Source organism: Pseudomonas canadensis, from assembly GCF_030980095.1.
Lineage (GTDB): Bacteria > Pseudomonadota > Gammaproteobacteria > Pseudomonadales > Pseudomonadaceae > Aquipseudomonas > Aquipseudomonas canadensis.
Window position 1 is genome coordinate 177,672 of the sequence record NZ_CP133298.1, and the last position, 55,633, is coordinate 233,304.

Consider the following 55,633-nt stretch of genomic DNA (forward strand, 5'->3'; position numbering starts at 1 on the left):
TACAGCTACCTTAATTCCAACATCCATTCCGACCTTGGCAACAAAACCGATGTCGAGGGCCACGCGCTGTCGCTGTACGGCAACTGGGCGCTGCAGAACTGGTTTGTCGACGGCAGCCTCAGCTACGGTCATAACGACAACGACAGCAAGCGCCACATTGCTGGCACCACGGCCAAGGGCAGCTACGACAGCAATGTGTTGTCGGCCAGTGTGATCGGCGGCTACAGCTTCAAGCCGTCCGAGACGGTCGTGATCGAGCCTCGTGTGGCTGCGCGTTACGCCAACGTACGCATGGATGGCTACGACGAGAAAGGGTCGTCTGCCGCCCTGAGCACACGTTCGCAGCGTTATGAAGTGGGCGAACTGGGCGCCGGTGTGCGTCTGGCCGGCAACCTGCCGATGGGCGCAGGCAGCCTGCAGCCGGAAGCTACGTTGATGGCGTATCACGACTTGATGGGCGATCGCGTGGCGCAAACCTCCAGCTATATGCTCGGTGGTTCGGCATTCACTGTGACCGGCGCGTCAGTGGCACGTGATAGCTACGAGGCCAGTGTGGGTGTGAACTACCAGGTTTCAGACTTCACCGTAGGCGCCAGCTACACCCGTCAGGCGCGCAGTGGGTTTGATGCCGATGGTGTGATGCTCAAGGCGCGGTATGCGTTTTAAGCTCGGTTAAGGCATTACGCTGTACCGGTGGCGAGGGAGCCCGCTCCGTCGCCACCGGTTTCATCAGAACAACTTACGCTGAACCGCCTCATCCAGCGTACTGCGCGTCAACGCTTCGACCACTTCCCGCGTGTCGGTCTGGAACGGCAGGCCCACGATCAACACCAGGTGCACCCAGGTGCGCACCGACTCACTCTTTTTGACCCGGCCCAATTCCTTGCCGTCCTTGTCCTTGAACACCGTTTCAAGGGTAAAGATGTTCTTTGCGGTGGTGGGGATGATGCAGAACGTGAAGCCGGTGATGAACGCCGACACCGGGCTGTACTCTTCATTGTTGTGCAGCGTGGCATCCACATAGAGGTCCGAGTCGACCTTGTCGGTGCTGACCCGCGAAAAGCGATTGGACTGTTGGAAAGTGTCGGACACCGCCTTTTCCCACAGTACGACCGGGGCCCCGACCGCCGCATTGCCTGGGCCGCCGTTGACGTGGTTTTGCGCCGTGGTGCGCACATACACCGTCGGTTTTTGCGCCGGCGCGTTAGCCGTCGGAGGCCAGGTCTGGACCGCTGGCAGTTCGTGTTGTGAGTAGGACACACAGCCGGTCAGCAAGACGGCCGCGAGTACCAGGCAGTGTTTGATCAATCCTTTCATGTGTTGCTCCTGAAACTAAGGTTTCGCCAGGTTGGCGGTAGCGGTGTCGAGCAGTTGCGTGACCAGTTTGGTCAGTTGCTGGCCGCCCATCGACGGCGCCCAGTACTGGCCGCTGTACAACCCGACGTTGTGTTCGAACTTGATCGACTCCTTCGCCGAGGCCAGTTCCTTACCATCGCGATCGACGATGACCAGGTCGCCGGCGACGTCAAAGCTGTCGACGTAGATCGGTCCGTTGACCCAGATCCAAATGGTCAGCGTCAGCAGCGCGCCGGGTACATAGGCCGGGTGCGGGGCGCGATGCCCCTTGAGGGAAGTCATATTGAATTTGAGGGTGACGTCGTGTTCGCCCAGGCGTACCGGATACTCGGTCACCTGCTTGAAATAGCCCGCCGAGCGTACGTACTGATTGATCTGGGCCGTCAGGGAGCGGCTGATGGCCGTTTTGTTGGCCTCGTTGACGTCGCTGGCATTCACCGTCACATCGGCGACTTGGGCACTGCGCGCGCTGCTGACGGATGCTGGGTGGAGTGGGGCGCCGATAGGGCCGGTGACGGTGTAGGAAACACAGCCGGTCATCGACAATGCCGTCAGCAGGGCCGCAGCCCGAAGCAGTACTTTAAACACGCAATATCCCTATAAGTGAGCAGGCCAAGTCAGTGTCTCGACTGGGCGGCGGATAACTTGAGGCGTATTCGTCACTGTACGAAACCTGTCGAAACACCTTGAGAACCGCTCTCAACCCCGTAAAATGCCGCGATTGTTTAAAGCACGATACTTTTCAGGGACGAATTCAGACATGCGCATGCTTGCCGTGTTTCTCGCGGCCTGCCTCATGGCGGGCTGTGCCTCCAAGCCGGACTACTACATCTCTCCGGCGCCGGTGACCATTCCCAAGACGGCTACTTACTGGCTCGACACCTTCGATGTTGAGGTGGTGGGAAAGAACGAACGCTTCCTGCCTGATGACAAAGTGCGCCAGCAACTGGGTGTCGATCTGGTCGACCGCCTGCTCAAGGCCAAGCGCTACGCCAGCAGCAAGGACAAGGCCGATTACCTGCTGGATGTGAACGTCATCTATACCCGGCGCATACAAGACACCCAAGGCGGTTTCATGACGGCCATCGTCGATGACAAGACCATCCTCGCCAGTGTCGACTTCAACTACCAGGTCAAGGTCAAGAAAGCCGGCGCCGAGGTGCTGCATTTCTCTCAGGTTCGCCAAGGGTTGATGCCAGGTGGGTACAAGGGCGACTGGCAGAACATGAAAACGATGGCCGGTGTGCTGACCAACTCTGGCAATTCCAGCGTCGAGACCTTCTACACCGGTTTATTGAGCCGATTCATCGTTGACGACCTTCGCGACATTCCGTCCCGCTAGCCTTAGCTGCCGCACCCGTTTTTCCACTTAGGAGCACCCTGTGAAAACACTGTCAAAAATCCTGCTGTCCGGCCTCACCGCCGCAGCGCTGCTGACCGTGGCCGGTTGCGCCACGGAGAGCAACCGCGCCATGCCGGTGGAACAAGTCGCCAGCGCCAACGTCGCCTATTCGGGCGTGCGTGTACCGATTGCCGTGGGCAAGTTCGACAACCGCTCCAGCTACATGCGCGGCATCTTCTCCGACGGCGTTGACCGCCTCGGCGGCCAGGCCAAGACCATCCTGATCACCCACCTGCAGCAGACCAACCGCTTCAGCGTGCTCGACCGCGACAACATGGGCGAGATCTCCCAGGAAGCCGCGATCAAAGGCACCGTGCAGAAGCTCAAGGGCGCTGACTACGTGGTGACGGGCGACGTGACCGAGTTCGGCCGCAAAGAAACCGGCGACCGCCAGCTGTTTGGCATCCTTGGCCGTGGCAAGACCCAAGTGGCTTACGCCAAAGTCGCGTTGAATATCGTCAACATCAGCACCTCCGAAGTGGTGTATTCCACCCAGGGCGCCGGTGAGTACGCGCTGTCCAACCGTGAAGTGATCGGCTTCGGCGGCACCGCCAGCTACGACTCCACTCTCAATGGCAAGGTCCTCGACCTGGCCATGCGTGAAGCTATCAACCGCCTTGTCGACGGCATCAACGCCGGCGCCTGGAACCCACGCAACTGATCATCAGCACCTCAAGGAGCAGTACAAGGATGAGCAAGGCAGTCAAGTTGGCGCTGGTGCTGACAGCAGTGGCGACGGTCGCGGGGTGCCAGACGGCGCCCCAACCCCTGTATCAGTGGGAAAGCTACCAGCCGCAGGTCTACGAGTACTTCAAGGGCGAGCCCAAGGAAGCGCAGGTCGAAGCGCTGGAGCGGGATCTGCAGAAGATCAACGCCAGTGGCCGCAAGGCCCCGCCGGGTTACCACGCCCACTTGGGCATGCTGTACCTGAGCATGGGCAAGGACGACCAGATGGTGCAGGAATTCCGCACCGAGAAGGCACTGTTCCCTGAGTCCGCTGCGTACATGGATTTCCTGCTGAAAAACGCCAAGACCGGAGTCGCCACTAAATGAGCCTGTTGAAACTCACCGGCGCCTTGCTGGCCCTGGCCTTGCTCGGCGGTTGCGCGGCCCCCAAGACCATCGACTACACGGCGTACAAGCAGGCGCGGCCCAAGTCGATCCTGGTACTGCCGCCGCTCAATGAGTCGCCGGAAGTGCAGGCTTCCTACAGCATGGTCTCGCAAGTGACCTACCCGTTGGCCGAAGCTGGTTACTACGTGTTGCCGATTGCCCTGGTGGATGAAACCTTCCGCCAGAATGGCCTGACCACTGCCAACGATATCCAGGCCGTGCCCCCGGCCAAGCTGCATGACATCTTTGGCGCGGATTCAGCGTTGTACATCACCGTGACTGATTACGGCACCAAGTACATGCTGATCTCCAGCGATACCTCCGTGACGGCCTCGGCCAAACTGGTCGACCTGCGCACCGGCACCACCCTGTGGACCGGTTCGGCGCATGCGTCCAGCGAGGAAGGCAACAACAACGGCGGCGGCATCGTCGGCATGCTGATCACGGCGGCGGTCAAGCAAGTGATCAACAGCTCCACCGACGCGGCGCACCCGATTGCCGGTATCACCAGTGCGCGCCTGCTGTCGCCGGGGCAGCGTGCGGGGATCCTGTACGGTCCGCGTAACCCGAAATACGGTACTGACTGATTGAGCGGTTCGGCGGGGCAGGTGTTTCTGTCCCGCCGAACGGTTTAACCCGAACAGCCAGCACCTTGCGTCTGACCTTGTGAACGGATCATTCATTCACGAGGTTCAGCCCATGTCCCGTCCTCTGCTCTTCCTGCGTCCTGCTGCCCAGGGCTTTGCCGTTACCTTGCTCGTGACGCTGACCGGTTGTGGGCTGTCCTCTTCCCATGATGTGGCCAAGCGTGACGAAGCGGCGCCTGTTTCCGAGTTGCAAAGCATCCCCGTGCAAGGCGCGTTAGCTAAACGCATGCCCATGCCCGCACCCATGAGCGCCAGAATGGTGATGCAGGAGTCCGCGGCGATGGATTACCGCAGCGAACCTCGCGAACACTACGAAAACCTGCCGGACAACCCGGTGCATCGCGTGGCTGAAACGCCGGTGTCTACCTTCAGTGTCGACGTCGACACCGGCAGTTACGCCAACGTAAGACGTTTCCTCAACCAAGGCAGCCTGCCGCCCGACGGCGCTGTACGACTGGAGGAAATGGTCAACTATTTCCCCTACCACTACGCGCTGCCCACCGACGGCTCGCCCTTTGGCGTGACCACCGAAGTCGCCGCTACACCGTGGAACCCGCGCACTCAACTGCTGCGCATCGGCATCAAGGCCTCCGACCGCGCCGTGGCGCAGTTGGCGCCGGCCAACCTTGTGTTCCTGGTGGATGTGTCCGGTTCCATGGATCGCCGCGAAGGCTTGCCACTGGTGAAAAGTACGCTGAAATTGCTGGTGGACCAGCTGCGTGAACAGGACCGCGTTTCATTGGTGGTCTACGCCGGGGAATCCCGTGTGGTACTCAAGCCCACCTCCGGACGGGACAAGGTGAAGATCCGCAACGCCATCGACCAACTCACTGCCGGCGGCTCAACGGCGGGCGCATCCGGCATCGAACTGGCCTACCAGATGGCCCGCGAAGGGTTTATCGACAAGGGCATCAATCGCATCCTGCTGGCGACCGACGGTGACTTCAACGTGGGTATCAGTGACTTCGACAGCCTCAAGCAGATGGCGGCTGAACAGCGTAAAAGCGGCGTGTCCCTCACCACCCTGGGTTTTGGTGTGGATAACTACAACGAACACCTGATGGAACAGCTGGCCGATGCGGGCGACGGTAACTACGCCTACATCGACAACCTTCGCGAAGCGCGCAAGGTACTGGTGGACCAACTCAGTTCGACCCTGGCGATTGTGGCTCGGGACGTGAAACTGCAGGTGGAATTCAACCCTGCGCGGGTCAGCGAATATCGCCTGCTGGGCCATGAAAACCGCGCCCTGAAGCGTGAGGATTTCAATAACGACAAGGTTGACGCGGGTGAAATTGGCGCAGGGCATACGGTCACGGCGTTGTACGAAATTGTGCCGAAGGGCCAGAAGGGTTGGCTGGAGCCCTTGCGCTACGCTGCTGCGTCGACCGCCGAGGATAAATCCACTGAGCTAGCGATGCTGCGTGTGCGCTACAAGCCTGCGGCGGGTGGTGAAAGCCAGCTGATCGAGCGGCCCATCAGTAATGAGTCCACCAAAGCCAGCGATGACCTGCGCTTCGCGGCAGCCGTGGCCGCCTTCGCCCAACAGCTCAAGGGCGATGGCCGCTACACTGGCAGCATGAGCCTGCAGGACACTGCCGCACTGGCCCGCTCAGCCCGAGGCAATGACCCGTTCGGCTTGCGTAACGAGTTCGTGCAACTGGTGGAGCTGGCTCAAAGCCTCAAACACTGAATTTGCCTGCAGCGTCGAACCAATGTGGGAGCTGGCTTGCCTGCGATAGCATCAATGCGGTGTGACTGAAACACCGAAGCGTCTGCATCGCGGGCAAGCCCGGCTCCCACAGGAAATCTGCATTGATCCATCGAAAGGAGTTCGCCACCTACATGGCCGTACCCGATGATTCACCCAGCGACGAAGCGCTGCTGGCCCGCTACCGAACCGGCGACAGCGCCGCGTTCGAAGCCCTGTACGCCCGGCACCGCCAGGGCTTGTACCGATTCCTCGTGTCCTTGAGCAACAAGGCCGAACTGGCCGAGGAAATCTACCAGGAGACCTGGCTCAGCCTGATCCGCAGTGCCACCCAGCCACAAGGCCGGGCGAGTTTTCGTACATGGTTGTTCCAGATCGCCCGCAACCGCCTGATCGATTACTGGCGCAAGCACGGCATCCACAACCCGCTGCACGACAGCTACGACGAGCAACTGCACGCCCAGGCCGACGACAGCGCCGGCCCCGAGCAGAAACTGAGCCTAAGCCGTGACCAGGCGCGGCTCGATGCTGCGCTGCAAGACTTGCCCGAAGACCAGCGCGAAGTCTTCCTGCTGCGCCTGCATGGCGACCTCGAAGTCCCGCAAATCGCCGCTCTCACCGGCACCCCGCTGGAAACCGTCAAAAGCCGCCTGCGTTACGCCCAGCAGAAACTGCGCCGCCTGCTGGCCGAGGAGATACCCGCATGACCGACTCCCGACACACCCCGGACCCCGACGACGTGCTGCTCCAGCACATGCGTCAACACAGCACCGGCGAGCCGCCCGCGTCCCTCGACGCCTTCATCCTCAACGCCGCCCGCCGCGAAGCCCCAGCACCGCAACCGAACCTGTGGCAACGCTGGCTGCACGCCTGCCAACGGCCACGCTGGCAAATGGCGTTCGCCACGGTTGCAGGCTTGGCGCTCATGATCGGCGTGGTAATGCGCTCACCTGTACCGCAACCTGAAATCTCCACCGCGACCTTCTCTGCGCTGCATGAGCAAGCTGCCCCTGCCGCTGCACCACCGATGTCCGCACCGGCGCCCGTGGCCCGACTGGCCATCGCGCCTAAGGCCGAAAGTGCGCAAGTCTTGGGTTCGATGGCGGATGAGTCGAGCGCCAAGCTCAGCAAGCGCGCGCCAGTGGTGTTGCCTTCGTTGGAGGAGGGGTTGCAGGAGATCCTCAACCTGCGTGAGGTTGGGGAGACCAGAGCGGCGGATGAGAAATTGTTGGCCTTGCATCAGCGCTTTCCTGAGGAGGACTTGCCGGCGCGGTTGGAGGCGTTGCAGAAACACTGAATCGTCGTCCACAAAAAAGCCCCAGGCCTTTCGACCTGGGGCTTTCTCATCATATCTGGTGCACCCGGCGGGATTCGAACCCACGACCCCTGCCTTCGGAGGGCAGTACTCTATCCAGCTGAGCTACGGATGCTTGTGCGGGCGACATCATACCCATGTCGACCTTGGGCGTCCATGCTGGTCTTTGGGCGTTTATACGTAGGAATTGGCCCCGCAGAGGCCCTGCGCCGGGTGCCGGTGATCGATGTGCTGGAACCTGGCTGAAACACGCTGATCAGAAAGTTTCGGCAAATGCGCCGTTTTCGTTCTTTTTTTCGAACAGACTATTGCCCTGCACCCCCATTGATCCTAGGATTCGTTTGAGATTTCAAACGCTCTGTCTCCCGCGCGCGCTTCCACTTCTCTTGTGCGCTGGGGCTGATTTCCCTGACGGCAGCCCACAAGGCGCCTTTCAACAACTCTAATTCGCTCCGCGTGCGCGCGGTGCTGTTAAGGAAAGCCGACATGCAGCTTAAAGATGCCCAGTTGTTCCGCCAGCAAGCCTTTATCGATGGCGCTTGGGTCGATGCGGACAACGGTCAGACCATCAAGGTCAACAACCCTGCCACGGGCGAGATTCTTGGCACCGTGCCAAAGATGGGCGCCGCTGAAACCCGCCGCGCCATCGAAGCCGCCGACAAGGCGCTGCCGGCCTGGCGTGCACTGACCGCCAAGGAGCGCGCCAACAAGCTGCGCCGCTGGTTCGAACTGTTGATCGAAAACCAGGACGACCTCGGTCGCCTGATGACCCTCGAACAAGGCAAGCCGCTGGCCGAAGCCAAGGGCGAAATTGTCTACGCCGCCTCCTTTATCGAGTGGTTCGCTGAAGAAGCCAAGCGCATCTACGGCGACGTGATTCCTGGGCACCAGCCTGACAAGCGCCTGATCGTGATCAAGCAGCCGATCGGCGTGACCGCTGCGATTACCCCGTGGAACTTCCCGGCCGCGATGATCACCCGTAAAGCCGGCCCGGCCCTGGCCGCGGGTTGCACCATGGTGATCAAGCCGGCTTCGCAAACGCCGTTCTCGGCCCTGGCCCTGGTTGAGCTGGCGCACCGTGCCGGTATCCCGAAAGGCGTGCTGAGCGTTGTGACCGGCAGCGCTGGCGACATCGGCGGCGAGCTGACCAGCAACCCGATTGTGCGCAAATTGTCCTTCACCGGCTCGACCGAAATCGGTCGTCAGCTGATGGCCGAATGCGCCAAGGACATCAAGAAAGTCTCCCTGGAGCTGGGCGGCAACGCGCCGTTCATTGTGTTCGACGACGCCGACTTGGATAAGGCCGTCGAAGGCGCGATCATCTCCAAGTACCGCAACAACGGCCAGACCTGCGTCTGTGCCAACCGCTTGTACATCCAGGATTCGGTGTACGACGCGTTCGCGGAAAAACTCAAAGTGGCCGTGGCCAAGCTCAAGATCGGCAACGGTCTGGAAGAGTGCACCACCACCGGTCCGCTGATCGACGAAAAAGCCGTCGCCAAGGTCCAGGAGCACATTGCCGATGCGCTGAGCAAAGGCGCCAAGCTGTTGGCCGGTGGCAAGGTGATGGAAGGCAATTTCTTCGAGCCGACTATTCTGGTCGACGTGCCAAAAGACGCTGCGGTGGCGAAAGAAGAAACCTTCGGCCCATTGGCGCCGCTGTTCCGCTTCAAAGACGAAGCCGAAGTGATCGCGATGTCCAACGACACCGAGTTCGGCCTGGCCTCCTACTTCTATGCCCGCGACCTGGGCCGTGTGTTCCGTGTGGCCGAAGCCCTGGAATACGGCATGGTCGGCGTCAACACTGGGTTGATCTCCAACGAAGTGGCGCCGTTTGGCGGCATCAAGGCCTCGGGCCTGGGCCGTGAAGGCTCCAAGTACGGGATCGAGGATTACCTGGAAATCAAATACCTCTGCCTGGGCATCTAAGCTCAGCAAGAGATCGCAGCAAACGCAGAGGGCACGAGAGCGCTGACCCTTTGCGTGTTTCACCCCGTAATTCGTAGTGGCCGGGAAAGCTGTGGCAGTCGATCATCGCATGCTGCCGCAGTTGCCTCCCCGCCACGTATTCCTTGGACCACGCCACCCGATGAGTGGCGAATGAGGACTTTATGAGCAAGACCAACGCATCCCTGATGAAACGCCGCGAAGCCGCTGTCCCGCGCGGTGTTGGCCAGATTCACCCGATCTTCGCCGAATCCGCGAAGAACGCCACCGTGACCGACGTTGAAGGTCGCGAGTTCATCGACTTCGCCGGCGGTATCGCCGTGCTGAACACCGGCCACGTGCACCCGAAAATCATCGCGGCCGTGACCGAGCAACTGAACAAGCTGACGCACACCTGTTTCCAGGTACTGGCCTACGAGCCTTACGTGGAACTGTGCGAAAAAATCAACGCCAAGGTCCCAGGTGATTTCGCCAAGAAAACCCTGCTGGTCACCACCGGTTCCGAAGCCGTCGAAAACGCCGTGAAAATCGCCCGCGCCGCCACGGGCCGTGCCGGTGTGATTGCCTTCACCGGCGCCTACCACGGCCGCACCATGATGACCCTGGGTCTCACGGGTAAAGTCGTGCCTTATTCGGCCGGCATGGGCCTGATGCCAGGCGGCGTGTTCCGCGCGCTGTTCCCGAACGAACTGCACGGCGTGAGCGACGACGACGCCATCGCCAGCATCGAACGCATCTTCAAGAACGATGCCGAGCCGCGTGATATCGCTGCCATCATCATCGAGCCGGTGCAGGGCGAAGGTGGGTTCTACGTCGCGCCTAAATCCTTCATGAAGCGCCTGCGTGAACTGTGCGACAAGCACGGCATCCTGCTGATCGCTGACGAAGTGCAAACCGGTGCCGGCCGTACTGGTACTTTCTTCGCCATGGAGCAGATGGGCGTTGCCGCCGATCTGACCACCTTCGCCAAGTCCATCGCCGGCGGCTTCCCGCTGGCTGGTGTGTGCGGCAAGGCCGAGTACATGGACGCCATCGCGCCAGGCGGCCTGGGCGGCACCTACGCCGGTAGCCCGATCGCTTGCGCCGCGGCCCTGGCCGTGATGGAAGTGTTCGAAGAAGAGCACCTGCTGGACCGCTGCAAGGCTGTCGGCGAGCGTCTGGTGACCGGTCTGAAAGCTATCCAGGCCAAGTACCCGGTGATCGGCGAAGTGCGCGCTTTGGGCGCAATGATCGCGGTCGAGCTGTTCGAAGGTGGCGACAGCCACAAGCCAAACGCCGCTGCGGTTGCCGCCGTGGTAGCCAAGGCACGTGACAAGGGCCTGATCCTGTTGAGCTGCGGCACCTACGGCAACGTGTTGCGCGTACTGGTCCCGCTGACCTCGCCGGACGAGCAGTTGGACAAAGGCCTGGCGATCATCGAAGAGTGCTTCTCCGAGCTGTAAGCGGATGCTGACCTGATCGACAGAAAAAACCCGCTTCGGCGGGTTTTTTTATGCCCATTGCCGCACATTCAGGCCGTGTTCATTGTACGCAGGCGTCTGCATTGTCTAAGGTTGCAGCATTGCCGATGGAGCGTGCTGGATGACTGCTGTTGATTTACCCGCTGTACCCCGTGTGTTGATTGCCGAGGCGGACCCTTGGTCGCGGGATTTGCTCAAGCAAGTGCTGTTGAATGTGCGCTGCGACGCGCGGCTGGATGTGTGTGCCGATGGGCAACAGGCGGCGACGTTGCTGCGAGAGAAAGCCTACGATCTGATCCTGGCCGATTGGGAGCTGCCGGGTGTCGACGGCTTGAGCCTGTTGCGCACTGTACGCCAGAAGCGTCGCTCGCCCGGTCTGCCGTTCATTCTGCTGAGCAGTCGCAATGACAGCGCCAGCGTGCGCGAAGCCTTGCCACTGGCGCCCACGGCGTACCTGACCAAACCCCTGAACATGGAAGGCCTGACCCAGCGCCTGCAAGACCTGCTGCTCAATGAAGGCGAAACGGTGTACTGCGAGATTCCGCCGCTGGCACCGGGCATGACCTTGCCGGTGTTCCTTGAGCGCCGCCGCGAAGCGTCCGATGGCGCACCCTTGCGAGTCGATGTGAAAGCCGCCGTGCAACACAGTCTCGGCCCCGATGGCTTGGACCTCAAGCGCCTGGAAGACCAGGTGCGCATGGACCCGCAAATCACCGCCGTGCTGATCGCCGCCGCCAACAGCGCCGGCCATCACGGTACCCCCGTGCAAACCTTGCCTGCTGCGTTGCAAAAGCTGGTGCCGGGGCAAAGCATGAACCTTATTCTTGGCCTGGCGCTCAAGCACAACGTGGTGTTGGGCGACCCGGCCTTGGTGGCCTATGCGGAGCGCCATTGGCAATTGTCCCAGGACACCGCCGACTACGCTCGGCGGCTGGCACGCATGCTGGAGTTGGACCACGAACGCTGCTACAGCGCTGGTATCCTCCATCGGCTCGGTGACCTGGCGCTGTTGCGCTGCCTGGAAGATTGGCGCCAGGGCGGTGGTGCATTGGATGAGGAAGCGATTGGTGAGTCGCTCTACACCTTCGGCGCAGCCTATGGTTCGGCACTGCGCGCGCGTTGGCGTTTGCCGCTGGAACTGCGCCAGTTGATCGCGGCGATTTACTCGTTGGAGGGCGGTGTGTATGCCAGGGATGCATTGGTGGTGAACCTGGCGGCGCAGATGGCGCGTTTGACTGAGCATGAAGGTTTGGAAGCGCTGGCCAGGGGCAAGACTGCGCGATTGCTCAAGGTCGGCTTGGCGGAACTGACGCGGATCCGCAAGGCCTGAAGTCCACACCGAACCCCTGTAGGAGCTGGCTTGCCAGCGATAGCAGTGGAGGCTGACACACCGCCATCGCTGGCCAGCCAGCTCCTACAGGGTGATCGGTGTTAGCCCGCTATGACACGGTTCTTGCCCTGGCGCTTGGCCTCGTACATCGCTGCATCGGCGCGGGCGAACAGGCTGTCCAGTGTCGAGTCTTGTTCGGTGAGGCTGGCCAGTCCCTGACTGATAGTCACGCTGAAAACCTGGCCTTCATAGCTGAAACTCAGTTCCTGAATTTCCCTGCCCAGCCGCTCCGCCACTTGCAAGGCCATCTCCGGCGCGCAGCCGGGCAGGACGGCTGCGAATTCTTCGCCGCCAATGCGCCCGAACAGGTCGCCACGGCGCAATACCCCGCGACCGCTCTCGGCGATGCGGCGCAAGACCTGATCACCTTCCAGGTGGCCATAGCTGTCGTTGACGTCCTTGAAGTCATCGATGTCCAGCAGCAGGAAAGCCAACGGCGCACCTTGGGCACAGGCCGTATCGAAGGCCTGGTTGGCGCATTCGAAGAAGTGCCGGCGGTTGCTGCTCTGGGTCAGCACGTCGGTGGTGGCCAGGCGGTGCAGTTCCAGCTCCAGTTGTTTCTTTTCAGTGATGTCTTCGGCCATGCCCACCACGATCAACGGTTCGCCGGGTTCGACCTGCTGGTTGATGTAGCACTTGTCGCTCAGCCAGCGGATCTGCCCGTCGGCGGTGATGATGCGATACTCGCGGTCCTCCACGGCACCCTGTTCCAGCACGCGGGCCAGGCTGTGCTCGGCGTAGTCGAGGTCTTCGGGGTGAATACTGTTGCGCCATTCCCGATGGTCGGCCAGCAGCAGTCCGGCGGAACGCCCGAAAACGCGTTCATAGGCTGGGCTCACGTACAGCACGCGGCGCGTTTCCCAATCGATGGCCCACAGCACGGCGTTCACGCTCACCAGCATCGAACTCAACAGCTGTTCGCGCTCGCTCAACCGCTCGACTTCACCCTGGGCATGCACCAGCGCCAACAGGGTCGCGGCGGCAGCCGGACGCGGATGTTCAGCGGTGGGAGGATCGGGCAAGTATGGATTTTCGTGAACCATCGGCACAACTCTCTCTGGGCGCGCCGCAAGTTGGAACAGCGGTCACTACAAGGGGCCACCATGATGGCGAAGTGTTCATTGAGAGAGGCGAATTGCAGTGAAGTTCCGTCAACAGGACCGATTGCCGGTGTCCGAGAAATGACGCCAAAAAGCCGATGGCTGGGAGGGCAGGCCCTCCCAGCGCACTGTCAGACCGCTGCAGGACGCAGTGAGTAGGTCTTCAATTGGTGGGCAAAATCCCGCAGGGACTGGATGCCGCTGGCCTCGGCCTCATGCACCCATTCCTTGATGGCCGCGAGCATATCGTGGCCATTGGAACTGGTCTTCAGCCAGATCTGCTGCAGCGCCAGGCGCTTTTCGTAGATCACTTTCAGCGCCTGGCTGTGTTCCAGCATGCTCTGGATACGCACATGGTGGCGGTCATCCAGCAAACTGGTTTCTCGCGATAACAGGCGCTTGGCACGGTGGAATTGGTGGCGAACGGAGTGATCGACCTTTTCCAGCTCCTGCTTGACCAATGGGGCGATCACCAATTTGCGGTACTGGGCCATGATCTGGAAACGGTTATTGAGGATCGCCATGGCGGTGTCCATGTCCAGATGACCCTTGCCTTCCACACGGTGGGCGATGGGCGCGACGCGTTGCACCTTGGCCAGGCGCAGGAAGCTGAAGACTTTGATCCATGCCCAGCCCATGTCGAATTCCCACTTCTTCACCGACAGCTTGGCGGAGTTGGGGTAGGTGTGATGGTTGTTATGCAGCTCTTCGCCACCGACGATGATGCCCCACGGCACCAGGTTGGTCGCCGCGTCACGGCATTCGAAATTGCGATAACCCACGGCATGCCCCAGGCCGTTGATCACGCCGGCGGCCCAGAACGGGATCCACATCATCTGGATCGCCCAGATGGTGATGCCGATGGTGCCGAACAGTAGCAGGTCGATCACGCCCATGATCGCCACGCCCAGCAACGGGTAGGGCGTGTAGATTTTGCGTTCGATCCAGTCTTCCGGGCAGTTCTTGCCGTAGATGCGCAACGTCTCGGGGTTTTCGGCCTCGGCGCGGTACAGCTCGGCACCTTTGCGCATCACGGTGGACAAGCCCTTGATGACCGGGCTGTGCGGGTCGTCGACGGTTTCGCACTTGGCGTGGTGCTTGCGGTGAATGGCGGTCCACTCGCGGGTGTTCTGCGCCGTGGTCAGCCACAGCCAGAAGCGGAAGAAGTGTTTCAGGCCGGCATTGAGCTCCAGGGAGCGATGGGCTGAATAACGATGCAGATAGACTGTGACCGCAACGATGGTCACGTGGGTCATCAACAGAGTGACCGCCACCAGTTGCCAGGCTGACAGGTCAAGAAAACCGTTGTACCACATAGGCTGTATGGCCCTCAGATAAAGAAAAGAACAGCTCACGCATTATCACTAAGCCTACAGAGAAAACCAGCCGCCCTTTCAGATAGGAGTGACTGGATGTTTCTTATTCTATAATCCGCAGCCTTTGTAGGGCGATTCTGTTTTTTGGTAAGGATTACTGACCATATGCTGTTTTCATACCGAGGTGCCCTGCGTGCCGGGCTGGTATACCTGCTGGTTTCCGTTCTGTGGATCGGCGTAACCCAGCGCGTATTGATCGAGTTTCTCGATAACCCGAGCGAGCTGACCCACTGGCTGCAGGTGCGCGGCTATGTGTGGGTGGCGCTCAGCGCCCTAGCGATTCACCTGATCTGCGCCCGGTTTGCCCGGGCCAACCAGCTGCAACAGCCCCTGAAAGAAAACCGTGAACGCCTGCGCCAGGCCGCCGCCGTGTTCGATTGCACTCGCGAAGGCGTGTTGGTCACCGACGCACAGGGGCTGATCGTGCACGTCAACCGGGCGTTCATGGAGATCACCGGCTACAGCCGCGAAGACGTCATGGGGCATCAGCCCAGCCTGTTCAAATCCGGTCGCCATTCGTCGAATTTCTACCAACAGATGTTCCAGAGCCTGGAACGCACCGGCGAATGGAGCGGTGAAATCTGGAACCGACGCAAAAGCGGTGAGATTTATCCACAGTGGCAAACCATTCGGGTGATTCACGATGACCAGGGCAAGGTCAGCCATTATGTGGCGGTGTTTTCCGACATCAGCGCCATCAAGGACTCCGAGCACGAACTGGCCCACCTCGCGCACCACGATCCGCTGACCGACTTGCCCAACCGCCTGCTATTCACCGACCGCGCCGAGCAGGCGCTGGCCTCGGCGCAGATCCACAAGCGTGGCTGCGCCTTGCTGTTGCTGGACCTGGACCACTTCAAGATCATCAACGACAGCCTGGGCCATAACGTCGGAGACCAATTGCTCAAGCTGGTGGGCGAGCGGCTCAAGGCACTGTTTGGCCCCGGCGTGACCCTGGCGCGCCTGGGTGGAGATGAATTCGCCGTACTGGCGGAAAGTTGTCCACAGGTGGCCCAGGCGGCGGGTCTGGCGCAGCGCATGCTGGAGGCGATGAAACAGCCCTTCATCTTTGATGGCCACCAGCTGTTTATCAGCGCCAGTATCGGGATCAGCCTGTTTCCCAACGATGCCCTGAGCGCCGAGCAGTTGCTGCGTAACGCCGACTCCGCGCTGTTCAAGGCCAAGAGCGCCGGGCGCGAGGGCTACGCCTTGTACACCGAGGAACTGACTGCCCACGCGCAGAATCGCGTGGAAGTCGCCAGCGAACTGCGCCGCGCCCTCGAACAGCAGGAACTCTGCGTCTATTACCAACCCGTGCACGACCTGCACAATAGCCGTCTGATCGGCGTCGAAGCGCTGGTGCGCTGGCAGCATCCGGAACGCGGCCTGGTGCCGCCGGGGGAATTTATCCCGATCGCCGAGCGCACCGGGTTGATTGCCGAAATTGATGCCTGGGTGATGGACCAGGCGTGTCGGCAGATGTGCCAATGGCTGGCCGAGGGGGCACCGTTGAGTTTTATCGCCATCAATGTGTCTAGCCGCCTGTTTGCGCGGCGTGAGCTGTATGAACAGGTCGCCCAGGTGCTGCATGACACGGGCCTGGATCCGGCCTTTCTCGAGCTGGAAGTCACCGAAAGCGCGGTGATGGAAGACCCAGAGGTCGCGCTGGAGCAGATGCACCGTCTCCGAGAGTTGGGGTTGCGCCTGGCGATCGATGATTTTGGCACCGGTTACTCGTCACTGCTGCGCCTCAAGCGCCTGCCGGTGCAGAAGCTCAAGATCGACCAGGGCTTTGTTGCCGGTCTGCCCTGGGACGAAGATGACGCGGCCATCGTGCGCGTGGTGATCGCCCTCGCTAAAAGCATGGGCATGCAGGTGCATGCCGAGGGGATCGAGCAGGTTGAACAGGCGCGGTTTCTGTTGGATCAGGACTGCGATATGGGGCAGGGGTATTGGTTTGGCCGGCCGATGCCGGCCCACGAAATTGATTGGCACCGAGCCCCCCCAATCCAGACCTGATATGCAGTCAAAAGGTGGGAGCGGGCTTGCCCGCGAATGCGGTGCATCAGTTAACACATTTTTAGCTGACACACCGCTTTCGCGGGCAAGCCCGCTCCCACATTTGGATCTTCTCTAGGCTTTATTTACGTACTTGGGCACCAAACCCGCACGCAACCCCACGTTCCACCAGAAAATTCTTTCTGGTTATATAAACATTCTTAAATAGTATTTTTAAGAATATCCGCGCTTATCTACTATCGCTCTCACGCCGCAAGCAGTGCCGCCACTGCGAGGCACTATTCATTTCAGGAGCGAGACCATGAGCGCATCTTTACGTAGCGTCGACGGCCAGGACGAAGCAGCCATTTTGCGTGAGATCCAGAGCGCCTTGCGCGATCTGCGGTTTGGCGCGGTGGAAATTACTGTGCACAACGCTCAAGTGGTACAGATCGAACGCAAAGAAAAATTCCGTTTGCAGAACCCGGGTAACAAACCGAGCTAAGCACTGACGGCGATAGACCCGCACTTAATAAGAAAAAGCCAACACCCCAGAATTTCAGGAGCTTCTATGTCGTCGATTCGCCGTTATGCCCTGGCCGCCCTGGCCAGCGCCGTGTTTGCAGGTTCCGCCGTTGCCAAGGACTACGAGTTGCTCAACGTCTCGTACGACCCTACCCGTGAGCTGTACCAGGACTACAACGCTGAGTTCACCAACTTCTGGAAACAGTCCCACCCAGGCGACAACGTCAAGATCCAGCAATCCCACGGTGGTTCGGGCAAACAAGGCCGTGCCGTGATCGATGGCCTGCGCGCCGACGTGGTCACCCTGGCTCTGGCCGGTGACATCGACGAAATCGCCAAGCTGGGCAAGACCCTTCCGGAAAACTGGCAGACCCGCCTGCCAGACGCCAGCACCCCGTACACTTCGACCATCGTGTTTCTGGTGCGCAAGGGCAACCCTAAAGGCATCAAGGACTGGGGCGACCTGATCAAGAAAGACGTGTCCGTGATTACCCCGAACCCGAAAACCTCCGGCGGCGCCCGCTGGAACTTCCTCGCCGCCTGGGCCTACGGCCTGAAAACCGGCGGCAGCGAAGCCAAGGCCCAGGAATACGTGAAAGAGCTGTTCAAGCACGTGCCTGTGCTGGACACCGGCGCTCGCGGTTCGACCATCACCTTCGTCAACAACGGTCAGGGTGACGTGTTGTTGGCCTGGGAAAACGAAGCCTTCTTGGCCCTGAAAGAAGACGGCGGTGCTGACAAGTTCGATATCGTCGTGCCTTCCCTGTCGATCCTCGCGGAGCCGCCAGTGGCCGTGGTCGACAAGAATGCCGAGAAAAAGGGTAACACCGAGATCGCCACCGAATACCTTAAACACCTGTACAGCCCGGCTGGCCAGGAGATTGCGGCGAAGAACTTCTACCGCCCACGCGATGCAAAAGTGGCCGCCAAATACGCCCAGCAGTTCCCGAAACTGGACCTGGTGACTATCGACAAAGACTTCGGCGGCTGGAAAACTGCCCAACCGAAATTCTTTAACGACGGTGGCGTGTTCGACCAGATTTACACCGCGCAGTAACCAACACAATCTGGTGGCGCACGCTATGCCCTGTGGGAGCTGGCTTGCCTGCGATAGCATCGCCGCGGTGTGACCGACATACCGCGGCGCTTGCATCGCAGGCAAGCCAGCTCCCACAGGACGTGTGTGCCTCCAGTGGTTTCCCCTTAACCAAGGACTCTTATGTCGCGTCGTATCTCCCCCGTCATACCCGGCTTCGGGCTGACGCTGGGCTACACCGTGGTGTACCTCAGCCTGATCGTACTCATCCCGCTCGCGGCGATGTTTGTACACGCCGCTCAACTTACCTGGGATCAGTTCTGGAACATCATCTCCGCACCGCGCGTGCTGGCTGCGTTGCAACTGAGCTTCAGCACCGCGCTGTACGCCGCGCTGATCAACGGCGTAATCGGTACGCTGCTGGCCTGGGTGCTGGTGCGCTACACCTTCCCCGGCCGCAAGATCATCGACGCGATGATCGACCTGCCGTTCGCCCTGCCCACCGCCGTTGCCGGTATCGCGTTGACCGCGCTGTACACGCCTAACGGCCTGGTCGGCCAGTTCGCCGCCGACCTGGGCTTCAAGATCGCCTACACGCCGCTGGGCATCACCCTGGCGCTGACCTTCGTCACGCTGCCGTTCGTGGTGCGCACGGTGCAGCCGGTACTGGCCGATATCCCCCGGGAAGTCGAAGAAGCCGCTGCCTGCCTGGGCGCCAAGCCGTTGCAGGTGTTCCGTCACATCCTGGTGCCCGCGTTGCTGCCTGCCTGGTTGACCGGTTTCGCCCTGGCGTTCGCGCGTGGTGTCGGTGAGTACGGCTCGGTGATCTTCATCGCCGGCAACATGCCGATGAAAACCGAGATCCTGCCGCTGCTGATCATGGTCAAGCTCGACCAATACGACTACCGCGGCGCCACGTCCATCGGCGTGCTGATGCTGGTGGTTTCCTTTGTCCTGCTGCTGCTGATCAACTTGTTGCAGCGGCGCATCGAACGTCCATAAGGAGGCGCGGAACATGTCCCAATCGTCTATTTCCGCCGCGTCCTCGGCCAACGCTGCCCGGCGTGGCAGCGCTGCATCGCGACGTATCCTGATCGGCCTTGGCTGGCTGGTATTTGCGCTGTTCCTGCTGTTGCCGCTGTTTATCGTGGTGACCCAGGGCTTGAAGAACGGCCTCGGCGCGTTCTTCACCGCGATCCTCGAACCCGATGCGCTATCGGCGTTGAAACTCACGGTGATCGCCGTGGTGATTTCGGTGCCGCTCAACCTGGTGTTCGGCGTCAGCGCCGCCTGGTGCGTGAGCAAGTACTCGTTCCGTGGCAAAAGCATCCTGGTGACGCTCATCGATTTGCCGTTCTCGGTGTCGCCAGTGATCGCCGGCCTGGTCTATGTGCTGATGTTCGGCGCCCAGGGCTTTTTTGGGCCGTGGCTGCAGGACCATGACATCCAGATCGTGTTCGCCTTGCCCGGTATCGTGCTGGCAACCATCTTCGTCACCGTGCCCTTCGTGGCCCGTGAACTGATCCCTCTGATGCAGGAGCAGGGCACCCAGGAGGAAGAGGCCGCGCGCCTGCTCGGTGCCAACGGCTGGCAGATGTTCTGGCACGTGACCGTGCCAAATATCAAATGGGGCCTGATCTACGGCGTGGTGCTGTGTACCGCACGGGCCATGGGTGAGTTCGGCGCGGTGTCGGTGGTGTCCGGCCACATTCGCGGCGTAACCAACACCCTGCCGCTGCACGTCGAGATTCTCTACAACGAATACAACCACGTTGCCGCGTTTGCGGTGGCGAGTCTGCTGCTGATCCTGGCGCTCTTCATCCTGCTGCTCAAGCAGTGGAGCGAGAACCGTATTAACCGCCTGCGCGCCGGTGCGGCTGAGGAATAAGTCATGTCGATCGAAGTCCGTAATGTCAGCAAGAACTTCAACGCCTTCAAGGCCCTGAACAGCATCAACCTGGACATCCAGAGTGGCGAGCTGGTGGCGTTGCTTGGCCCGTCCGGCTGCGGCAAGACCACCTTGCTGCGCATCATCGCCGGCCTGGAAACCCCGGATGACGGCAGCATCGTGTTCCACGGTGAAGACGTCTCAGGCCACGACGTGCGTGATCGCAATGTCGGCTTTGTATTCCAGCACTACGCGCTGTTCCGCCACATGACCGTGTTCGACAACGTGGCGTTCGGCCTGCGCATGAAACCGAAGAACCAGCGCCCGAACGAAAGCCAGATCGCGGTCAAGGTGCATGAGTTGTTGAACATGGTGCAGCTGGATTGGTTGTCGGATCGCTACCCGGAGCAGTTGTCCGGTGGTCAGCGCCAACGTATCGCCCTGGCCCGCGCCCTGGCGGTCGAACCCAAAGTGCTGCTGCTGGACGAACCCTTCGGCGCCCTCGACGCCAAGGTGCGTAAAGAACTGCGCCGCTGGCTGGCACGCCTGCACGAAGACATCAACCTGACGTCGGTGTTCGTGACCCACGACCAGGAAGAGGCCATGGAAGTCGCCGACCGTATCGTGGTGATGAACAAGGGCGTGATCGAGCAGATCGGTTCACCGGGTGACGTCTACGAAAACCCGGCCAGCGATTTCGTTTATCACTTCCTGGGTGATTCAAACCGCCTGCACCTGGGTGAAGACAAACACGTGCTGTTCCGTCCCCACGAAGTGTCGCTGTCACGGCATGAGCTGGAAGACCACCATGCTGCTGAAGTGCGGGATATTCGCCCGCTGGGCGCGACCACGCGTGTGACGTTGAAAGTGGAAGGCCAGAGCGAGTTGATCGAAGCTGAAGTGGTGAAAGACCACGACAGCCTGACCGGCCTGGCGCGCGGCGAGACGCTGTTCTTCAAACCCAAGGTTTGGCAAAAAGCCTGAGCCTAAAACACCGCAAAACCCTTGTGGGAGCCGGGCTTGCCCGCGATGGCGGACTTTCAGTCGACAATGATGTTGGCTGGTCCACCGTCATCGCGGGCAAGCCCGGCTCCCACAGTGGATCTTCATTAATCTTCAGACCGTGGCGCGTTTTCCTCTAACGGCCACCGGGCCCGAACGCTCCTCGATCTGTTGCTTGAGGTCATGGCGCAACCCCAGCAGAAACGCCAACTCCGCCACCACAAACAACGGCCCCACGATCAGCCCCGACACGTCATCCACAAACGCCGGCTTCTTGCCTTCGTAGTAATGCCCGACGAACTGAATCACCCAACCCACCACAAACATCCCCACACCGCTGCTGAGCCACACCAACGTGCTCTGCGCCGCCAGCACATGCCCGGCCCATACCGACAAGCCCATCAGTAGCGTCATCAACACACCCAGCGCCAGTTCCAGGCGTAGGTAAAACCACGCCGACAGCAGTGCGACGATCGCCGCTGGTGAAATCCACACCCCACCGATCGCCCATTCCGGGCGCGACAGCAGCACGGCCACCGCAACAACAATCAGTGGAATGCCGACAAAGTGGCTGGCGATATTGCGCGGGTCGCGGTGGTACGCGGCATATTGACTGAGGTGGTCGACGAGGCTTTTCATTGTTATTCCTCCTGTAGGATGTTTAATCATCTCCCGTCAGGCGGCGACTGACTGTCAACTGGGCGACAATCTCTGGAGTTCTCATGATTGCGGCAACATGGCATGCCCGATTGGCCACCGGCCAGTGGTTCAGCCACCTGCCTGTACCGCTACAGGATAGTTTGCTGGCGGCGGCTCGGCTGCGTCAGCTGACGGCGGGGCAGTACCTGTTCAGGCGCGGTGATCCGCCCTGTGGGGTGTATGCGGTATTGGAGGGGGCGGTGCGGGTCAGCGCGGTCAATGCGCAGGGCAAGGAAGCTATTCTGAGCCTGGTTGAAACGCCTTACTGGTTCGGCGAGATCTGCCTTTTCGACGGTTTGCCGCGTACCCACGACGCCTTGTCGGTTGGGCCGTGCACGCTGTTGCAGGTACCGCAATCGGCGATGCTCGAGATTCTTGACCAAAGCCCGGCGTATTGGCGCGACATGGCGTTGTTGATGAGCCAGAAGTTGCGCCTGTCGCTGATCAATATCGAACAGATGAGCCTGATGCCGGCGTCGACACGTATCGCTCACCGGCTGCTGATGATTGCCGGCGGGTACGGCGAGATAGAGCATTCCCGTCGCGTCCTGCAACTGCCCCAGGAAGATCTGGCCGCGATGCTGAGCCTGTCGCGCCAGACCACCAACAGTTTGCTCAAGGCGTTAGAGCAGCAGGAGATCATCAAGCTGAGTTACGGCGCGATTGAAGTGCTCGACCTGCCGCGCTTGCGGCAGGCCGCGGGGGCTGGCTAGGAACCGCGATACGTCGAAAAGCCGTAAGGGCTCAGCAGCAGCGGGATGTGGTAGTGCTGGTCGGCCTGCTTGACCTCGAATATCACCGGGACTTCCGGGAAAAACGTCTCGCGATTGGCTTTCTTGTAGTAGTCACCGGTCTTGAACACCACGCGATACTCGCCCGGCTTCATGGCTTGGTTGGCCGGGAACAGTTCGGCGATGCGCCCCTGCTGGTTGGTGACACCTTCGGACAGCGACTGCCAGTGATCGCCTACGTGTTGCTCCAGGGTGACGCTGACACCGGCAGACGGCAGGCCGTTTTCCAGGTTCAGCACATGCACGCTCAGCGGGTTGCCGGCCGCCAGGGCCAGGCTGCTCAAGCCGCTCAGGCTGAGGGCGGCGAGGGTCATAGTCAGGGTTTTCATCGAGGTTTCCTCAAGGGGTGATTGTCAGGCCAAGTTGATTGGCCGCCTTTACCGCGCACGCGTCGTCCTGCTCGGCACCGCCGGCACCGGCAATGCCAAGCGCGCCTACCAGTTCAGAGTCGGCGAACAGCGGCACGCCGCCCCCGAGCAACAGCAATTCGGACAAGCTGTTAAGGTTGGCGGCCTCGGGGTTGTTGCGCGCACGCTCGGCAAACAACCGAGTGGGGGTTTTAGTCGACAACGCCGTGTACGCTTTGCGTTGGCTGGCGATGCTGTTGTGTGGACCTACGCCGTCGGCCCGCAGGCTCAGCAACGGATTGCCGCCCCGGTCGAGTACGGTAAGTGCCGCCGTGCACTGCGCCAGGCTGGCGTCTGCCAGTTGGCGTGCGGTGTGCAAATCCAGGTCGGCGTGGCGTGGCAGCGGTGGTGCTGCCAGGACGCTGGCGCTGATGGCGAAGCTCAAGAAGAAGGCATTGCGGTACATGGGAACGGCTCCAGAAAGCAGGCCGCTACCTTAGCCAGCGGTCTCGGTCAAAAGCCGAACAATTCGATTACAGGTTTGTAATGAACCAAGAGGTAGGCATGCAGGTGTTGTTAGTGGAAGACCAGCCGAAATTGGCGCAAGTCATGGCCCAGGGCTTGAGTGAGGCCGGCTTCGCAGTGGAAGTCGCAGCCAATGGCATGGCAGCTCAGCGGTTTGTGGAAAGCACTGACTATGACTTGGTGATCCTGGATGTCATGTTGCCGGGTTTGAATGCCTGGAAGTTGCAGCAGGCGATTCGCAAGAAGGGCGAGACGCCGGTGTTGTTCTTGACGACCCCGGAAGGGATCGAGGACCGTCTGCGCGGGTTGGAACTGCATGAGGATGATTACTTGCTCAAGCCGTTTGAAGCCAAGGCCTTGGTGGTGCGGGTGAAGAAGTTGTTGCGGCGTGACCGTGGGCGCTGATTGATCCGGCATCTTCAATACCTGGACCACCGCCATCGCAGGCAACCAGCTCCCACATTTGGAATGCATTCCCGTGTGGGAGCGGGGCTTGCCCGCGATGGGGCCATCACGAACACCGCACATCCACCTACCGCAACCCATCCCTGAACTGCCCCGGCGTCATCCCCGTCCAGCGCTTGAACGCGCGGTTGAAACTGCTGGTATCAGCAAACCCCAGCAAATGACTGATTTCCGCCAATGAGCATTGCGGATCCCGCAAATGCAGCAACGCCAAATTCTCCCGGCACTCATTGAGCAACGCATCAAACCGGCAGCCTTCATCCGCCAGATGGCGTTGCAGGCTGCGCAGGCTCAGGTGCAGCGCCTGCGCAACCCGCTCGGCGCTGGGTTCGCCGTCGGGCAACTGCGTTTCGATCACCCGGCGGACCTTGCGCTCCCAGGTCAGCGGTTGCAGTTGGGCGAGGGTGCGCTTGAGCACGGTTTCATTGTGCTCGGCCAGTTCGGGGTTGGCGTCGTCCAGGTGGCTGTCGAAATCCTGCGCGGCGAACTCCAGGCGGTCTTCCTCAGCGCCGAAAAACACCGGCGCGCGAAACACCGTGTGCCATGGCTTGGGATCGGCCGGTTCCGGCCTTCGCAGGTACACCGCCAGCGGCGCGTATTCGCGCCCCAGGCGATTGCGACAAGTGCGCACATAGATCGCCGCAAACGCATCGATGGCCTCGAACGCTGGCGCTGGGTTTCCTGGTAGTTGCAGCAAGCGGAACCGATAGCGTTCGCCGTCGCCGCTCAGCTCCAGGCTCAAGGCATCGCTGACCACCTGGTGATACCGCACGATGCGCTCGAACACTTCCCGCAAGCTGCCACTGGCCACCAGCGCATACCCCAACGCATGAAACGTGGTGGGGCTGACGAACCGCGACACCCGCAGCCCAATCGCTGGATCGCTGCTGGCCTGCACCGCCAGCTCCCACAAGCGCGTGGTGGCCGACAGCGGGTAGCGCGCATTCGGGTCGTCCATCTGCTGTGGGTCGAGCCCGGCTTGCACGCACAGCGCGGCGCTGTCGAGGCCCAGGGCGTCGAGCTGCTTGCGCAGGGCGCGGGTCCAGCTGGCAAGGGAAGTGGGTTCGGTCATGGCGATTGGCGCTTGCGGTCAACAGGTTGGCGTCCGGGGCTAGCATCCTGATTGATCGCTTGGGGCAGGATGTGAGCACCAATAAGCAAGAGGATGGAAGCATGGACGGTACTTCTGCAAGTCCCCAGCAGATGAACGCGCAACAGCGTTCGGCGCATATCCGTGAAGTGGTGCTGGCCGAAGGCGTACGTCTGCGCCAGCAGCACCCCTGGTTGCTGCATCAGGACGCGTTGGGCGCAGGCATCCTGGCGTTTGCGCTGCTCGGCATGCTGGGCTCGGCGGCGCTCTACATCACCGGGCACATGGCCTGGTGGGTGTGCCTGCTGCTCAACGCGTTCCTGGCGTCATTGACCCACGAGCTGGAACACGACCTGATCCACAGCATGTATTTTCGCAAGCAGCGCCTGCCCCACAACCTGATGATGGGCCTGGTGTGGCTGGCGCGGCCGAGCACGATCAACCCGTGGGTGCGCCGGCAGCTGCATCTCAACCATCACAAGGTCTCCGGCACCGAGACCGATATGGAGGAGCGCGCGATCACTAACGGCGAGCCCTGGGGTTTCGCGCGGTTGCTGATGGTCGGCGATAACGTCATGTCGGCCTTCATCCGCATCCTGCGGGCCAAGACCTGGAAGCACAAACTCACGATCCTCAGGCGCTCGCTGCTGGTGTATGCACCGCTGGCATTGCTGCATTGGGGCGCGTGGTACGTGTTCCTTGGCTTTCATGCCGCCAATGGCATTGCCAGTCTGCTCGGTGCGCCCATCGAGTGGTCAGCCGGCACCGTGCAGATGATGCAGGTGATTGATATCGCTACCGTGGTGATCATCGGCCCTAACGTGCTGCGTACCTTTTGCCTGCACTTTGTCAGCTCCAACATGCACTACTACGGCGATGTGGAACTGGGCAATGTGATCCAGCAGACCCAGGTGTTGAACCCGTGGTGGATGTGGCCTCTGCAGGCGTTCTGCTTCAACTTCGGCAGCACCCACGGCATCCACCATTTTGTGGTGAAGGAACCGTTTTACATCCGCCAGATGACCGCCAAGGTGGCGCACAAAGTGATGGCTGAGATGGGCGTGCGCTTCAATGATTTCGGGACGTTTGCGCGGGCCAATCGGCTGGGTTTTCCACCGCCTGCAGGGTTTCGATCAGCGCCTTCGCGGCAGGCGACAAACGCACCCCAGCGCGGCTGATCACCCCGCAACGGTTGCTGAGGCTGTCCAACGCATGTGGCAGATTACGCCAATGCAGCACCTGTAATTGACCACTGGCGAATGCCTCGACGAAAGCCTCTTCGGCGCCCAGGCCGATGGCGTTGGATTGCTTCACGATGGTGCCCAATGCGGCCAATTGCTCAAGCTCGATGGCAGGCGCAAAGTCGACGCGCCCGCTGAGGTTGGCCAGCAGCTTGCGAATGCCGGGCGCGATCAGGGGGGTGGCCAGCGGGTAGCTGAACAGGTCGTTGGTGGAAAGGCTGTCCTTGGCGAGTAGCGGGTGCCCGGCGCGGCAGAAAAACACGCTGCGCCGAGGCGTCAGGGCCTGGGTCTGAAAGTTCGGGTCAGCCTCGAAGTGACGCACATCGGCGATAAAGAATTCGATCTCTTCACGGTTCAGGCTGCGTCCGAGTTTTTCCCAGTTATCCACCTGCAATGCAGTGCGCACCTTGGGGTAGGTGGAAACAAAGCGCGCCATCGTCTGGGGCACCAGGTTCACGGCGGCCACCGCATCGCTGCCGAAGCGCACTTCGCCGGCGTCGAGCTTGGTCATGCGCGTGACTTCATGGCTCAGCAACGCCGCGCCTTGCACCAGGCTCAATGCGTGTTGCAGCACCACCTGGCCTTCGGGGGTGGGACGCAGGTCTTTGTTCGCACGGTCCACTAGCACACAGCCGAATTCCTGCTCCAGGCCTTGGATGCTGCGGCTGAATGCTGGTTGCGTGATGCCCATGGCGTCCGCCGCGCGCACGAAACTGCGGTGCTCGTTGAGCGCGATGAAGTAGCGCAGTTGGCGAAGGTCCATGGTATGCCCGGCATCCTGTAGGGGAACCGGGATTTTAAGGGTGATGCTTATTCCGTCAATGAAGCATGTTTGTTTTATCTAGATCTTAAATGCATATCTATAGAGCGGGTGCCGTGCGGTAAGTGGCGGGGCTGAATACCCGGGTTACCACCAGCATCGCGACCGCCGTCACCGTCAGCACCACCCAGGCGCTGACAAAACTGCCGGTGAGTTCACGCAGCCAGCCGGTGAGCCACGGCGAAATCGCATTGATCAAAAAGCCCACGCCCTGCACGAACGCCGCCAGTTGCCCGGCCTGGCGCGGGTCGCGGTGGTGGTCGAGGGTCAATAACAGGCTTAGGGCAAAACACGCGCCCAGGCCGAAGCCACACAGCGCCACCCACAGATGAGGAAACTGCAACGGCGCGATCAACAGGCCGAGGTAGCCAATGGTCTGGGCCAGTAGGCTGATCCACAGCAGTGGCCGCCGATCGATCCCGCGTTGTGCCAGCACCGGCATCAACAGCGCGGCGATGACCTGAAAGATCGTCATGAAGGCCAGCAATGAACCACTGGGCAACACGTCCCAACCCAGTTGCTGATAGTAGGCCGGCAGCCACGCCACCATGCTCATGTAGCCGCAATTCACCAGGCCAAAATACAGCGCCAGCAGCCACGCACGGCGATTGCGCAGGCCCTTGAAGGCGGGGATGACATTCGCGCTTTTTGCCGCACCCAGGGGCAACCAGGCCCACAACAACAGTGCGGCCAGTGCCGGCAGCAACCACACACCGAGCCCGGCTTCCCACCGCTGAAAATGCGTGGCCACTACTGGGCTGAGCAGCGCCGCCAGCCCACCTCCGGCCATCAGCGAGGCTGAGTAAACCCCCATCGCCACCGGCACGCGGTGATGAAATTCGCGCTTGATCATCGCCGGCACCAACGCCTGGATCAACGCGACACCGGCCCCACCGAGCAATGCGGTCACCAGCAGTGTCGAGCCCTGGCCCATCAGCCAGCGGGCCAGGCACGCCAGCAGGATCATCATCAAACCCAGGGCAATGCCACGCCGCTCACCGAGTTGCGCTTCAACACGCACGCCCACCAGTGCCACCAGGCCCATGCACACCACGGGCAGGCTGGTGAGCAAGGCACTGCTCTGGAAACTCAAGCCGGTGGCCAGGCGAATCTCGCCGAGCAACGGGCTGATGGAGCTGAGGATCGGCCGCAGATTGAGGCCGAGGACCACCAACAGGCCCCAGCCGGCGAGGGATTTATTCAGGGGCATGCAGGTTTTTCCAGTGCTGGTACAGCGTAGTCATGGCCGCATCAGGCAGATGCCGGATCGGCAGGCGCTGCTCACTCACTGGCAGGCCCACCTGCTGCCCGATCGCCGCCGTGGACAGGCCAAAGGGCTCGGCCATTTCGTTGCTGGCTGCAAACACCACCCGTTCCACACCGCACAGGTACATGGCACTCAGGCACATCGGGCAGGGTTGGCCGCTGGCGTAGATGACGCAACCGTCCAGGCGCGCGCCGAGTTGCTGGCTGGCAGCGCGGATCGCCAACAATTCGGCGTGAGCGGTAGGGTCCTGGGTCAGATGGATTTCATTCACCGCTTCAACCAGCACTTCGCCGTCGCGCGTCAACACCGCGCCAAACGGTCTGCCACCTTGGGCGACGTTGGTCTGGGCAAGTTGGATCGCGCGTTGCAGGTGCTGGTGATCGTCGGTCATGGAGATCCCTCCGGGCATGATTGGAGGGTGAAGTATGGTGAGTCGTCAGGGTATTCTGAAATTAAATATAACCATGCCAAGCAGTGGCAAATGGAATGGTAAACGCCCATGTTCGATCCCGTGTTGTTGCGCAGTTTTGTCGCCGTGGTGGATTGCGGCAACTTCACCCGCGCCGCCGAGCGCCTGCACTTGACTCAGTCCACGGTCAGCCAGCAGATCCGTCGCCTGGAAGAGGCGGTGGCGTGTCAGTTGCTGGACCGTAATCAGCGCCGCGTGGTCGCTACTGCGGAAGGCGAGCGCTTGCTGGCCTATGCACGACGCATCCTCGCGTTGCATGAAGAAGCCGCCGACGTATTGATCAGCCAGCAAAGCGACGGGGTGCTGCGCCTTGGTGTGCCGGAGGACTTTGCGTCCGAACGGCTGATGCCGCTGCTGTCGGCGTTTGTGCTGGCTTTCCCTAGGGTGCGCCTGGAGGTCACCAGCGGTCTCGGTCCCGAGTTGCAGCGCCAGTACCGCAGCGGAGAGTTCGACGTCTTGCTGGTCAAGCAGATGGGCGACAGCGACGACTGCCTGGCCTCATGGCCGGAGCCCTTGTGCTGGGTGGATAGCCGTAGCACGCCGTCCCTGGGACGCGCCCCGTTGCCATTGGTGGCATTTCCCGTAGGCGGCTTGTACCGCAATGAAATGCTGCAGCACTTGGAAGTTGGCGGCTGGCGCTGGCGCATCGGGTATTCCAGTGCGAGCCTGGCGAGCGTGTGTGCGGCGGTGGCGGCGGGGTTGGGCATCAGTTTGTTGCCCCGTCGAGTCGTACAGCCAGGGCACAGCGTATTGGGTCCGGACAGCGGCTTGCCCAGGGTGGAAGGTGTGCGGCTGGCACTGTACGGCCGCAGTGGCTTGGGTGCGGCTGGGCAAAGCCTGCAACGCCAATTGCTTGATTTGTGTGCGAACAGCCCTGTCTAAGCGATGCCTTTTATGAATATTTTTTATGCCTGAAAGGCATTCAAAAACCACGCCTATGCGCCAGCCCGCGCAGGACGGGGCTTTGCCGTTTCTGCATGTTTCATTTATTCAATTTAGATCTATCTATAACTTTAAAGATTACTTTAAGAGATAAGCGTCTGGCCCCGATGATTCAGCCCTCGACGGCCTCCCATGCAGGCCTGTCGGTTTTTTTGTGTCAAAAACCGTAGGGAGTGAATCAATGGGCAATGTCCAGACCGCCGCCAGTGCACACGAGGCGCAATGGCGCCAGGCACCGGGTGGTGAGTTGGTCGACCTTGGCCGGCCGCACCGCGCGCCGTTGGGGCAGCTGCGCACGCAGAAAACGCCTAAGCGTTTCTCCAGCCGTCGCGAAGGGATCCTGCTGGGTTTGCTGGTGCTGGCCCTGCACGGTGCGGTGATTTACTGGGTGAGCCAGAAGCCGACGCCGGTGCTGCCGATTGTGCCACCGGAAATTCCGCCGATGACCATCGAATTTTCCCAGCCGGCGCCCCCTGTGGTGGAGCCGCCTCCGCCCGTGCCGCCACCGCCACCGCCGCCTGTGGTCGAGCCGCCGCCGCCGGTGGTGGATGAATTGGCTGCCAAACCGGCGCCGCCAAAACCGATTCCCAAACCCAAGCCCAAGCCGGTTCCAAAGCCTGAGCCCAAGCCCGCGCCGAAACCTGTCGAGCAGCCGCCTGCGCCACCGACACCGGCACCGCCTGCGCCTCCAGCACCACCGGCGCCGGCCCCGGTAACACCCGCTTCGGCCAACGCGGCGTACCTGAAGAACCCGGCACCGGAATACCCGTCACTGGCTCAACGACGTGGCTGGGAAGGCACGGTGTTGCTAAGGGTGCATGTCCTGGCCAGTGGCAAGCCGGGCGAAATCCAGGTCCAGAAAAGCAGCGGTCGCCAGCAACTCGACGACGCCGCGTTGTCAGCGGTGAAGCGTTGGAGCTTCGTACCGGCCAAGCAGGGCGATGTGGCCCAGGACGGCTGGGTCAGCGTACCGATCGATTTCAAGATTCACTAACTATTCGGCTGCGGTGTGTTGAACACGCCGCGACCTGCACAGAGGGAAAACATCATGGCATTAGCATCTCCACTTGAATCCATCGAAAGCGCGGTGATCTGGCTGCTGGTGGTCTTTTCGGTCGCCACCTGGGGCCTGGCCCTGCTCAAGGGCGTGCAGTTCGGTCGCCTCAAGGCGCAGGATCGCAAGTTCCACAAACAGTTCTGGGCGGCGTCGAGTCTCGACTCGGCCGCCGAACTGGCCGAAACCCAGCCGGGCGCCGCTGCCCGCGTGGCCCAGGCCGGTTATGCCGCGATCCAGGTGGGCGAAACCCCGCACGCGGCGGACCTGAGCCAGGCGATCAACCACCAGGACCGCCTCGAACGCGCCCTGCGTCAGCAGATCGTGCGTGAGCGCCGCTCCCTGGAAACCGGCCTGGCCGTGGTTGCCAGTATCGGCAGCACCTCGCCGTTCATCGGTCTGTTCGGCACCGTGTGGGGCATCATGGAAGCCCTCAAGGGCATCAGCGCCGCCGGTTCCGCCAGCCTCGAAACCGTGGCCGGCCCGATCGGTGCGGCACTGGTAGCCACCGGCGTGGGTATCGCCGTCGCGGTGCCTGCGGTGCTGGTCTACAACTATTTCCTGCGTCGCCTGAAGCTGACGGCTGCGGACCTGGACGACTTTGCCCACGACTTCTACAGCCTGGCGCAGAAAAATTCCTTCCGTGTGCTGCTGCACCCGACCCTGAACAAAACCACTGCCAGTAACCCGCAAAAAGTGAAGGAGGCGTCCTGAGATGGCCTTTTCCACGCAAGACAGCGATGAGGTACTGAGCGAGATCAACGTCACGCCGCTGGTGGACGTGATGCTGGTGCTGCTGGTGGTGTTTATCGTCACCGCGCCGCTGCTGACCAACGCGATCCCGATCAACTTGCCCAAGACTGAGGCGGTCGCGCCGGTGGAGCAGAAAGACCCGCTGGTGGTGAGCATCGACGGCGCCGGCAAACTGTTTATCAACAAGGACGAAATCCAGCCGGACCTGCTGGAGTTCAACCTGCAGGCGGCCAAGGCCAAGGACCCCGATGTGCGGGTGCAACTGCAGGCTGACGATGGCGTGAACTACGGCGAAGTGGCGCGAGCCATGGCGTCTATCGAACGGGCAGGGATTACCAAGCTGTCGGTGATTACCGCTCGTTAAGTTACACAAGCCTCGACAATTTTTTGGCCGTCTCCTTGGCAGGGTGCGGCCTTTTTTTTTGTGTAAAACCCATATGCATTTTTGGTTATTAATAAATAGCTTCTTATTCCTTAACGAATATAACACCCGTCCCTATACTGTTCAGCAACGTTAAACGCTGCAGGAGGGCACACCCATGCACAGCGAGTCGATTCGTTATCTGATCGTGCCGGGCTGGCAAGGATCGCCAGAAGATCATTGGCAAAGTCACTGGCAGAACAGCCTGCCCAATAGCGCCCGCGTGGAGCAGGCCGACTGGCTGACCCCGCGTCGCGAAGACTGGGTCGCCGCGCTGGCCGAGGCCATTGCGGCCGACAGCACGCCAGTGATTCTGATCGCCCATAGCCTGGGCTGCATCACCGTGGCGCACTGGGCGGCCACTGCGCCGGTGCAGTTTCTGCGTCAGGTACGCGGCGCCTTGCTGGTGGCGCCGGCCGATGTCGAGCGTCCTGCTTGCTCTCCGGCATTGCGTAATTTCGCGCCGATCCCGACCGATCTGTTGCCGTTTCCCAGTCAGGTGGTCAGTTCCGATAACGACAGTGCCGTCAGCGCACCAAGGGCCCTGGAATTGGCCCGTAACTGGGGTGCCGAAGCGGGCATTCTCTCCGGTGCTGGCCATATCAATGTCAAGTCCGGCCACCAACGCTGGGAGCAGGGATTTGCTTACCTGTACCGCCTGCAAAGTCGCCTTGAGCATCACGCCCGGCGCACTGCCTGAACATTTTTCAACGCCCCGTCCCTTAAGTGGATTTGGGGCGGGAGCCCGCCATGAGTCTGCATGAAACCTACGGCCAGCCCTTGCTGACCTTTCCCGACGCGGAAAAAAGCCCGCTGAGTATCCGCGCCAAGGCGCTGGTGTTTGTCGATCCCCGTTCGCGCCAATTGCGCGAAGACCTCGAGAGCCTTGCGCCGCGCGCCTTGCCCGTATTGATTCGCGGCGAGACCGGCAGTGGTAAAGAGCTGCTGGCGCGGCATATCCACCGTGGCAGCGACCGCACCGGGTTGTTTGTCTCGGTCAATTGCGGTGCGATCAGCCCGACCTACGCCGATGCTGAATTGTTCGGCTACGCCGCCGGTAGCCACAGTGGCGCAGCCAGCAGCCGGGCCGGTTGGTTCGGTTCGGCGAATGGGGGCACCTTGTATCTGGATGAGATTGGCGATTTGCCGTTGCCGATCCAGGTAAAACTATTGGCCGCGCTGGAAAACCACGAAGTCACCCGTGTCGGTGCCCATCAGCCGAGCCCGGTGGATGTGCGCCTGGTCGCCGCCACCAGCATCGACCTGGCTCAGGCCGTGGCGGCCGGCAAGTTCCATGAGCGCCTGTTCCACTATCTGAGCGAAGGTCGGTTGGATTTGCCGGCGCTGCGCGAGCGGGTCGGTGACATCTTGTCCCTGGCCGAATACTTCCTGGGCATCTACAGTCAGCGCCTGGACCTGCCGGTGCCGCTGATCAGCGATGCCGCGCAGCGTGTGCTGGAACACCACAGCTGGCCGGGCAATACCCGTGAGCTGGAAAACGTCATTCACTTCGCGTTGCTGGTGAGCAGCGGCGACGAGATCCTGCCCGAGCATTTGAACCTGCCGGTCGCAGGTTCGCCGTTGGAACAGGTGCAGCGCATTTTCCAGAGTGCCAGCCCCGCCGAGCAGGAAACGCTGCGTAAATTCCTACATGAACAAAATGGAATATCAACGTGAATAAAAGATATTGTTCGGGAATAAAAAATCTAGGTATTGTCCCCTCCACGCCGCGATAGCACTTCGCTGGCACACCTCATAAAAAACGGTCGTCAGAGACGCCCCGGAATTTCGATAAGGACACTGCATGAAAAAGGTTCTGTTGTTTACCGCACTGGCGGCTGCCCTGACTGCAAGCTTCGCCCAGGCCAACGAGAAACTGGTGGTGGCCGCCACCCCGATCCCGCACGCCGAGATCCTCGAACTGGTCAAGCCTACCCTCGCCAAAGAAGGCGTGGACCTGGAAATCAAAGTCTTCACCGACTACGTACAGCCCAACGTACAGGTTGCCGAGAAACGCCTGGACGCCAACTACTTCCAGACCCTGCCGTACCTGGAAAACTTCAACAAGGGCAAGGGTACCAACCTGGTGACTGTGGTCGGCGTGCACGTTGAACCCTTCGGCGGCTACTCGAAAAAGATCAAGAAAATTGAAGATCTGAAAGATGGCGCCACCGTGGCCATCCCGAACGAAGGCTCCAACAGCGGCCGCGCCCTGTTGCTGCTGCAGAAAGCTGGTGTGATCACCCTGAAAGACCCGACCAACGCCCTGGCCACGCCAAAAGACATCAAGGACAACCCCAAGCACCTGAAATTCAAGGAGCTGGAATCGGCCCTGCTGCCACGCGTGCTGGACCAGGTTGACCTGGACCTGATCAACACCAACTACGCCCTGGAAGCTGGCCTGAACCCAGCCAAGGACGCGCTGATCATCGAAGACGCCAAGTCGCCATACGTGAACTTCTTGGTGGCTCGTCCGGACAACAAGGACAGCGATGCTATCCAGAAACTGTCCAAGGCCCTGACCAGCCCGGAAGTCAAAGCGTTCATCGAGAAGAAGTACAACGGCGCGGTAGTGCCTGCGTTCTGATGTAACCCAAACCCCCTTCAAGGTTTGAACGCCGACGGCTGTTACAGCGTCGGCGTTTTTTTATGCTCGGCATTGGAATGCGGTTAAAACTGTGGGAGCTGGCTTGCCTGCGATGGCGGTTTGTCAGCTAATGGCGTGCTGGCTGATCCACCGCTATCGCAGGCAAGCCAGCTCCCACCTTTGTCGGCGGTGTATTTTAGAGAGCGCGGCTGTTGATTGCCCGCCGCAGCGCCACCAACCATTTCACCAGCTCCTGCGGATCCATCGGTTTCACTTCCTGCATGGTTCGATCCCTCGAATCTCAGACCCTCCAACCATAGCTGTCGCCCGTCAAACCCGCGAATCCGGGGGTTATCTTTTTGGGTGATATCAATATGCTATTTAGGTATTTAAATTTTCTTTTTTATACCTTTAAAGTTCGCGCTACCCGGCGTTACCCATGCCGGATCGGATTGCGCTCGCTGCATTACCCTTGCGGCGTCATGGACTGGAAATGACCTTCGATTTCGCTTTTATCCTCAGCACGCTCCCGGCGTTTCTGAAAGCCGTGGGCGTGACGCTGCAAGTCGGCCTGATCGCCATTGCCACCTCGTTACTGGTGGCGCTGATCAACGCGGCGCTGCTGGTGTTTCGCACGCCGTACCTGTCGCGCCTGGTGGCGCTCTATGTGGAGCTGGCGCGCAACACGCCGCTGTTGATCCAGCTGTTCTTCGTGTACTTCGCGCTGCCGGCCCTGGGTTTCAATATCTCCGGGTTCTGGGCGGCGATCATCACCATGACCTTCCTTGGCGGCGCCTACCTCACCGAAGTGTTGCGTGCGGGCGTGGAGGCCGTGCCGCTGGCGCAGATCGAGTCGGGCAAGTCCATCGGCCTGTCCGACTGGCAACTGCTGCGCCATGTGATCCTGCCTCAGGCCGGTATCCTCAGCCTGCCGGCGTTGTTCGCCAATTTCATCTTCCTGCTCAAGGAGACCACCGTGGTTTCCGCCGTGGCGGTGCCGGAGATTCTCTACACCACCAAGAGCTACATCGCCCTCTACTACAAGACCTACGAAATGCTCGCCGTGCTGACGTTAATCTGCGTGTTGCTGTTCTTGCCGCTGTCGCTGTTGCTCAGCCGCCTGGAAAGGAGGCTCCAGCATGGCCAGTTCGGGTCTTGAGTTGCTGTGGGTGTCGTTGCCGCAACTGGGCAAGGGCGCTGCGCAAACCCTGTCGATCTCGTTCTTGAGCATCGCGTTCAGCACCATCGGCGGCGTATTGTATGGCGTGCTGCGCACGTTGAACAACCGGTTGATCAACGCGGTGCTGCGGGTGTACCTGGAGCTGTTCCGCGCGATCCCGGTGTTGGTGTGGTTGTACCTGCTGTTTTTCGGGTTGCCGATTTTCTTCGGCCTGAGCATTCCGAGTTTCTGGTGTGCAGTGCTGGTGCTGTCACTGTGGGGCGCCAGCGAGGTGGGCGAAGTGGTGCGCGGTGCCTTGCATTCGCTGCCACGCGGGCAACGTGAAGCGGGGTTGTCGATTGGTCTCTCGGACCCGCAGCTCTACGGTTACGTGCTGCTGCCCCAAGCCCTGAAACGCATGACGCCGCCGACCATCAACGTCTACACACGCATCATCAAGACCAGCTCCCTGGCGGTGCTGATCGGCGTGGTAGACGTGATCAAGGTCGGCCAGCAAATCATCGAACGCACCTATGAGTCTGTATTGATCTACGGCGTGCTGTTCCTGTTTTTCTTCTTTATCTGCTACCCGTTGTCGGCCGCCTCCAAGGTGCTGGAACGGCGCTGGGCCCAAGCATGAGTGCATTGATCGAGTTCCAGGGTTTCAACAAATTCTTCGGCGAGGCGCAGGTGCTCAAGGGCATCGACCTGAGCGTGCAAAGCGGCGAAGTGCTAGTGATCCTTGGCCCCAGCGGCTGCGGCAAAAGCACCTTGCTGCGTTGCCTCAACGGCCTGGAAGTGGCGCATAGCGGCAGCCTGCGGTTTGCCGGCAAAGAACTTTTGGACATACACACCGACTGGCGCCAGGTGCGTCAGGACATCGGCATGGTGTTCCAGAGCTACCACCTGTTCCCGCACATGAGCGTGCTCGACAACATTCTGCTCGGCCCACTGAAAGTGCAAAAGCGCGACCCGCGCGAAGCCCGCGAACAGGCCGAGAAACTGTTGGAACGCGTGGGCTTGGCCGACAAGCGCGACGCCTTCCCGCGCCAGCTGTCCGGTGGCCAACAGCAACGCATCGCTATCGTCCGCTCGTTGTGCATGAACCCTCAGGTCATGCTGTTTGACGAAGTCACCGCAGCCCTCGACCCGGAAATGGTCAAGGAAGTGCTGGAAGTGATCCAGGGCCTGGCCCGCGATGGCATGACCTTGCTGATCGTTACCCACGAAATGGCTTTCGCCCGCGCCGTCGCCGACCGCGTGGTGTTCATGGAGGCCGGTCGCATCCTCGAACAAAACACCCCCGAGGCATTCTTTACGAACCCGCAAACCGCACGAGCGCAGCAGTTCCTGGAGAAGTTCTCCTTTGTTTCAACACTGCCCAAGAAAACCAAGGAACTGGAGCTGATATGAAAAAGTTACTGCTGCCACTGTTTGCCGTCGCTCTGCTGGCCGGCTGCGATAAAAAGGCCGAAGAGCCTGTAAAACCTGCCGCTGTCAGTTACATCGATAAGATCAAGGCCCGTGACAAACTGATCGTCGGAGTCTTCACCGACAAACCGCCGTTTGGTTTTGTGAACGAAGCTGGCCGTTACGTAGGCTTCGATACCGACATCGGTCGCCAATTCGCCAAAGACCTGCTGGGCGATGAAAACAAGGTCGAGTTCGTTGCCGTCGAGCCGGCCAGCCGTATTCCGTTCCTGCAAAGCGATAAGGTCGACCTGATCCTCGCCAACATGACCGTGACCCCGGAACGCAAGGAAGCAGTCGACTTCACCAACCCCAACCTGAAAGTCGCGGTGCAGGCCCTGGTACCAAACGACAGCGCGGTAAAAAGCCTGGATGACCTGGCCACCCGCACCACCATCGTCACCACCGGCACCACCGCCGATATCTGGCTGACCAAGAACCACCCGGACTGGAAACTGCTCAAGTTCGAGAAAAACTCCGAGTCGTTGCAGGCGTTGTCTGCCGGCCGTGGTGATGCCTATGCTCAGGACAACCTTGTGCTGTTCAGCTGGGCCAAGCAGAACCCGGGCTACCGTGTGCTGGAAGAAAAACTCGGCGATGAAGCACCGATTGCACCAGCCGTGAAGAAGGGCAACATCGAACTGCGTGACTGGGTGAACACCGAGTTGGCGAAGTTGGGCGAGGAGAAATTTCTGCTCAAGCTGTACGACCAGTATGTGCGTAAAGAGCTGAGCGATGACACCAAGCCGGAAAGTGTGATTGTTGAAGGCGGGAAGTGGCAGGGCTGATTCAGCTATCGCCGGCAAGCCGGCTCCTAAAGGTCACCGTAGTCCTTGTAGGAGCCGGCTTGCCGGCGATGAGGCCCTCCCAGTCACCGGCTATTGCGGCCAATGCCACGCCGGCGCGTCCAGAATCCCTTGCCCAACTATCCGCGTCTCCCCCAACACCTTCTCCAACACAATCGAATTGCACCCCTCGTCCTGCTGCAACGCCGCAATCAAGCGGCTGGCATGGGACACCACCCACACCTGGCACTGTTGGGATGCCTGGATGATCAAGCGCGCCAACGCCGGTAGCAGGTCCGGGTGCAGGCTGGTCTCCGGTTCGTTCAGTACCATCATGGTCGGTGGGCGAGGTGTGAGCAGCGCCGCGATCAGCAGTAAATAACGCAAAGTCCCGTCCGACAGCTCCGCCGCCGACAATGGCCGCAGCAAACCTTCCTGATAAAACTCAATCGCAAAGCGCCCGCCCTGCAAGGGCTCGATATTCAGGCGCGCGCCGGGGAAAGCGTCGCTGACTGCGCGCTGCAATGCCTCGGGATCACCGATTTCACGAATGGTCTGTAACGCCGCCGCCAGGTCGCGCCCGTCGTGATGTAGCACTGGCGTGCGTGTGCCCAGTTGAGGTTGGCGCACCGGCGCGTCGACATCGCTGCGAAAGTGATCATAAAAGCGCCAGCCACGGATGCTTTCGCGCAGCAGCAACACCTCCGGCGGACCGCGCAGGCTGCCAACCTGATCAAACAGGCTGTGGTAGTTCGGCGTGTGCTGGGCGAGCACATCCCAGGCGCGGCCCTCACGCGCCCGCACCATCGGCCCGGAACGCTGCACCAGCAGGCTGGCCGGGCGGTAGATAGGGCCGGCCCAGATGCATTCCTTCTTCACTTCCGGGTCCAGCGAGAAATAGGACAGCGTTTTTTCCGGCAGCCCCAGGGAAATGGCGTAGCTGAAATCTTCCCCGGCAAAGCCCAGGCGCAAGCGTTTGACGTCCTGACGCACGATGGGCTCGACCGGCACCTCACCGCTGCGCAGGCGCCGGCTGATGGTCTCCGGCCCGGCCCAGAAGGTCGAATCCAGCCCACCCTCACGGGCCAGCGCATTGATCACTCCGCCCTGGGCGGTTTCCGCCAGCAGGCGCAGGGCGCGGTACAAGTTGGACTTGCCGCTGCCATTGGGGCCGGTGACCAGGTTGAGTCGGTCCAGGGGCACTACCAATTTATTGATCGAGCGGTAATTGGCCACCGCGAGGGTCTTGAGCATGGGCATTCAGTCGGCGTGGGAACCATTGGAGTATGGGAGCCTCCATGCAGATAAGGAACCCTGAACTAAGCTCACAGTCGCATACACACTGGCACGTCGGCATCACGCACAAGGAGCCTGCATGGGCGGTCGCATTTGCACCTGTATTTTCGGAATTGGCCTACTCGCGCTGCTGAGCGGCTGTGGCGAGGAAAAGGCTGAGCCCAAGCAGCACTCGCGGGTATTCGTGCAGACCGTGCAGCCGGCGGATTTTGCCGCAGCAGTCACGTTGACCGGCGATATCCAGGCCCGTGTGCAAACCGATCTGTCCTTCCGTGTGGGCGGCAAGATCATCCAGCGCATGGTGGACGTGGGCGATCGCGTCAGCGCCAAGCAAGTGCTGGCCAAGCTCGATCCCAAAGACTTGCAGACCAACGTCGATTCCGCCCAGGCCCAGGTCGTGGCCGAGCAAGCGCGGGTCAAACAGACGGCCGCCGCCTTCGTGCGCCAGGAAAAGCTGCTGCCCAAGGGCTACACCAGCCGCAGCGAATACGATTCCGCCCAGGCCGCGTTGCGCAGCAGCCAAAGTGCCCTGGCCGCCGCGCAGGCCCAACTGGCCAATGCCCGCGAACAGCTCGGCTATACCGCGCTGATCGCTGAAGCGCCGGGAGTGATTACCGCGCGCCAGGCAGAAGTCGGCCAGGTAGTGCAGGCCACCGTGCCGATCTTCAGCCTGGCGCGCGATGGCGAGCGCGATGCGGTGTTCAACGTCTATGAGTCGCTGCTGGTGGAGCCGCCGCCGGAGGCGCCGATCACCGTCAGCCTCTTGGATAACCCGAGCATCAAGGCCGTGGGCAAGGTGCGTGAAGTCACGCCTGCCGTGGCGGCCAACACGGGTACCGTGCAGGTGAAGATCGCCCTGCAAGCGCTGCCCAAGGGCGTGGAGTTGGGTTCTGTAGTGAGCGCTACCGCCAACGGCCCGGCCAAGGCCAGTATTGAATTGCCTTGGGCCGCGCTCACCAAGGACCTCAGCGAACCTGCCGTATGGCTGATCGACAGCGACGGCAAGGCGCAATTGCACAAAGTCACCGTGGCGCGCTACCTCACCGGCAAAGTCATCATTGGCGATGGCCTCAAGGGCGGCGAAAAAGTCGTGGTGGCTGGCGGGCAATTGCTGCACCCCGGCATGATCGTCGAGATCGCCCAGCAAGGAGCCCAGCCATGAAGCGCCTGACGGTGTTGCTCGCCGCCAGCCTGTTGCTGGTGGGTTGTTCGAAGGAAGAGCCGCCACCCGAACCGGTGCGCCCCGTGCTGTCCATGGAAGTGAAAGCCGAGGACCAGGAAAACCTCGGCCGTTTCGCCGGCACCATCCAGGCCCGTTATGAAAGCAACCTGGGTTTCCGTGTGCCAGGCCGCATTGCCCGCCGCGCCGTGGATGTGGGCGCCGAGGTGGAGAAGGGCGCCTTGCTCGCCGTCCTCGACCCTACCGATCAACAGAACCAGTTGCGCGCAGCCCAGGGCGACCTGGCCCGCGTCCAGGCGCAATTTATCAACGCCCAGGCCAACGCCCGGCGCCAGCAGGAACTGTTCAACCGGGGCGTCGGCGCCCAGGCCCAATTGGATATTGCCCAGACCGACCTGAAAACCACCCAGGCCTCTCTCGACCAGGCGCAAGCGTCCGTCAACCAAGCCAAGGACCAACTCAACTACGCCGAACTGCGCACCGACCACGCCGGCATCGTCACGGCCTGGAATGCCGAGGCCGGCCAGGTAGTCAGCGCCGGCCAGCAAGTAGTGACCCTGGCCCGCCCGGACATCAAGGAAGCGGTGATCGACCTGCCCGCCGGCCTGGCCGAGCGCCTGCCCCATGACGTGGTGTTCCTGGTCGCCGGGCAATTGGACCCCAGCGTCAACACCACCGCCATCGTGCGCGAGATCGAACCCCAGGCCCAGAGTGCCACACGCACCCGTCGTGCGCGCCTGACCTTGGCCGAAACACCGCCCGCGTTCCGCCTTGGCACGGCGATCAGCGTGACCTTGAGCACCGCCATCGCGCCGCGCATCGAATTGCCCCTGAGTGCCTTGCAGGAGGTCGACGGCAAGACCCGCATCTGGCTGCTCGACACCCAAAGCCAGACCGTGCAACCGCGCGACATCACGGTGATCAGCCGTGACGCCAGCAGCGCCTTGCTCAACGGCGGCGTCAAACCCGGCGAGCGTATTGTCACCGCCGGCGTGAACAGCCTGAAGCCTGGGCAAAAAGTCAAAATCGACGAGGACAGCCCGCGATGAAAGGGAGCTTCAACTTATCCGACTGGGCCCTCAAGCATCAGTCCTTCGTCTGGTACTTGATGTTCGTCGCGCTGTTGATGGGCGTGTTCTCGTACATGAACCTGGGTCGCGAGGAAGACCCTTCGTTCACCATCAAGACCATGGTGATCCAGACCCGCTGGCCGGGTGCGACCCAGGAAGAAACCCTCAAGCAGGTCACCGACCGCATCGAGAAAAAACTCGAAGAGCTCGACTCCCTCGACTACGTGAAAAGCTACACCCGGCCGGGCGAGTCCACGGTGTTCGTGTTCCTCAAGGACACCACCAGTGCCAAGGCCATCCCCGAGATCTGGTACCAGGTCCGCAAGAAGATCGACGACATTCGCGGCACCTTCCCCCAGGGTTTGCAGGGGCCGTCGTTCAACGACGAGTTCGGTGATGTGTTCGGCTCGGTGTACGCCTTTACCGGCGACGGCCTGTCGATGCGTCAGTTGCGTGACTATGTGGAGCAGGTGCGCGCCGAGATCCGTTCGGTACCGGGGCTGGGCAAGGTCGAGATGATCGGCCAACAGGACGAAGTGATTTACCTGAACTTCTCCACGCGCAAACTGGCGGCCCTGGGGATTGACCAGCGCCAGGTCGTGCAGAGCCTGCAATCGCAGAACGCGGTGACGCCGGCCGGTGTGATCGAGGCCGGGCCGGAGCGCATTTCGGTGCGCACGTCGGGGCAGTTCGCCTCGGAAAAGGACCTGGCCAACGTCAACCTGCGGCTCAACGACCGCTTCTATCGCCTGGCGGACATTGCCGACATTAGTCGAGGCTATGTCGACCCGGCGCGGCCGATGTTCCGCTTCAACGGCAAGCCGGCAATCGGCCTGGCGATTGCCATGCAGAAGGGCGGCAATATCCAGTCGTTCGGCAAGGCCCTGCACACGCGAATGGACGAACTGACCGCCGACCTGCCGGTGGGCGTCGGCGTGCACAAGGTGTCCGATCAGGCAGAAGTGGTGGAAGAGGCTGTCGGCGGCTTTACCAGTGCGCTGTTCGAAGCGGTGATCATCGTGCTGGTGGTGAGCTTCATCAGCCTCGGTATGCGTGCCGGGCTGGTGGTGGCGTGCTCGATTCCGTTGGTGCTGGCACTGGTATTCGTGTTCATGGAATACAGCGGCATCACCATGCAGCGGGTGTCGCTGGGCGCGTTGATCATCGCCCTCGGCCTGTTGGTGGATGACGCGATGATCACCGTCGAGATGATGATCACGCGTCTGGAAAAAGGCGAAACCAAGGAGCAGGCGGCGACCTACGCCTACACCTCCACGGCGTTCCCGATGCTCACCGGTACCCTGGTGACGGTCGCCGGTTTTGTGCCGATCGGTCTCAATGCCAGCTCGGCGGGCGAGTACACCTTCACCCTGTTCGCGGTGATTGCCGTGGCGATGCTGGTGTCGTGGGTGGTGGCGGTGCTGTTTGCGCCGGTGATCGGCGTGCATATCCTCAGTGCCAATGTGAAGCCTCACGATGCTGAGCCGGGGCGGATTGGCCGGGCGTTCAATGGCGGCATGCTGTGGGCCATGCGTAACCGTTGGTGGGCGATTGGCATCACCGTGGCGCTGTTTGTGGGGTCGGTGTTTTCCATGCAGTTCGTGCAGAACCAATTCTTCCCGTCATCGGACCGCCCGGAAATCCTGGTTGACCTGAACCTGCCGCAAAACGCCTCGATCAACGAGACGCGCAAGGCCGTCGACCGCCTGGAAGCGATCATCAAGGACGACCCGGACATTGCACGCTGGAGCACCTACATTGGCCAGGGCGCGATCCGGTTCTACCTGCCCCTCGACCAGCAACTGGAAAACCCCTACTACGCGCAGTTGGTCATCGTGAGCAAGGGCCTGGAAGAGCGCGGCGAATTGATCGCGCGCCTGCAAAAGCGCCTGCGCGATGACTTCGTCGGCATTGGCAGCTTTGTGCAGCCGCTGGAAATGGGTCCGCCGGTAGGTAGGCCGATTCAGTATCGCGTGTCGGGCAAAGACACCGATCAAGTGCGCAAACACGCCATCGAATTGGCGACCTTGCTGGACAAGAACACCCACCTGGGCGAGATCATCTACGACTGGAACGAGCCGGGCAAAGTGCTGCGTATCGACATCGCCCAGGACAAGGCGCGGCAACTGGGGCTGTCGTCGGAAGACGTGGCGCAGTTGATGAACAGCGTGGTCAGCGGTGCCTCGGTGACTCAGGTACACGACGATATCTACCTGATCAACGTGGTCGGCCGTGCCGAAGATGCCGAGCGCGGTACGCCGGAAACCTTGCAGAACCTGCAGATCGTCACGCCTAACGGCACCTCGATTCCGCTGCTGGCGTTCGCCACGGTGCGCTATGAGCTGGAGCAGCCTTTGGTGTGGCGTCGCGACCGTAAACCGACGATCACCATCAAGGCGTCGGTGCGTGATGAGATGCAGCCGACGGACCTGGTGAAACAGCTCAAGCCGGAGATTGACAAATTCAGCGCCGGCTTGCCGGTGGGCTACAAAGTCGCCACCGGTGGCACCGTGGAAGAAAGCGGCAAGGCCCAGGGCCCGATTGCCAGCGTGGTGCCATTGATGCTGTTCCTCATGGCGACCTTCCTGATGATCCAGCTGCACAGCGTGCAGAAGATGTTTCTGGTGGCGAGTGTCGCGCCGCTCGGTTTGATTGGCGTGGTGTTGGCGCTTATCCCCACCGGCACGCCCATGGGCTTTGTGGCGATCCTGGGGATCCTGGCGCTGATCGGCATCATCATCCGTAACTCGGTGATTCTGGTGACGCAAATTCATGAGTACGAAGTGGCGGGCTATACGCCGTGGGATGCGGTGGTGGAAGCCACCGAGCATCGACGCCGGCCGATCCTGCTGACGGCGGCAGCGGCGAGCCTGGGCATGATCCCCATCGCCCGTGAGGTGTTCTGGGGGCCGATGGCCTACGCGATGATTGGCGGGATCATCATTGCGACGTTGTTAACACTTTTGTTTTTGCCTGCGCTGTATGTGGCTTGGTACAAGATCCGCGAGCCCAAACACGAACAGAGCTGAACATGCCCCACTTCCTGCGCCACGGTTTGTTGGTCTGCACCCTGTTGCTGTCGCCCGTGGCTTTGGCCGGTACCGTTCTGGAAAACGCGCTGTGGCGGGTCGAACTCGACCCGGCCACCCTTGCGATCCGCGTGACCCCCGGCGGACAACCGACAATACAAGCTTCCAGCGGCGTAGCGGCGCGTGCTGTCAGTCAGCTTGCACACAGCGACCAACAGGCCGATTGGCAGTGGGATGACGGTGCCTTTCGTGTGAGCGCTACCCTTGAGCAGCGCGACCTGGCGCTGTCCATCCGTGCGCGTGAGACGGGTGAAATCCCCATTCTTCAACAACCGGCCAGTGCCTTGGGCAAAGGCTTTATGTGGCCTTTGGCCGAAGGGCATTACGTACCCGCCGATAACGCCGTATGGAAAACGTTTCTGCGGGAGCAAGGCGACCTCAATACGACCCAGGATCTCAGCCTGCCGCTTTGGGGTGTCGACCATGGCACGTTTACCCTCAACTGGTTGCTGACCAACCCCTACAACAATCGCCTGCGCTGGCAACAGGACCGGACGCTGTCCCTGGCCCATGAATTCACCTCGCTCGACCCTGGGGCGCCGATGACCTTGCGGTTGCATCTGGGCGATGGCGATCCTTTGGCCGGCGCCAAGCGCTATCGCCAGTGGCTGGTGGAGCAGGGGCGGTACGAGCCTTTGGCGGACAAGCTGCGCCAGACGCCCGAGGCGCAGAAGTTGCTGGGCGCTAGTCATATCTACCTCTGGGGCAATGACCTGCTGGCATTGGAGGATGTGCTTGACTGGCCGCTGCTGCTCAAGCGCTTGCGTGGGCATGAACTCAAAGGCTTGCTGGATAAGGAGTCTGCCAAGGTACTGGCGCAGGCCTCGGCGTTGAACCGCTATGAGCAGACGGTGCTGCTGCGAGGTCTGAACGCAGCGATCAACAAGAAGGCCCGGCAGAGTTGGCAGATAGCAGAGCCCGATATGGCACGGCTCGCTGCGCGCTATGGCGAATTGCGCAGCGAGTTGGCCGTGGACTTTGCCGGTGCCCTCAGTGAAAACCCGTCAGCCTGGGGCAACCCAGTGATTCAATCGCTGAGCAACGCCGGCTTGCCCCGTGTATTGCTGACCCTTGGCGAAGGCTGGGAAGGCGGCCTGTGGCACCCCGAGGCGATTCGTGCGGGTGTCGATGCGGGTTTCCTGATGGCGCCCTACGACTCTTATGAAACTGCGTTATCTGCCACGGAAAACCCCGATTGGACCACCGCCCACCTTGGCAGTAATGCCTACCGCAACTGCGCGATTGTGTTGAAGGGCGGCAAGCTCAAGACCGGTTTTCAACAGTCCGGGCACTACACCGACCCGCGCTGTGTGCGGTCGTTGCTGGAGGCGCGGGTGCAGGCCGTCCAAGCCAAGGCCGGCTTCAACGCCTGGTTCCTGGATGCCTACGCCACCAGCATGGTGTTTGACAGCTACCGCGACAGTGCGCCGATGACCCAGGCGCAAAACGCCGAGGGCAACATTGACGCCTCCCGCTGGATCAATACCGCGCTCAAGTTGCCCACAGGTTCTGAAGACGGCAACGCCATCACGGCACAGGGCATTCTGTTTGCCCATGGCATGCAGACGCCGGTGATCGGTTGGGGTGATCCAGCGATGACCAAGGACAAGCAGTCACCCTATTACGTCGGTAACTGGTTCCCGCCGGAGCAGCCGGCGGTGTTCTTCAAGCCGGTGCCGCTGAAGGAACCGTTTCGCACGCTGTACTTTGAGCCGAGCATGCGCTTGCCGCTGTATCAGGCGGTGTTCCATGGCTCGGTGATCACGACCCATCACTGGTTGTTCGATAGCCTGAAACTGAGCAATGTGCAGGTAGAAAACGAGCTGACCCAACTGCTCTACAATGTACCGCCGCTGTATCACTTGAGTGCTGCGACCCTGAAGCAGCGACTGCCACTGATCCAACGCCAGGATGCCTTTTTCCGCCCACTGCATCAGCGTTTGGCCACGCAGGAACTGACCGGGTTTCGTTGGCTGACAGCGGATCGGTTGGTGCAGGAAACCACGTTTGCCGATGGAACACGGTTGGTGGCGAATTTTTCCAGTGAGGAAAAAGCAGGGTATGCCGCTCGGAGTGTGACGGCGCTACTGAAGGGTGAAAAAGCCGAGGTATATCAGGTGAAATAACCTGTGGCGAGGGAGCACGCTCCCTCGCCACAAAAAGCGATCAGGGTTTGCGCCAGACGCTGGCTAGCCAAGGCTGCTGGTCACGAGGCAGCCCGGCGGGGCGGTAGTAGTGTTCCAATTCGACAAAACCTGCGGCGGTGAGCAACGTTTGCCACGCCTCCAGGTCGTGATAAGACCCATACCGCGGCCCATTCCAGCCTTCCTGATTCTCGCCCCGAGGATTGGAGCTGAACAGCACGCCCCCAGGCTTCAACGCCCCCTGCAACTGCTTGAGCACGCGCGGCAATTCCTGTTTGGGAATATGAAACAGCACCGCATTGGCAAACACCCCGTCGAAGCGCTCGACAGGCAAGTCCAACTTCAGGAAATCCTGCTGCAACACCTCGCAACCACTGTCTTCCCGTGCCATCTGCGCAAACCGCTCCGAGCCGTCCAACCCCACGGCGATATGCCCCATGCGCGTAAACGTCTGCAAATCCCGCCCCGGCCCACAGCCAAAATCCAGCACGGTAAACGGCCCTGTGCCCTGGATATGTCGCAACAGCGCGTCGATGTTCTGGCTCACATCGTGATCGCGGGTGCCTTCACGGAAGTTCTCGGCCACCTTGTTGTAGTGGCCGAGGGTGGTGGAGGTGATCTGGTCGAGGTCGTCGGGGGCGAGTTTCATAGCGAGACACTTGGGCGGTTAATCGGTGACTATATCCCATGTTTCGCTAACAGGCTTGGGGCGGTGAGTGGCTCAGATATCTATATCGTATATACCTCCAGATCGTATTTCATTACCGAAGACACGAAGGTAATAACTGAGCTGTATTGGGTCGCTAATGTGCTGGCCTAGCTGGAGGATCTGCCCCTCGGAACGGGTGGGTTCAACCACGGAGGCACAAGTTTCTCCCAAATAAAGATGTATAGTGGCGTTAAGCGGCGTTGCTACTGCATTGCCTACACCAGTTGCCATAAACATGAGTACAAGCGTCGCGCACCTGCCGAAGCTGAGGATGTTGAACATATTATTCGTCTTCCAAAGTCAGTTAATTATGGCCTCACCGCGCATGTGCGCAAATACAGCATTGACTGCACACCCATCACAGCAGTGGCGCTACCACCGCATCCAGGTTCTGTGCACTATCAACATTCGCCCCTGCGGCATAACTCCCGCTCTGCGAGAGCGCGTTCAGTTTGTTTTTCTTGCCGCCACCGATTGAGGCAAGGCAACTGATAGTCGCGGGATTACTACTCGTCGCCGGCGCCCAGATACACCCAGTGCTGTATTGATTACTGTCAGTGCTATTGAGCGCCACGGTGCTGTTGTCAGCGACGCTGAACGCTTGCGCCCAAACCGCCCCGGTGGGGGGGACAATCAGTTGAATGCCTAACACCCCAGCACTGGGGAGCCACGTCAGATAGCTGGTTCTGCCCGTAGCATCCTGGCGAGCTACCAACGCAATTCCCACGTTGTTGATTGCCAGTCCGGCGTTCTTGGAGTTAACCGCGAGGGTCAGCGTCAGCGGTGCTGTATTAGGCGTGTTCCAGACAGTCGTCCGGGTCAGGTTGATGTCGGCCTGGGGGGTACTCGCAATCACCCACCGCTTGCACTGAGTTATTGATGCCGCGGACAGTGCAGCGGTTGGCCCCACCCGCGATAGGTAGGGACGTGACGGCATAGCCGGAGGCATTCGCCTGGGCAATTTGGGCTGTGGTAATGCCGTTTGTGCCTGGGCAATTCAGGGCAATGCTGGGATAGCCGCTGACCAGGGTGTTGTTCACGTCGGTGGGGATGCACTTATCGTTGTAGCCGAGCAGCCCAAGCAGAGACGAAAAAATTCGCACAGGCGTGCCACTGCCGGCTAACCACACGACAGTGGAGCGCTCTTCGTTACTGCTGATGCTCCACCCAATCATGTCTCCGCGCTGGTTGAACGCAGTGATAGTGGTTCGCACATCTGCGGCACGCAGCAATGTGCCCGGAAGCGGCGCGAGGGCAATCGGTGGGCTGCCTGGCGTCGCTGCGTTCCAGACCACTGCCGTGTAGACATTGTTGGCATTGCTGCAGGTACCCCCAATCCAGCCACCAGTGGAGACGACGCTGACGAAACAGGGTTGATGAGCAAGCAGTGGTGCCAGTGGCGTCTGCGAGTTGGGTGTGTTCACGTTTGCAACAAAGGGTACGTTGTTGGCGCTGGTACTGGCAGGAGAGCAATTGCCGACGGCGATACCGTTGTCGTTGACGCTAGCGGTTTCGCACTGCTCGCCTGCCGCATGGCCTAGGTTGACGTACGTGGCGGCGTTGGCGTTCAACCCAAATGCGCCCGCCAGCAGCAAGCCTATGAAGCTCTTCAGGAGCTTGTTCATCTTGAGCCCATCCTTGGAGAGAGATGGGCTGATTAGAGGCGAAAAGAAAAAAGGCAACAACTGTCAGAGTTAACAGGTACAAACCAGTACTCACCGCTTGTTCAGCACCCGCGCCAACCGATCACCCCCCAACTGAATCACCGCCACCAGAATCACCAGCAACACGATCACCGTGAGCATGATCTGCGTATCAAAGCGCTGATACCCATAACGGTAGGCAATATCGCCCAATCCTCCCGCGCCAATCGCGCCAGCCATGGCCGACGAGTTGATCATGGTCACCAGGGTGATGGTGAACCCGCCGACAATCCCCGGCAGCGCTTCCGGCAGCAGCACATGCCAGATGATGTGCCAGCGACGGCAGCCCATGGCTTGCGCAGCCTCGATCAGACCGTGATCGACTTCACGCAGGCTCACCTCGGCGATCCGCGCGAAAAACGGCGTGGCGGCGATGGTCAGCGGCACGACGGCGGCCCATACGCCATAGGTGGTGCCGACGATCAACCGGGTGAACGGAATCAACGCCACCATCAGGATCAGGAATGGAATCGAGCGGAACAGATTGACGAACGCCCCCAGCACGCGGTTAAGCGTCGGTGCCTGGTAGATGCCGCCTTTGTCGCTGGTCACCAGGAACACCGCCAGCGGGATACCCACCAGCAACGCAATCAGCGACGACACGCCGACCATCAACAAGGTGTCGATGGCGCCCTGCACTAAACGATCAAACCACATAGCCCAGCACCTCCGCCTGTTGTGCCCAATTGCCGGCGCGGATGCGCAGCTCGTTGGCGTCGTGGGTCGATCCACTTACCGCCAGCAGCAGTTGCCCGAGGGCATGTCCCTGGATGCGTTCCACGCCGCCTTGCAGCAAACGCACGCGCCCGCCGAGGGCGCTGAACAGCGCAGCCAGGTCCGGCTCGTCGGTATCGCTGCCGGTGAACTGCAAGCGCAGCACCACGGCGGCGTCGGCGGATGCCGGTGTGGCTTGCAAACGGCTCTGCAACTCGTCCGGCAGCCCGTGTTGCAGCGGCGCCAGCAGGGTTTTGCTGACGTCATGCTGCGGGTTGCCGAACACTTGCCACACCGGGCCTTGTTCAACGATATGCCCGTGTTCCAACACCACCACGCGGTCGCAGATTTCGCGGATTACTGCCATCTCATGGGTGATCAATACGATGGTCAAGCCCAGGCGCTTGTTGATCTCGCGCAGCAGGCCGAGGATCGACTGGGTGGTTTCCGGATCCAGGGCCGACGTGGCCTCGTCACACAGCAGAATCTGCGGGTCGTGCACCAGCGAACGGGCGATACCCACGCGTTGTTTTTGCCCGCCGGACAGTTGCGCCGGGTAAGACTTGTGTTTGTCCTGCAAGCCCACCAGCTCCAACAACTCGCGTACCTTTTGCTCGCGTTGCAGCTTCGGCACGCCCGCCACTTTCAACGGCAACTCGACGTTCTGCCACACCGTCTTGGCCGACATCAGGTTGAAATGCTGGAAGATCATGCCGATGCGCCGACGCAGTTCCACCAGGCGGTCTTCATCGAAGCCGCCGATGTCCACCTGATCGATCAGCACGCGCCCGCTGCTGGGTTGCTCCAGGCGGTTGATGGTGCGGATCAGCGACGACTTGCCGGCACCGCTGCGGCCGATGATGCCGAACACTTCACCGCGCTGGATCGCCAGGTCGATGCCTTGCAAGGCGTGCACGGTGCCGTCGTAGGTCTTGCCCAAGTTGATAAAGCGTACATGGGCGCGGTTCAGGTCAGGATGCAGCTCGGTCTGCTCGGCGTCCCTGGGCGGCAGGCCCAGGTCGCGCAGTTGGGCGTTGGCGGCGGTCATTTTTTATCTTCCCAGCCGACCTGGTAGAGCTTGCCCAGGGATTTGTCCAACGCGGCGCGCACGACCGGCGAATGTTGGTAGATATCGACGAACTTGATCACCCGAGGGTCGGTTTTGCTTTTCGGCTGGATCACGAACTGGATCACGTATTCCGGGTGGTCGAGGCCGTCGAACAGCAGTGCCGACTCGGCATCGAAGGTCTTGGACAGGCGGATATACGCCGGGTAGCCCTGCACCAGATCGGCGTCGTCGTAGGCGCGTACCAGTTGCACGGCCTCAACCTGCAGGATCTTGATCTTCTTTGGATTGGAAACGATGTCCTCTTCGGTGGCCTTGTAGCCCACGCCCGGCTTGAGGGTGATCAGCCCGGCCTTGGCCAGCAATTGCAGGCCGCGACCGCTGTTGATCGGGTCGTTGGCAATCGCCACGCTGGCGCCTTGGGGCAGGTCGTTGATGCTCTTGTACTTCTTCGAATACAGGCCGACGTTGTTGATGATCCCCGGCGCGTACGGCACCAGGTCAAAACCGGCAGCGGCCTTGGCGTTTTCCAGGAACGGGATGTGCTGGAAGTAGTTCACGTCGATATCGCCGGCCGCGAGGCTGACGTTCGGCGCGATCCAGTCGGTGAATTCCACCAGCTCGACGTTCAAGCCTTGCTTGCCGGCTTCGGCCACGGCGGCTTCAAGAGGAATCGCAAAGGCCGCAGTGGTGCCGATTTTCAACGGCGCATCGGCGGCGAACACCGCCGAACTGAACAATCCGAAAGCCAGGGCCAGTGCTTTGACTGGGTGAGCGAGCAGTGTCTTTTTCATAGGGTATTTCCAGTCAGAGAAGCCGTTTGGCGGTAGGTGGAACCGGTGTGTTGTTCGGGTAGACGGGCGCTGCCGTGGAAGACTTTTTCGCGCAGCGTGCCGGTCTCGTACGCGGTCTTGTAGGACCCGCGTTTTTGCAGCTCCGGCACCACCAGGTCGATGAAGTCCACGTAGCTTTCCGGCGTGACGATGCGCGTGAGGTTGAAGCCGTCCAGGCCGGTTTCGCTGATCCAGGATTCCAGCTCGTCGGCGACCTGTTCGGGCGAGCCGACCAGGGTGATGTAGCGGCCGCCCAGGGCGTGTTGCTCCAGCAACTTGCGCCGGGTCCAGTCGTTGTTCTGCAGGTTCTTGGTGGCCGACTGGATCGCGTTGCTCTTCACGTACTGGATCGGTTCGTCCAGCTCGTACTGGGCGAAATCAATCGCAGTAGACGCCGAGAAATGCGCCACGCCCGCTTCCGGACTGGCGTAGCTCAGGTACTCGGCGTGCTTCTCCCAGGCCAGCGCTTCGGTGGCGCCCACGATCACGTTGAGGCCCATGAACACCTTGATGTCATCCGGATTGCGCCCGGCCTCGACCGCACTGGCACGCACCTTGTCCACCTGGACCTTGGTCGCCGCCTTGTTCTGCCCGCTGATAAACACGCACTCGGCATGCCGGCCGGCGAACAGCAACCCCCGATCCGAACTGCCGGCCTGGAACAGCACTGGCGTACGTTGCGGCGAGGGCTCGCACAGGTGATAACCCTCCACCTGGTAGAACTCGCCGTGGTGCTCGACCTTGTGCACTTTGCCGGGCTGCGCATATACCCGCGCCTGCGGATCGTTGAGCACCGCGCCGTCTTCCCAGCTGCCTTCCCAGAGCTTGTACAGCACCTCCAGGTACTCGTCGGCCTGGTCGTAGCGACGGTCGTGCTCGACCTGCTCGGTCAGGCCCATGGCCTTGGCGGCGCTGTCGAGGTAGCCGGTGACGATGTTCCAGCCGACCCGGCCACGGCTCAGGTGATCCAGCGTGGACATGCGCCGGGCGAACAGATACGGCGGCTCGTAGGTGAGGTTGGCGGTGAGGCCGAAGCCGAGGTTTTGGGTGACGGCCGCCATGGCCGAGACCAACAGCAACGGGTCATTCACCGGCAACTGGATCGACTCTTTGAGCGGTACGTCTATCGAGTTCTGATAAACGTCATACACGCCGACGATATCGGCGATGAATAAACCATCGAACAGCCCGCGTTCCAGCGTCTTGGCCAGCTCGGTCCAATACTCGATGGTCTTGTATTGGGTGGACGTGTCCCGTGGATGGGTCCACAGGCCGTGGTTGATGTGCCCGATGCAGTTCATGTTGAAGGCATTGAGCAGGATTTTCTTCTTAGCCATCAGATGGTCCCCCGCAGCGGTGGGTTTTCATCGTTGAGGTAGTAATTGCCCACCGCGTGGTACTTCCAACGCACCGGGTCGTGCAGGGTGTGCACGCGGGCGTTGCGCCAGTGGCGATCCAGACCGTGCTCGGCCAGGGTCGCCTGGCTGCCGGCGAGTTCGAACAAGGTGCTGCCGGCGGCCAGGGAAATTTCGGTACTCAAGGCGCGTACTTCAGCGACGGCGATCGAGGCGGCCGCAACCGTCTCGGCATTGCTGTCGGCCTGGGCGCGGTCGAGGAATTCACCCGAGCGCTCCAGCAGCGCCTCGGCGGCGTGCAGGCGGATGCTCAGGTGCCCGAAGCTTTTCAGGGTCAGAGGGTCTTCGGTGGCTTTGTCGTTGCCGGAGTCGATCCACGGGCGGGTCTTGGTGCGCACAAAGTGCAACGCATCCTCAAAGGCCGCGCGCGCGATGCCTGTGTCGATGGCGGCGTGAAGAATCTGCGCCAGGGGGCCGACGGTTGTGGGGCGTTCAAAGGCGCTCTGGAACGGGATCACGTCTTGCGCGGCGACCCACACGTTGTCGAACACTACCGACCCGCTGCCGGTGGTGCGCTGGCCGAAGCCGCTCCAGTCGTCGATCACGCTCAGGCCTTCGCTATCGCGCGGCACAAAGGCGAGTTGCTGCACGCCCTGTTCATCCACCACCGACGTAGGGATGCGTTGCGCGTAGATCGCGCCGGTGGAGTAGAACTTGCGACCGCTGATACGGAAACCGTCACCGTCGCGGGTGATGGAGGTTACGCGGTCGTGAGCGGTCTTGGTGCCCAGTTCCGCCAGCGCGTTGCCGAAGCGTTGGCCGGCGAGGACTTCGGCGTACAGGCGTTTTTGCTGCGCCGGGCTGCCGTTTACGCGCAGCACTTCCAATGCATAAAAATGGTTCTGAGGAATCTGGCCCAGGGAAGCATCCGCCTGGGCGATCAGTGCAATGACCTTGGCCAGGGTGACGTTGGACACACCCGCGCCACCGTACTCCTTGGGCACGCTGATACCCCACAGTCCGGAGCGCGAGAATACATCCAGCTCAGGCAGCGGCAGGCGGCGCTCGCGGTCGCGCTGGGCGCTGTCGCGGCGGAAGTCTTCGGCCAGGTCGCTGGCGACAATAAGGGCTTGTTCGTCGCTGGTGATAACCGCGACGTGAGTAGAGACAGTCATTGTGTTCTCCAGAGGTCTGGTCGGTTAAATCCAGGAGTGACGAGCCGGCAACGTGCCGTTCAGTCGATAGGCGCCGATGGCGTGATATTTCCAGCGCACCGGGTCGTGCAGGGTGTGCACGCGGGCGTTGCGCCAGTGGCGGTCGAGGTTGAATTCGGCGAGGGTCGCGCGGCTACCGGCCAGCTCGAAGAGTTTTTCGCTGACCAGCAGCGATACCTCGGTCGTCAGCACCTTGGCCTCGGCCACGGCAATCGACGCACGGGCCGCAGACTGCGCGGTGATCGGCGCAGCGCTGACCTGGTCCAGCACCTGGCCGGCCTTGCGCAGCAGGGCTTCGGCGGCGTGCAGTTCGATTTTCAGCTTGCCGATATCGGCGATCACATACAGGTCATCGCTGGCGCGTTCGACCTTGGCATCGATCCATGGGCGTGAGCGTTCACGTACGAAGGCGATGGTGTCATCCAGTGCGCCGCGTGCGATGCCGGCGTCGATGGCCGCCTGGATCAATTGGGATACGGCGCCCTGGATATTCGGGGTTTCGCCGATGCGCCAGTTTTCCACGACCAACTCGGCATCGACCGGCACCTGGTCCAGCAACACGGTGCCGCTGGCGGTGGTGCGTTGGCCAAAGCCGGACCAGTCATCGACGATGCGCAGGCCGTCGGCACCCCGACGCACGAAGGCCATGACCTGCTTGCCGTCATCGTTGAGTGCCTTGACGGCAACCCAGTGGGCGAAGAGCGCACCGGTGGAATAGAACTTTTGGCCGCTGATCACATAGCCGTCACCCTCAGCGGTGATGCGCGCCTTGAGTTCCAGGGTGTTTTTGGTACCGCGTTCCGGGCCGCCATTGCCGATGCGCCAGCCGTCGAGGACGCTCTGGAACAGCTGTTTTTTCTGGCGATCGGTGGCGGCGCCCTGCAACAGGTGCAGGATGCCGAAATGGTTCTGCGGGATCTGCCCGAGGGCTGGGTCTGCCGCACTGATGATCGCGAACACATCGGCCAGGGTCACGAAAGACACCTGTGGGCCGCCGTATTCACGGGGAATGGAAATACTGCCCAACCCACTGCGGGTGAACTGTTCGATCTGTGCCCATGGCAGCTTGCGTTGCTGGTCGCGCTTGGCGGCTTGCAGGCGCGCAGCCT

At 61.1% G+C, this 55,633-nt stretch carries 55 protein-coding genes and 1 tRNA gene (2 of these 56 only partly in view); 35 read left to right on the top strand and 21 right to left on the bottom strand.

What is annotated here, in order from left to right:
* On the top strand, positions 1-666 hold the 3' portion of the coding sequence (locus RB216_RS00780; protein ID WP_308908194.1) for an autotransporter family protein. Its footprint begins 1,923 nt before the window's first position; 666 of the gene's 2,589 nt are visible here — the last part of the coding sequence; its start codon lies beyond the left edge, outside the window; the stop codon is at positions 664-666.
* 63 nt (positions 667-729) lie between these two features.
* On the opposite strand, the gene RB216_RS00785 is transcribed toward RB216_RS00780, so the two are convergent.
* Together RB216_RS00785 and RB216_RS00790 are read right to left on the bottom strand one after the other, a co-directional pair.
* The gene (locus RB216_RS00785) at positions 730-1,317 is read right to left on the bottom strand and encodes a hypothetical protein (protein WP_068937705.1); all 588 of its coding nucleotides are present in this window, start codon (positions 1,315-1,317) and stop codon (positions 730-732) included.
* Between the two features lie 15 nt (positions 1,318-1,332).
* On the bottom strand, positions 1,333-1,944 hold the full coding sequence (locus RB216_RS00790; RefSeq protein WP_028615239.1) for a hypothetical protein: 612 nt from the start codon (positions 1,942-1,944) through the stop codon (positions 1,333-1,335).
* A gap of 172 nt (positions 1,945-2,116) precedes the next feature.
* On the opposite strand from RB216_RS00790, the gene RB216_RS00795 reads away from it, so the two are divergent.
* From RB216_RS00795 to RB216_RS00825, 7 genes are all read left to right on the top strand, one after another.
* On the top strand, positions 2,117-2,698 hold the full coding sequence (locus RB216_RS00795) for a hypothetical protein (protein ID WP_068937707.1): 582 nt from the start codon (positions 2,117-2,119) through the stop codon (positions 2,696-2,698).
* Positions 2,699-2,738: 40 nt separating this feature from the next.
* On the top strand, positions 2,739-3,419 hold the full coding sequence (locus RB216_RS00800; RefSeq protein WP_010214228.1) for a CsgG/HfaB family protein: 681 nt from the start codon (positions 2,739-2,741) through the stop codon (positions 3,417-3,419).
* Between the two features lie 29 nt (positions 3,420-3,448).
* A complete protein-coding gene (locus RB216_RS00805; RefSeq protein ID WP_028615241.1) occupies positions 3,449-3,811 on the top strand; it encodes a DUF4810 domain-containing protein in 363 nt (120 codons plus the stop codon).
* The gene (locus RB216_RS00810; RefSeq protein ID WP_028615242.1) at positions 3,808-4,458 is read left to right on the top strand and encodes a DUF799 domain-containing protein; all 651 of its coding nucleotides are present in this window, start codon (positions 3,808-3,810) and stop codon (positions 4,456-4,458) included. Before RB216_RS00805 ends, RB216_RS00810 begins: the two co-directional genes overlap by 4 nt.
* Before the next feature lie 112 nt (positions 4,459-4,570).
* Positions 4,571-6,211, top strand: coding sequence for a vWA domain-containing protein (locus tag RB216_RS00815; RefSeq protein ID WP_308908195.1), 1,641 nt, complete (start codon positions 4,571-4,573; stop codon positions 6,209-6,211).
* 152 nt (positions 6,212-6,363) lie between these two features.
* Complete coding sequence (locus RB216_RS00820; RefSeq protein WP_236317898.1) at positions 6,364-6,936, top strand: RNA polymerase sigma factor; 573 nt, start codon at positions 6,364-6,366, stop codon at positions 6,934-6,936.
* The gene (locus RB216_RS00825; RefSeq protein ID WP_122685630.1) at positions 6,933-7,526 is read left to right on the top strand and encodes a hypothetical protein; all 594 of its coding nucleotides are present in this window, start codon (positions 6,933-6,935) and stop codon (positions 7,524-7,526) included. Before RB216_RS00820 ends, RB216_RS00825 begins: the two co-directional genes overlap by 4 nt.
* 56 nt (positions 7,527-7,582) lie before the next feature.
* Here RB216_RS00825 and RB216_RS00830 read toward each other — a convergent pair.
* Positions 7,583-7,659 (bottom strand) — tRNA-Arg (locus tag RB216_RS00830).
* A gap of 371 nt (positions 7,660-8,030) precedes the next feature.
* Here RB216_RS00830 and gabD point away from each other — a divergent pair.
* The 3 genes from gabD to RB216_RS00845 all read left to right on the top strand — a co-directional run bounded on the left by gabD (position 8,031) and on the right by RB216_RS00845 (position 12,281).
* Positions 8,031-9,473, top strand: a complete 1,443-nt coding sequence (gene gabD, locus RB216_RS00835; protein WP_308908196.1) for an NADP-dependent succinate-semialdehyde dehydrogenase — start codon at positions 8,031-8,033, stop codon at positions 9,471-9,473.
* Between the two features lie 182 nt (positions 9,474-9,655).
* Complete coding sequence (gene gabT / locus RB216_RS00840; protein ID WP_028615250.1) at positions 9,656-10,933, top strand: 4-aminobutyrate--2-oxoglutarate transaminase; 1,278 nt, start codon at positions 9,656-9,658, stop codon at positions 10,931-10,933.
* A gap of 139 nt (positions 10,934-11,072) precedes the next feature.
* Entirely contained in the window at positions 11,073-12,281 is a 1,209-nt protein-coding gene (locus RB216_RS00845; RefSeq protein ID WP_028615251.1) for an HDOD domain-containing protein, read from the top strand.
* A gap of 101 nt (positions 12,282-12,382) precedes the next feature.
* On the opposite strand, the gene RB216_RS00850 is transcribed toward RB216_RS00845, so the two are convergent.
* On the bottom strand, positions 12,383-13,384 hold the full coding sequence (locus tag RB216_RS00850) for a sensor domain-containing diguanylate cyclase (RefSeq protein WP_028615252.1): 1,002 nt from the start codon (positions 13,382-13,384) through the stop codon (positions 12,383-12,385).
* A 188-nt stretch (positions 13,385-13,572) separates the two neighbouring features.
* Complete coding sequence (desA, locus tag RB216_RS00855) at positions 13,573-14,757, bottom strand: delta-9 fatty acid desaturase DesA (RefSeq protein WP_028615253.1); 1,185 nt, start codon at positions 14,755-14,757, stop codon at positions 13,573-13,575.
* Between the two features lie 165 nt (positions 14,758-14,922).
* On the opposite strand from desA, the gene dibA reads away from it, so the two are divergent.
* From dibA to RB216_RS00885, 6 genes are all read left to right on the top strand, one after another.
* The gene (gene dibA, locus RB216_RS00860; RefSeq protein WP_308908197.1) at positions 14,923-16,836 is read left to right on the top strand and encodes a phosphodiesterase DibA; all 1,914 of its coding nucleotides are present in this window, start codon (positions 14,923-14,925) and stop codon (positions 16,834-16,836) included.
* A 301-nt stretch (positions 16,837-17,137) separates the two neighbouring features.
* Positions 17,138-17,320, top strand: a complete 183-nt coding sequence (gene oscA, locus RB216_RS00865; RefSeq protein ID WP_003170956.1) for a sulfur starvation response protein OscA — start codon at positions 17,138-17,140, stop codon at positions 17,318-17,320.
* A gap of 66 nt (positions 17,321-17,386) precedes the next feature.
* Positions 17,387-18,397: a sulfate ABC transporter substrate-binding protein gene (locus RB216_RS00870; RefSeq protein WP_028615255.1), complete on the top strand. Its 1,011-nt coding sequence runs from the start codon at positions 17,387-17,389 to the stop codon at positions 18,395-18,397.
* Between the two features lie 162 nt (positions 18,398-18,559).
* Positions 18,560-19,378 (top strand): sulfate ABC transporter permease subunit CysT, encoded by an 819-nt coding sequence (cysT, locus tag RB216_RS00875; RefSeq protein WP_010214167.1) that lies wholly within the window; start codon positions 18,560-18,562, stop codon positions 19,376-19,378.
* Positions 19,379-19,391: 13 nt separating this feature from the next.
* Positions 19,392-20,264, top strand: coding sequence for a sulfate ABC transporter permease subunit CysW (gene cysW / locus RB216_RS00880; RefSeq protein ID WP_010214166.1), 873 nt, complete (start codon positions 19,392-19,394; stop codon positions 20,262-20,264).
* Between the two features lie 3 nt (positions 20,265-20,267).
* Positions 20,268-21,248: a sulfate/molybdate ABC transporter ATP-binding protein gene (locus tag RB216_RS00885; RefSeq protein ID WP_028615256.1), complete on the top strand. Its 981-nt coding sequence runs from the start codon at positions 20,268-20,270 to the stop codon at positions 21,246-21,248.
* 132 nt (positions 21,249-21,380) lie between these two features.
* Here RB216_RS00885 and RB216_RS00890 read toward each other — a convergent pair whose 3' ends face one another.
* Complete coding sequence (locus tag RB216_RS00890; RefSeq protein WP_308908198.1) at positions 21,381-21,905, bottom strand: Mpo1 family 2-hydroxy fatty acid dioxygenase; 525 nt, start codon at positions 21,903-21,905, stop codon at positions 21,381-21,383.
* 83 nt (positions 21,906-21,988) lie between these two features.
* Here RB216_RS00890 and RB216_RS00895 point away from each other — a divergent pair, with 83 nt between their 5' ends.
* A complete protein-coding gene (locus tag RB216_RS00895) occupies positions 21,989-22,678 on the top strand; it encodes a Crp/Fnr family transcriptional regulator (RefSeq protein WP_071489768.1) in 690 nt (229 codons plus the stop codon).
* Here the strand turns inward: RB216_RS00895 and uraH are convergent.
* Together uraH and RB216_RS00905 are read right to left on the bottom strand one after the other, a co-directional pair.
* Positions 22,675-23,085 carry a hydroxyisourate hydrolase gene (gene uraH / locus RB216_RS00900; protein ID WP_028615259.1) on the bottom strand — a complete coding sequence of 137 codons (411 nt, stop codon included), beginning with the start codon at positions 23,083-23,085 and terminating at the stop codon, positions 22,675-22,677. The genes RB216_RS00895 and uraH overlap by 4 nt on opposite strands.
* A gap of 10 nt (positions 23,086-23,095) precedes the next feature.
* Positions 23,096-23,569 carry a GlcG/HbpS family heme-binding protein gene (locus RB216_RS00905; protein ID WP_308908199.1) on the bottom strand — a complete coding sequence of 158 codons (474 nt, stop codon included), beginning with the start codon at positions 23,567-23,569 and terminating at the stop codon, positions 23,096-23,098.
* Positions 23,570-23,667: 98 nt separating this feature from the next.
* Between RB216_RS00905 and RB216_RS00910 the strand changes: the two genes are divergently transcribed.
* Positions 23,668-24,033 (top strand): response regulator, encoded by a 366-nt coding sequence (locus tag RB216_RS00910; RefSeq protein WP_028615261.1) that lies wholly within the window; start codon positions 23,668-23,670, stop codon positions 24,031-24,033.
* Positions 24,034-24,160: 127 nt separating this feature from the next.
* Here the strand turns inward: RB216_RS00910 and RB216_RS00915 are convergent, their stop codons facing one another.
* The gene (locus RB216_RS00915; protein ID WP_308908200.1) at positions 24,161-25,165 is read right to left on the bottom strand and encodes an AraC family transcriptional regulator; all 1,005 of its coding nucleotides are present in this window, start codon (positions 25,163-25,165) and stop codon (positions 24,161-24,163) included.
* 101 nt (positions 25,166-25,266) lie between these two features.
* Here RB216_RS00915 and RB216_RS00920 point away from each other — a divergent pair, with 101 nt between their 5' ends.
* Complete coding sequence (locus RB216_RS00920; protein WP_308908201.1) at positions 25,267-26,361, top strand: fatty acid desaturase; 1,095 nt, start codon at positions 25,267-25,269, stop codon at positions 26,359-26,361.
* Here RB216_RS00920 and RB216_RS00925 read toward each other — a convergent pair.
* From RB216_RS00925 to RB216_RS00935, 3 genes are all read right to left on the bottom strand, one after another.
* Positions 26,252-27,187 carry a LysR family transcriptional regulator gene (locus tag RB216_RS00925; RefSeq protein WP_308908202.1) on the bottom strand — a complete coding sequence of 312 codons (936 nt, stop codon included), beginning with the start codon at positions 27,185-27,187 and terminating at the stop codon, positions 26,252-26,254. The genes RB216_RS00920 and RB216_RS00925 overlap by 110 nt on opposite strands.
* 97 nt (positions 27,188-27,284) lie before the next feature.
* A complete protein-coding gene (locus RB216_RS00930) occupies positions 27,285-28,454 on the bottom strand; it encodes a CynX/NimT family MFS transporter (protein WP_308908203.1) in 1,170 nt (389 codons plus the stop codon).
* Positions 28,441-28,902, bottom strand: a complete 462-nt coding sequence (locus tag RB216_RS00935) for a nucleoside deaminase (RefSeq protein WP_305383377.1) — start codon at positions 28,900-28,902, stop codon at positions 28,441-28,443. The genes RB216_RS00930 and RB216_RS00935 overlap by 14 nt, the downstream gene beginning before the upstream one ends.
* Positions 28,903-29,010: 108 nt before the next feature.
* On the opposite strand from RB216_RS00935, the gene RB216_RS00940 reads away from it, so the two are divergent.
* The 11 genes from RB216_RS00940 to RB216_RS00990 all read left to right on the top strand — a co-directional run bounded on the left by RB216_RS00940 (position 29,011) and on the right by RB216_RS00990 (position 38,154).
* Entirely contained in the window at positions 29,011-29,862 is an 852-nt protein-coding gene (locus tag RB216_RS00940) for a LysR family transcriptional regulator (protein ID WP_028615268.1), read from the top strand.
* A 241-nt stretch (positions 29,863-30,103) separates the two neighbouring features.
* Positions 30,104-30,916, top strand: a complete 813-nt coding sequence (locus tag RB216_RS00945; RefSeq protein ID WP_308908204.1) for an energy transducer TonB — start codon at positions 30,104-30,106, stop codon at positions 30,914-30,916.
* Between the two features lie 51 nt (positions 30,917-30,967).
* A complete protein-coding gene (locus RB216_RS00950; RefSeq protein WP_099491561.1) occupies positions 30,968-31,690 on the top strand; it encodes a MotA/TolQ/ExbB proton channel family protein in 723 nt (240 codons plus the stop codon).
* 1 nt (position 31,691) lies between these two features.
* Complete coding sequence (locus tag RB216_RS00955; RefSeq protein WP_010565408.1) at positions 31,692-32,093, top strand: ExbD/TolR family protein; 402 nt, start codon at positions 31,692-31,694, stop codon at positions 32,091-32,093.
* A gap of 175 nt (positions 32,094-32,268) precedes the next feature.
* Positions 32,269-32,850, top strand: a complete 582-nt coding sequence (locus RB216_RS00960) for an alpha/beta hydrolase (protein WP_016975008.1) — start codon at positions 32,269-32,271, stop codon at positions 32,848-32,850.
* A gap of 50 nt (positions 32,851-32,900) precedes the next feature.
* Positions 32,901-33,827: a sigma 54-interacting transcriptional regulator gene (locus RB216_RS00965; RefSeq protein WP_028615271.1), complete on the top strand. Its 927-nt coding sequence runs from the start codon at positions 32,901-32,903 to the stop codon at positions 33,825-33,827.
* A gap of 127 nt (positions 33,828-33,954) precedes the next feature.
* The gene (locus RB216_RS00970) at positions 33,955-34,737 is read left to right on the top strand and encodes a MetQ/NlpA family ABC transporter substrate-binding protein (RefSeq protein ID WP_122685646.1); all 783 of its coding nucleotides are present in this window, start codon (positions 33,955-33,957) and stop codon (positions 34,735-34,737) included.
* Between the two features lie 493 nt (positions 34,738-35,230).
* On the top strand, positions 35,231-35,896 hold the full coding sequence (locus tag RB216_RS00975; RefSeq protein WP_003187615.1) for an amino acid ABC transporter permease: 666 nt from the start codon (positions 35,231-35,233) through the stop codon (positions 35,894-35,896).
* On the top strand, positions 35,877-36,536 hold the full coding sequence (locus RB216_RS00980) for an amino acid ABC transporter permease (protein WP_016975004.1): 660 nt from the start codon (positions 35,877-35,879) through the stop codon (positions 36,534-36,536). The genes RB216_RS00975 and RB216_RS00980 overlap by 20 nt, the downstream gene beginning before the upstream one ends.
* Positions 36,533-37,309: an amino acid ABC transporter ATP-binding protein gene (locus RB216_RS00985; RefSeq protein ID WP_122685648.1), complete on the top strand. Its 777-nt coding sequence runs from the start codon at positions 36,533-36,535 to the stop codon at positions 37,307-37,309. Before RB216_RS00980 ends, RB216_RS00985 begins: the two co-directional genes overlap by 4 nt.
* Positions 37,306-38,154: a transporter substrate-binding domain-containing protein gene (locus RB216_RS00990; RefSeq protein ID WP_068937731.1), complete on the top strand. Its 849-nt coding sequence runs from the start codon at positions 37,306-37,308 to the stop codon at positions 38,152-38,154. The genes RB216_RS00985 and RB216_RS00990 overlap by 4 nt, the downstream gene beginning before the upstream one ends.
* Before the next feature lie 90 nt (positions 38,155-38,244).
* On the opposite strand, the gene RB216_RS00995 is transcribed toward RB216_RS00990, so the two are convergent.
* A complete protein-coding gene (locus tag RB216_RS00995) occupies positions 38,245-39,405 on the bottom strand; it encodes an AAA family ATPase (protein WP_308908205.1) in 1,161 nt (386 codons plus the stop codon).
* 121 nt (positions 39,406-39,526) lie between these two features.
* Here RB216_RS00995 and RB216_RS01000 point away from each other — a divergent pair, with 121 nt between their 5' ends.
* Genes RB216_RS01000 through RB216_RS01015 form a run of 4 tightly spaced genes read left to right on the top strand, consistent with a single transcriptional unit; the run spans position 39,527 to position 46,912 of the window.
* Positions 39,527-40,609: an efflux RND transporter periplasmic adaptor subunit gene (locus RB216_RS01000; protein ID WP_308908206.1), complete on the top strand. Its 1,083-nt coding sequence runs from the start codon at positions 39,527-39,529 to the stop codon at positions 40,607-40,609.
* Positions 40,606-41,676 (top strand): efflux RND transporter periplasmic adaptor subunit, encoded by a 1,071-nt coding sequence (locus tag RB216_RS01005; protein WP_308908207.1) that lies wholly within the window; start codon positions 40,606-40,608, stop codon positions 41,674-41,676. Before RB216_RS01000 ends, RB216_RS01005 begins: the two co-directional genes overlap by 4 nt.
* Complete coding sequence (locus tag RB216_RS01010; RefSeq protein ID WP_122685656.1) at positions 41,673-44,726, top strand: efflux RND transporter permease subunit; 3,054 nt, start codon at positions 41,673-41,675, stop codon at positions 44,724-44,726. The genes RB216_RS01005 and RB216_RS01010 overlap by 4 nt, the downstream gene beginning before the upstream one ends.
* Positions 44,727-44,728: 2 nt before the next feature.
* The gene (locus tag RB216_RS01015; RefSeq protein WP_308908208.1) at positions 44,729-46,912 is read left to right on the top strand and encodes a glycoside hydrolase; all 2,184 of its coding nucleotides are present in this window, start codon (positions 44,729-44,731) and stop codon (positions 46,910-46,912) included.
* A gap of 40 nt (positions 46,913-46,952) precedes the next feature.
* Here the strand turns inward: RB216_RS01015 and RB216_RS01020 are convergent, their stop codons facing one another.
* The 8 genes from RB216_RS01020 to RB216_RS01055 all read right to left on the bottom strand — a co-directional run.
* The gene (locus RB216_RS01020) at positions 46,953-47,579 is read right to left on the bottom strand and encodes a class I SAM-dependent methyltransferase (RefSeq protein ID WP_068937735.1); all 627 of its coding nucleotides are present in this window, start codon (positions 47,577-47,579) and stop codon (positions 46,953-46,955) included.
* An 851-nt stretch (positions 47,580-48,430) separates the two neighbouring features.
* The gene (locus RB216_RS01025; RefSeq protein WP_308908209.1) at positions 48,431-49,264 is read right to left on the bottom strand and encodes a hypothetical protein; all 834 of its coding nucleotides are present in this window, start codon (positions 49,262-49,264) and stop codon (positions 48,431-48,433) included.
* Positions 49,265-49,354: 90 nt separating this feature from the next.
* Entirely contained in the window at positions 49,355-49,999 is a 645-nt protein-coding gene (locus RB216_RS01030) for a methionine ABC transporter permease (protein ID WP_027607841.1), read from the bottom strand.
* On the bottom strand, positions 49,989-51,104 hold the full coding sequence (locus tag RB216_RS01035; protein ID WP_028615286.1) for a methionine ABC transporter ATP-binding protein: 1,116 nt from the start codon (positions 51,102-51,104) through the stop codon (positions 49,989-49,991). Before RB216_RS01035 ends, RB216_RS01030 begins: the two co-directional genes overlap by 11 nt.
* A complete protein-coding gene (locus tag RB216_RS01040; RefSeq protein WP_308908210.1) occupies positions 51,101-51,916 on the bottom strand; it encodes a MetQ/NlpA family ABC transporter substrate-binding protein in 816 nt (271 codons plus the stop codon). The genes RB216_RS01035 and RB216_RS01040 overlap by 4 nt, the downstream gene beginning before the upstream one ends.
* Positions 51,913-53,292: an LLM class flavin-dependent oxidoreductase gene (locus RB216_RS01045; protein WP_068937739.1), complete on the bottom strand. Its 1,380-nt coding sequence runs from the start codon at positions 53,290-53,292 to the stop codon at positions 51,913-51,915. The genes RB216_RS01040 and RB216_RS01045 overlap by 4 nt, the downstream gene beginning before the upstream one ends.
* Positions 53,292-54,485 (bottom strand): SfnB family sulfur acquisition oxidoreductase, encoded by a 1,194-nt coding sequence (locus RB216_RS01050; RefSeq protein ID WP_028615288.1) that lies wholly within the window; start codon positions 54,483-54,485, stop codon positions 53,292-53,294. Before RB216_RS01050 ends, RB216_RS01045 begins: the two co-directional genes overlap by 1 nt.
* Before the next feature lie 24 nt (positions 54,486-54,509).
* Positions 54,510-55,633, bottom strand: partial view of an SfnB family sulfur acquisition oxidoreductase gene (locus RB216_RS01055; protein ID WP_028615289.1) — the 3' portion only. The gene runs 118 nt beyond the window's last position; the window shows 1,124 of its 1,242 coding nt (coding positions 119-1,242); its start codon lies off the right edge, out of view — the gene reads right to left on this strand; it ends in the stop codon at positions 54,510-54,512.

Coding starts and splice junctions, on each gene's coding strand:
- RB216_RS00820 (WP_236317898.1), top strand. CDS start 6,364: ATGGCCGTACCCGATGATTCACCCAGCGACGAAGCGCTGCTGGCCCGC.
- RB216_RS01010 (WP_122685656.1), top strand. CDS start 41,673: ATGAAAGGGAGCTTCAACTTATCCGACTGGGCCCTCAAGCATCAGTCC.
- RB216_RS00810 (WP_028615242.1), top strand. CDS start 3,808: ATGAGCCTGTTGAAACTCACCGGCGCCTTGCTGGCCCTGGCCTTGCTC.
- RB216_RS00965 (WP_028615271.1), top strand. CDS start 32,901: ATGAGTCTGCATGAAACCTACGGCCAGCCCTTGCTGACCTTTCCCGAC.
- RB216_RS00930 (WP_308908203.1), bottom strand. CDS start 28,454: ATGCCCCTGAATAAATCCCTCGCCGGCTGGGGCCTGTTGGTGGTCCTC.
- RB216_RS00845 (WP_028615251.1), top strand. CDS start 11,073: ATGACTGCTGTTGATTTACCCGCTGTACCCCGTGTGTTGATTGCCGAG.
- RB216_RS01020 (WP_068937735.1), bottom strand. CDS start 47,579: ATGAAACTCGCCCCCGACGACCTCGACCAGATCACCTCCACCACCCTC.
- RB216_RS00885 (WP_028615256.1), top strand. CDS start 20,268: ATGTCGATCGAAGTCCGTAATGTCAGCAAGAACTTCAACGCCTTCAAG.
- RB216_RS00920 (WP_308908201.1), top strand. CDS start 25,267: ATGGACGGTACTTCTGCAAGTCCCCAGCAGATGAACGCGCAACAGCGT.
- RB216_RS00985 (WP_122685648.1), top strand. CDS start 36,533: ATGAGTGCATTGATCGAGTTCCAGGGTTTCAACAAATTCTTCGGCGAG.
- desA (WP_028615253.1), bottom strand. CDS start 14,757: ATGTGGTACAACGGTTTTCTTGACCTGTCAGCCTGGCAACTGGTGGCG.
- RB216_RS01035 (WP_028615286.1), bottom strand. CDS start 51,104: ATGACCGCCGCCAACGCCCAACTGCGCGACCTGGGCCTGCCGCCCAGG.
- RB216_RS00785 (WP_068937705.1), bottom strand. CDS start 1,317: ATGAAAGGATTGATCAAACACTGCCTGGTACTCGCGGCCGTCTTGCTG.
- RB216_RS01005 (WP_308908207.1), top strand. CDS start 40,606: ATGAAGCGCCTGACGGTGTTGCTCGCCGCCAGCCTGTTGCTGGTGGGT.
- RB216_RS01030 (WP_027607841.1), bottom strand. CDS start 49,999: ATGTGGTTTGATCGTTTAGTGCAGGGCGCCATCGACACCTTGTTGATG.
- RB216_RS00955 (WP_010565408.1), top strand. CDS start 31,692: ATGGCCTTTTCCACGCAAGACAGCGATGAGGTACTGAGCGAGATCAAC.
- RB216_RS00805 (WP_028615241.1), top strand. CDS start 3,449: ATGAGCAAGGCAGTCAAGTTGGCGCTGGTGCTGACAGCAGTGGCGACG.
- RB216_RS00905 (WP_308908199.1), bottom strand. CDS start 23,569: ATGTACCGCAATGCCTTCTTCTTGAGCTTCGCCATCAGCGCCAGCGTC.
- RB216_RS00995 (WP_308908205.1), bottom strand. CDS start 39,405: ATGCTCAAGACCCTCGCGGTGGCCAATTACCGCTCGATCAATAAATTG.
- RB216_RS01000 (WP_308908206.1), top strand. CDS start 39,527: ATGGGCGGTCGCATTTGCACCTGTATTTTCGGAATTGGCCTACTCGCG.
- RB216_RS00940 (WP_028615268.1), top strand. CDS start 29,011: ATGTTCGATCCCGTGTTGTTGCGCAGTTTTGTCGCCGTGGTGGATTGC.
- RB216_RS00925 (WP_308908202.1), bottom strand. CDS start 27,187: ATGGACCTTCGCCAACTGCGCTACTTCATCGCGCTCAACGAGCACCGC.
- cysT (WP_010214167.1), top strand. CDS start 18,560: ATGTCGCGTCGTATCTCCCCCGTCATACCCGGCTTCGGGCTGACGCTG.
- RB216_RS01025 (WP_308908209.1), bottom strand. CDS start 49,264: ATGAACAAGCTCCTGAAGAGCTTCATAGGCTTGCTGCTGGCGGGCGCA.
- dibA (WP_308908197.1), top strand. CDS start 14,923: ATGCTGTTTTCATACCGAGGTGCCCTGCGTGCCGGGCTGGTATACCTG.
- RB216_RS00815 (WP_308908195.1), top strand. CDS start 4,571: ATGTCCCGTCCTCTGCTCTTCCTGCGTCCTGCTGCCCAGGGCTTTGCC.
- RB216_RS00890 (WP_308908198.1), bottom strand. CDS start 21,905: ATGAAAAGCCTCGTCGACCACCTCAGTCAATATGCCGCGTACCACCGC.
- RB216_RS00975 (WP_003187615.1), top strand. CDS start 35,231: ATGACCTTCGATTTCGCTTTTATCCTCAGCACGCTCCCGGCGTTTCTG.
- RB216_RS00910 (WP_028615261.1), top strand. CDS start 23,668: ATGCAGGTGTTGTTAGTGGAAGACCAGCCGAAATTGGCGCAAGTCATG.
- RB216_RS00850 (WP_028615252.1), bottom strand. CDS start 13,384: ATGGTTCACGAAAATCCATACTTGCCCGATCCTCCCACCGCTGAACAT.
- gabD (WP_308908196.1), top strand. CDS start 8,031: ATGCAGCTTAAAGATGCCCAGTTGTTCCGCCAGCAAGCCTTTATCGAT.
- uraH (WP_028615259.1), bottom strand. CDS start 23,085: ATGAAAACCCTGACTATGACCCTCGCCGCCCTCAGCCTGAGCGGCTTG.
- RB216_RS00945 (WP_308908204.1), top strand. CDS start 30,104: ATGGGCAATGTCCAGACCGCCGCCAGTGCACACGAGGCGCAATGGCGC.
- RB216_RS00960 (WP_016975008.1), top strand. CDS start 32,269: ATGCACAGCGAGTCGATTCGTTATCTGATCGTGCCGGGCTGGCAAGGA.
- RB216_RS00915 (WP_308908200.1), bottom strand. CDS start 25,165: ATGACCGAACCCACTTCCCTTGCCAGCTGGACCCGCGCCCTGCGCAAG.
- cysW (WP_010214166.1), top strand. CDS start 19,392: ATGTCCCAATCGTCTATTTCCGCCGCGTCCTCGGCCAACGCTGCCCGG.
- RB216_RS00795 (WP_068937707.1), top strand. CDS start 2,117: ATGCGCATGCTTGCCGTGTTTCTCGCGGCCTGCCTCATGGCGGGCTGT.
- RB216_RS01040 (WP_308908210.1), bottom strand. CDS start 51,916: ATGAAAAAGACACTGCTCGCTCACCCAGTCAAAGCACTGGCCCTGGCT.
- gabT (WP_028615250.1), top strand. CDS start 9,656: ATGAGCAAGACCAACGCATCCCTGATGAAACGCCGCGAAGCCGCTGTC.
- RB216_RS01045 (WP_068937739.1), bottom strand. CDS start 53,292: ATGGCTAAGAAGAAAATCCTGCTCAATGCCTTCAACATGAACTGCATC.
- RB216_RS01015 (WP_308908208.1), top strand. CDS start 44,729: ATGCCCCACTTCCTGCGCCACGGTTTGTTGGTCTGCACCCTGTTGCTG.
- RB216_RS00870 (WP_028615255.1), top strand. CDS start 17,387: ATGTCGTCGATTCGCCGTTATGCCCTGGCCGCCCTGGCCAGCGCCGTG.
- RB216_RS00990 (WP_068937731.1), top strand. CDS start 37,306: ATGAAAAAGTTACTGCTGCCACTGTTTGCCGTCGCTCTGCTGGCCGGC.
- RB216_RS00980 (WP_016975004.1), top strand. CDS start 35,877: ATGGCCAGTTCGGGTCTTGAGTTGCTGTGGGTGTCGTTGCCGCAACTG.
- RB216_RS00825 (WP_122685630.1), top strand. CDS start 6,933: ATGACCGACTCCCGACACACCCCGGACCCCGACGACGTGCTGCTCCAG.
- RB216_RS01050 (WP_028615288.1), bottom strand. CDS start 54,485: ATGACTGTCTCTACTCACGTCGCGGTTATCACCAGCGACGAACAAGCC.
- oscA (WP_003170956.1), top strand. CDS start 17,138: ATGAGCGCATCTTTACGTAGCGTCGACGGCCAGGACGAAGCAGCCATT.
- RB216_RS00895 (WP_071489768.1), top strand. CDS start 21,989: ATGATTGCGGCAACATGGCATGCCCGATTGGCCACCGGCCAGTGGTTC.
- RB216_RS00970 (WP_122685646.1), top strand. CDS start 33,955: ATGAAAAAGGTTCTGTTGTTTACCGCACTGGCGGCTGCCCTGACTGCA.
- RB216_RS00935 (WP_305383377.1), bottom strand. CDS start 28,902: ATGACCGACGATCACCAGCACCTGCAACGCGCGATCCAACTTGCCCAG.